Below are 56359 nucleotides of genomic sequence, written 5' to 3'. Positions count from 1 at the left end.
AATTCACGTACAACGCGTCGGGGATGTTCTGCAACACCACCATGGTCGACATGTTCAGCGTGCCGCTGAGCATCCGGCTGACCGGCGCGAAGGACCAGACCACGGGCACGCTGCGGGACGGAGGCCGGGCGGCCGCGTTCGCCGCCGTGCGGGAGGTGCCGGAGTTCGCGCGACTCGTCGTGGACGACACCCGGATCATCGCCCCCGGGCACGGCCTGGACGCCGGTCTGTTCGCCGAGGACTACTTCGCGCCCTACATCGACGAGGTGTGGAGCACGTACACCGGCAAGGACCTGAAGGTGGCCACCAACGCCGGTACGTTCACCGGCCGGGTGCGCGGTGAGCGGCTGTCCTTCACCGGGCCCGCCGAGGTCTCCTTCGGCAAGCCGTCCACCCGGGACGTGCTGTTCTGCGACGGTGCCCTCGCCGCTCCCAACGACGGGACGACGGGGCCGGTCGCCGCGGTCCTGGGCGCCGGTTTCAACCGCTCGACGCTGGTGAGCTCCGCCGCCCAGCCGACGACCGACGCCGCGTCCTTCTACCGGACCGGCCTCACCAACCACTACGCCAAGGCCATGCACGCGGCCGCGCGGGACGGCAAGGCGTACGGCTTCGCCTTCGACGACGTGGCCGACTTCGCCTCGTACGTCCAGGACACGGCGCCGACGGGGCTGCGGCTGACGCTCACGCCGTTCTAGCGGGCGCGCACGCCCCTGCGGGCTGACGCTCGCACCGTCCGCGTGCGTCGCCCGGTGGGGCGTAGCAGCGTGGTGGTGTGAGCAGTGCGCGCGCCCGGCTGCCGCGCCGGGCCGGGGGCCGTGACCGGAACCTGGACCGGCACCCGGACCGGCGGGGCTGGCTGCGCGGTGCACCGCCGCCGGTCTGGGCGCGGGTGCTGCCGTCCGTACTGCTGGCGGGTGTCTGCGCGGCTGAGCTGATCAGTCCGGAGCCGCTCGACATCGGCTTCCTGCTGGGCGCGATCCCGCCGCTGGCCGTGCTGGCGCACGGGCCGGTCGTGACGGCGGTGCTCGGTGCGCTGGCGATGGTCGTGCTGACGGTTCCGGTCTTCCGTCTGAACGACCCCGGCAGCACCGATCTCCTGACCGTGTGCTTCGTCGCGGTGCTGAGCGTGCTGCTGTCGTACGTGCGCAGCAGGCGTGACGCGCAGCTGGTCACCGAGCGGGCCGTCGCCGAGGCCGCGCAGCGGGCCGTGGTGCCGCCGCTGCCGGAGCGGGTCGGGCCGGTGCGGTGCGCGGGACTGTACCGGGCCGCGCAGAGCGGGACGCTGGTCGGGGGCGACTTCTTCGACGTACGCGCGGGCCCCCACGGCGTACGGGCGGTCATGGGCGATGTGCAGGGGCACGGGCTGTCGGCGGTGGCGACGGTCGCGTCGCTGCTGGGGGCGTTCCGGGAGGCGGTGCTGGACCAGCCGGATCCGGAGGCGGTGGCGGCCCGGCTCGACCGGAGGCTGGCGGTGGACTCCGCGGGCGAGCCGCACGGCGAGCTGTTCGCGACGGCGGTGCTGCTGGACTTCTCCGCCGACGCGGGTGTGGTGCGGATCGTGGCGTGCGGGCAGTCCGGGCCGTTGCTGTTGCGGGACGGGCGGGCCGTGGAGCTGGACGTCGAACCGGGCATGCCGCTGGGGCTGGGCCTCGCCGAGGCCAGTGCGCCGAGGGTCGTCTCGGTGCGGCTGCGGGCCGGCGACCGGCTGTTCCTCGCGTCCGACGGTGTCACCGAGGCCAGGGACGCGGGCGGGGTCTTCTATCCCCTGGCCGAGCGGCTGCCGGGCCTTGCCCACGAGGATCCCGCCGGGCTGGCGGAGCGGGTGTGGACCGACCTCGTCCGCCACTGCCCGGATGTGCGGGACGACGTCACGATGCTCGTGCTGGCGCCCCGCCCGCGGGGCGTGTCCTGACGGCGGCGGCTCACCGGCAGGCTTCCCACCTGCTTGCGTCGGGTTGTGGGAGGGGGTTCCGCTGCCGGGGGCGGAGCTCTCCGGATGCACGCCGGGCTCTCGCGGTGAATGGTGATATCGGACCGGTTTTTCAGCACCGGGGCCGCACCAGCGATCCGGACCCTAGGAGCAGAGAACATGTCGACTTCACAGCCCCACGCGTCCCGGCCGCCCGAGGACCGCGCCACCCCGGACCGCCTGCTCCACGCCCGCACCGGCACCGACGTGTCGCCGGAGGACCTCGTCCTCGCCTCGGGCAAGGACCTCACCCCGCGCAACCTGGAATGGGCCAAGCGCAAGCTGGCGGCGGAGGGCCCGGCCGCGCTGGAGAAGCTGCTGCCGTAGCCCCCCGGCCGCGGGTCACGCCCGGTCGTCGTCCTCCGGCAGGACGCTGTCGTCCTCCACCACGTGTACCGCGGCCTCCTCCGCACCGGCCGCACCCCCGTCGATACCGATGTCCGTGGCGACGGTCTCCTTCGTCGTGTCTGGGTGGGCGCCCTCGTCCGGGGCGACCAGGCGGCCCGCACGGACGGTGCCGGCCTCGGGGTCGACCGGCTCGCCGTCGCTGTCGGGGGTGTCGCCCACACCGTCCCCGGCCGGCTCGGCGGACACGTCGGGGACCTCCTGGGAGAGCCGGTCGTCGAGGGTCTCGCCCTCGTGCTGCTCGGCGGCGGTCGTGCCGCGCTTGGTGACGCCGAGCGGCTTCTCCGGCGGGGAGTAGCCCTCGTCGAGGGTGTCGTCGTAGGTCCGTTCGTCGACGGCGTCCTGGAGGTCCAGAGGCGCGGCGTCCTCCTGCTCCTCGTTGCTCCCGGTGGGCTGGTACGCGTCGTCCGCCATCGGCTCGGGGCGCATCGGTTCCGTGCCCATCACTTCTGCCTCCCTGTCGCGCTGCGTCGACTCGTTCGTCTCTCGTGCCCGTTCCGCGTTTCCCGTTACGCGGGCTCTAACCTCGTCGGACGCCGTCGGGTCGCCCGTCCGTCGCCGTCATGGACCGACGCCGCGCCCCGGCCCCGCCAGGCCACCCGTCCACCTCTCCTCGATGCGGCCGAGCCTCCACACCAGCAGCGCGACGACCCAGGTGGCGACGAACAGCGCTACGACGACGTACCCCAGGACGTTGAGGTCGAGGCCGGAGATCCAGTTCCAGAAGGGGCCGTGCAGGCCGAGCTGCTCCACGAGCAGACCGAGGAGTTCGACGGTCCCGATGAGCAGGGCCACGGCGACGGACAGGCCGGTGATCGTGAGGTTGTAGTAGACCTTGCGGACCGGCTTGGAGAAGGCCCAGCCGTAGGCGAAGTTCATGAAGGAGCCGTCGATGGTGTCGAGGAGGCACATCCCGGCGGCGAACAGCACGGGCAGGCACAGGATCGCGTACCAGGGCAGGCCGGACGCGGCGCCGGAGCCGGCCAGCACGAGCAGGGCGATCTCGGTGGCGGTGTCGAAGCCGAGGCCGAACAGCAGACCCAGCGGGTACATCTGCCCGGGCTTGGAGACCGACTTCATGACGCGGCCCAGGAGCCGGTTCATGAAGCCGCGGTTGTTCAGTTGCTCCTCCAGGGCGGCCTCGTCGTAGTGGCCCGAGCGCATGCTGCGGAACACCTTCCAGATGCCGGTGAGAATGACGAGGTTGACGGCCGCGATGAGGTAGAGGAACGTCCCGGAGACGGTCGTGCCGATCAGACCGGTGACGTCGTGCAGCGAGGAGCCGCCGTCGCGGACCGGCCCGGCCAGGGTCTTCACGCCGAGGGTGAGCAGGAAGGACAGGGCGAAGACGACGCTGGAGTGGCCGAGGGAGAACCAGAAGCCGACCGACAGCGGCCGCTGCCCCTCGCCCATCAGCTTGCGGGTGGTGTTGTCGATGGCGGCGATGTGGTCGGCGTCGAAGGCGTGCCGCATGCCGAGCGTGTACGCGGTGACGCCGATGCCGACGCCGAAGGTCTGTGTGCCGATGGTGCGGTGCTCGGGGGCGACGATCGCGACAAGGGTGAACCAGCCGATCACGTGCAGGGCCACGATGACCGCGGCCATCCCCCCGACCCTGGTCCACTCCTGCCGCGTCATGGAGGCACGGACGCGGTGCCGGGCCGCGCGCTGGGCGACAGCCGGGGCGGGGAGGGGCGGAGTGGACTCAGGGGCGGCCGTCATCGGGGGGAAGGTCTTTCTGTCGGACGGACGGCTGCGGGGAACAGCCTCGTGCCATCCTCCGGTACCTGCAACATGTGTGCAGTAAAGCCGGCGACAGGTCTTGCCCATGGAACCGAAAACTCCGCCGGAGCCGGGCGCCCCGAGGCGGGGTGTCACACCGCGGCGTTCGGTCCGTCCGGCCGGCTGCGGCGCTGCTCGACCATCTCGCGGCTGAGCTCCTCCGTCTCCGCCTCCGGCAACCGCTCGTAGCCGTTCTCGGTGATGACGGACACGATGGGGTAGATGCGGCGGGTGAGGTCCGGGCCGCCGGTCGCCGAGTCGTCGTCGGCCGCGTCGTACAGCGCCTGGAGCGCGGCCAAGGCGGCCTCGCGCCGGGACATGCCGGGACGGAACAGTTTCTTCAACGCGCCCCGGGCGTACGGCGAGCCGGAGCCTTCGGCGTGGAAGCCGAACTTCTCGTAGCGGCCGCCGGCGACGTCGAAGCCGAAGATGCGGCCGCGCCCGCCCTCGGGAGCCGCGGGGTCGTAGCCGGCGAGCAGCGGGACGACGGCGAGACCCTGCATGGCCTGGCCCAGGTTGCCCCGGATCATCGTGGCCAGCCGGGTCGCCTTCGCGGCGAGGGTCATGGGGATGCCCTCTACCTTCTCGAAGTGGGTCAGCTCGACCTGGTAGAGCTTCACCAGGTCGAGTGCCAGCCCGACGGAACCGGCGAAGGCCACCGCGGTGTGGTCGTCGGCGGGTTGCACCTTCTCCAGGTCCCGCTGGGCGATGAGATTGCCCATCGTCGCCCGCCGGTCGCCCGCGATCAGCACGCCGTCGCCGAAGGTGAGGGCCAGCACGGTCGTGCCGTGCGGGGCGCCCTCGGCACGGACGCCGTCCGGGAGGATCCGGCGGGTGCCCAGCAGTTCGGGGCGGTGGGCCGCCAGGAACTCGGTGAAGGACGAGGAGCCCGGTGTGAAGAACTCCTCCCCCAGCCGGCCCTCGTGGTCGATCCCCGCCATGGCGTTCCCCCCTCGTCCGTGACCGTCAACCCGTCCGCGACCGTCAACCGACTCCTACCTGAACGGGGCACGCGGGAAACGCGAGTTGGGGCAGGACTGCCGTACGGCGTCAGGGGCCGGTCCGCTGTGGGGGTGGTGCGACGCGGATGTCCAGGTCCGAGATCCGGTGGACGGGCCAGGTACGGGCGTAGCGGGGCGGGGTGCCGCCGGCCGGTGTGATGTGGGCGACCGGGAGACGGTCCGCGGTGCGCAGGATGTCGGCCACCGTGGTGTTCTCGTTGTGGCCGGAGGTCGCGCCCGAGGAGCAGCCGGTGTAGTAGCCGATCGGGATGGCCTCGTGGCCGGTGAGCAGGCAGGGCGGGCGGACGCCGAGGCGGTGCAGCGCTCCTGCGGTGCGGTCCCAGTCGCGGCGGCTCTCGGTGTTGCGGGAGACGGTGCTCTCCAGGACGGCGATCTGCGCCGCCAGATGCCCGGCCAGGCCGAGCGCGACCAGGGCGGCGGCCACCGGTCGCCACGTCCGGTCCGGGGTCCGGGCCAGGTGCCACAGGGCGTCGGCGACCGGGATCGCGAGCAGCGCGTAGGCCGGCTGGAGGAAGCGGGGCGCCGCGTAGCCGATCATGAACAGGTACGGCAGTGCGGCCGTGGCGGCGCAGGCCAGCGGGACCAGGGTCCGTTCCAGGCGCCGGGCCCGGGCCGCGACGAGCAGGCCGAGGCCGGCGAGGACGGGCAGGGTGAACCACCAGACGGTGACCAGGGGGTTGGGCATCGCCCCGGTGCACGGCCGGCACAGGGCCCGTCCGCCCAGGCTGCGCAGTTGGTCGTCGACGGCGATCTGCCAGCCCAGCCCGCCCTGGATGCGGGAAGCGTCAGACAGCCGCTGCCCGAGACCGCCGTGGCCGACGTAGGCCTCGATCACCCATTCGACGGCGCCGGCCGCGAGGCCTGCCACGAGCACGAGGAGGAGCCGCCAGTGGCGGCGCACCAGGGCGAGGACGAGCAGCGGCAGGGTCACCCAGACCGCGTCGGTGGGCCGCATCCACGCCATGAGGGCGGCGCCCGCGGCGACGCCCCACAGCTCCGCCCGGGCGGAAGGTTCCGCCCGGGCCCGCAGGAAGCAGCCCACGCTGATCAGGGCGCCGATCGCGACCCAGTAGTTGGGCATGGCCTGCGGACCGTAGAAGAGGGTCACCCACAGGGAGGCGAAGAGGGCGCCGCCGACGGCCAGGACCCGGGTCGGGAACAGGCCCCGCCAGGCGCGCAGGGCCAGGTAGAGGGCGAGGCCGGACAGCAGGGCGAGGTAGACGCGCAGCAGCGGCGTGGACGACGACCAGGACGCGATCGGCGCCACGAGCAGGGAGACGCCCCGGGAGCGCGGTGCGCTGAAGAAGGCCGCCGGAGTGTGGGAGGTGACCTGGCTGACGTAGACGATCTCGTCCCAGCCCAGGCCGAGGACGGGCCGCACGAGGACCAGTTGCGCGACGGTGAAGGCGGCGGCCACCGCGGCGAGCGGTCCGTCGACACCTCGCCTGCGGCTGGTGCCCGACGCAGCCGTCCGTTCGCGTCTTCGCCTACGAACGAGAATGGCGTTCGCGCCGTCGGACATCGTCCACCCCTTACCCCTGCGCGTCGCAGGGCCGCAACGACCTCCAGTGCCCGCAGGCCGAACATGGAAGTCCGATGATCGGAAAACACGGCCAAGCTAACCCGCGGGGTGGAGCGGCGCAGAGCGGTATTCGGCCAAGTGCCTGACGCGTTCCGGGGAGTCAGGGGGTGTTCGGGGCGCGGTGCGGTGGCTGGCTCGGGGCCGGACGCCGGGGCGGCGGGGGAACGGAGCGGGTGACGGGGGCGTCCTCACGCACCGTCACCTCGCTGCCGTGATGGCGGATCGTCAGGGGCGGGCCGGACCGCAGGGTGTACGTGACCTGACCGGCGGTCAGCTCCACCCGCAGGCACCGGCCGAGGAACCCCACCGAGAAGGCCAGCCGGCTGTACCTCTCGGGCAGGCGCGGCGCGAACCGCAGGGCGCCGTCGGCGCACCGCATACCGCCGAACCCGGCGACCAGCACCATCCAGGTGCCGGCCAGCGAGGCGATGTGCAGTCCGTCGCGGGTGTTGTGCTCCAGGTCCCCGAGGTCCATCAGCGCGGCCTCCGCCGTGTAGGCGCAGGCCAGGTCCAGGTGGCCGGCCTGGGCGGCCATGACGGCCTGGACGCAGGCCGACAGGGAGGAGTCCCGTACGGTCAGCGGCTCGTAGTAGGCGAAGTTGCGGGCGATCTGCTCCTCGTCGAAGTACTCCTCGAAGAAGCTGCCGCAGGTGTACATGGCGAGAACCAGGTCCGCCTGCTTGATCACCTGCTTGCGGTACAGGTCGAAGTACGGGAAGTGCAGCATCAGCGGGTACTGGTCCGGGCTGGTGCGGGCGAAGTCCCAGCGCTGGTAGCGGGTGAAGCCGGCGTGCTGTTCGTGCACGCCGAGCTCCTCGTTGTAGGGGACGTGCACGGCCTCGGCGGCGTCCCGCCAGGCGGCCCTTTCCTCCTCGTCGGCGCCGAGCCGGGCCGCCTCGTCGGGGTGGCGTTTGCAGGCGTCGGCGGCGGCCAGCAGGTTCGCCCGGGCCATGAGGTTGGTGTACGTGTTGTCGTCGGCGATGGCGCTGTACTCGTCCGGTCCGGTGACGCCGTCGATGTGGAAGACGCCCCGGTCGTCGTGGTGGCCGAGGGAGCGCCACAGGCGGGCGGTCTCCACCAGCAGCTCCACGCCCACCTCGCGTTCGAAGGTCTCGTCGCCGGTGACGGCCACGTACCGCACGACGGCGTCGGCGATGTCGGCTCCGACGTGGAAGGCGGCCGTGCCGGCCGGCCAGTACGCGGAGCCCTCCGAGCCCTCGATGGTGCGCCAGGGGAACGCGGCGCCGCGCAGGCCGAGCTGGGCCGCGCGCTCCCGTGCGGCGGGCAGGGTGTCGAGGCGCCAGCGCAGGGCCTCGGCGGCCGCGGCCGGCGCGGTGTAGGTCAGCAGGGGCAGGACGAACGCCTCGGTGTCCCAGAAGGCGTGGCCGTCGTAGCCGGAGCCGGTGAGCCCCTTGGCGGGGATGGCGCGCTGTTCGGCGCGGGCGCCGGCCTGGAGGACGTGGAAGAGGGCGAAGCGGACGGCCTGCTGGATCTCCTCGTCGCCGTCGATCTCGACGTCGGCGCGCCCCCAGAAGTCGTCGAGGTAGGCCCGCTGGTCCTTCAGGAGCCCCCACCAGCCGCTGTGCGCGGCCGCCGCCAGGGCCGCCTCGACCTGGTCGCTCATCGCGGGCCGGGACCGGGCGGCGGACCAGCCGTGCGCGACCAGCTTCTCCACCCGCAGCCGCTCCCCCGGCTCCAGGACGGAGGTGATGGTCAGCCGGGCCACGTCCACGTTGCTCTCGCTGCTGGTGGTGGTCCGTTCCGGGCCGGTGACGAGGTGGTCGGCGGCCACGGCGACCCGCAGGCCGCTGCGCCGGGTGCGGTGGACCAGGCGCAGCCGGCTGCCCGAGGCGAGGTCCTCCTCCGGTTCCAGCGGCGACTTCAGTGCCCGTGCGGCGCGCGGGTCGCCGTCCGGCTCGGGCAGGCTCTCGTTGGCGACCAGCTCCGACTGGACGACGACGCGGGTACGGCTGTCGACGGGCTCCACCTCGTACGCCACGGCGGCGATGGCCCGCTGGGTCAGGGACACCAGCCGCGTGGAGCGCACCCGGACCGTCGAACCGGCCGGGGAGGTCCACTCGCAGACCCGTTCCAGGACGCCGCGCCGCAGGTCAAGGGTCCGCTCGTGGCTGACGAGCCGCCCGTAGCGCAGGTCGAACGGCTCGTCGTCGACCAGGAGGCGCAGCACCTTGCCGTTGGTGACGTTGATGGACGTCTGGCCGGACTCGGGGTAGCCGTACCCGGCCTCGGCGTACGGCAGCGGGTGCAGTTCGTGGACGCCGTTGAGGTAGGAGCCGGGCAGGCCGTGCGGTTCGCCCTCGTCGAGGTTGCCGCGCCAGCCGACGTGGCCGTTGGACAGGGCGAACACGGACTCGCTCTGTGCCAGGACGTCGAGGTTGAGCTCCGTCTCGCGCACCGTCCAGGGTTCGACGTTGTACGCCCGCTGTGCGATCACTCCGTGCCCCCCAGCTCGGCGAGGTCCTGCACCACGACATCGGCGCCGTGCGCGTACAGCGCGTCGGTCTGTCCCACCCGGTCGACGCCGACGACGTACCCGAAACGGCCCGCGCGGCCGGCGTCCATGCCGGCCAGGGCGTCCTCGAAGACGGCTGCCTCGGCCGGTTCGACGCCGAGGTCCTCGGCGGCGGCCAGGAACGTGTCGGGGTGCGGTTTGCCGGGCAGCTTGCGCTCGGCGGCGACCACGCCGTCGATCCGTACGTCGAAGAAGTGCTCGGCGCCGATCGAGCGCAGCACGTCCCGGCAGTTGGCGCTGGAGGAGACGATGGCGGCGCTCAGTCCGTGGGCGCGGACCGCCTCCAGATAGCGCAGGGTGCCCTCGTACGCCTCGACGCCGTCGGTGCGGATCTTCTCCAGGACCAGCTCGTTCTTGCGGTTGCCCAGCCCGTGCACGGTCTGCGCGCCGGGTGGGTCGTCGGGATCGCCGTCGGGCAGGTCGATGCCGCGGGACGCGAGGAAGGTGCGCACACCGTCGGCGCGCGGCCGGCCGTCGACGTACTCGTCGTAGTCGGACGCCGCGTCGAACGGCCGGAAGTCCGCGCCGTCGCGCTCGCGCAGGAAGACGTCGAACATCTCCTTCCAGGCGGCCGCGTGCACGACGGCCGTCTTGGTGACGACGCCGTCGAGGTCGAAGAGGCAGGCGTGGATGTCTTCGGGGAGACCGAGCTGCGTCATACAGGTCCGGTTCCCCGGCCGGCGATGTCCAGTGAGTGGCGCACGCCACACTCCGGGAGGGTGAAAGACTCTGCGTGTGCCGCTCACCTTCGACGACCTCGTCCACCGCGCCCGGGCCCTGCCCCAGGGCGGCCGGCGCGCGCTCCTCGGTATCGCCGGCAGCCCCGGCGCGGGCAAGTCGACGCTCGCCGAGCGGCTGGTGCGGGAACTGAACGGATCCGGTGACCCGTGGGTGGCGCACGTCCCCATGGACGGCTTCCATCTCGCCGACGCCGAACTGGAGCGGCTCGGCCGCCGGGACCGCAAGGGCGCGCCCGACACGTTCGACGCGGCCGGGTACGCGGCGCTGCTGCGGCGGCTGCGGGAGGAGACGGACGACGTCGTGTACGCGCCCGGCTTCGAGCGTGTCCTGGAGCAGCCGATCGCGGGGGCGATCCCGGTGCCGCCGGCGGCCCGGCTCGTCGTGACCGAGGGCAACTACCTCCTGCTGGACACCGGCGCCTGGGCCCGGGTCCGCCCCCGGCTCGACGAGGTGTGGTTCTGCGAACTCCCCGAACCGGAGCGGCTCCGGCGACTGGTCGCCCGGCACGAGGAGTTCGGCAAGGGGCACGAGGAGGCCGTGGCGTGGGTGATGCGGTCCGACCAGCGCAACGCCGAACTGGTAGCCGCGACGCGGGACCGGGCCGACCTCGTCGTGCCGGAGTCCGCGCTGCCCCGTGTGGACGCGCAGGCGTGAACGGCCGGCGGCTCAGCGCCCGAGCGTGAGCTCCGGCTCCGCGTCGGCGCCGCCCGCCGCGTCGCCGATCACGGCCGTGAACCCCTCGGTGCGGACCTTCAGGCCCGTTCCCTCGCGCTCGAACACGGGCGTGAACGCGCTGTCGTCCGGGCCGTAGCGCACGGCGAAGACGTGCAGGTCCTCGGGTGCGCCTGGGGCGGGTCCGGCCTCCAGGGCGGTCGAGGCGACCAGGTGGCGCCAGCCCTCGTCGGGGTTGCCGTAGCCGCGTGGGTCGGCGGCCAGGGCGAAGGCGGCCTGCTCCTGGGTGGTGTCCGTGCGGGCGTCGAAGTGGTGCGGGTCGTCCGGGCCCGGGTGGGTCAGCCGCAGGGCGCCCGCCGACGACACCCGGGGCTCCGAGACACGGCGTACCCGGTCGCCGTCGTCGGCGGCGTACGGCAGGCCGGCGAGCAGGTACGGCGTGCCCGGGAGCCGTTCCACGGCGACCGTCGTCCACAGGCTCGTGCCGTCGGTGACGTACAGGGACCGGACGTGGCGCAGGACGTGGTCGCGGCCGACGACCGGCTTGGTGACCAGCTTCGCCGTCAGTCCGTCGGCGGTCACGTCCCGGACGCGGACCTCGCCCATCGGGCGGGTCAGCAGGAAGCCGTCCGTCACCGGGCCGAAGCCGTGCTGGCGGTTGACGGCGGCCGGCAGGTAGTAGGTGCCGGCGGCCTCGACCAGCGCGGGCGTCATCCGGTCGTCGAAGGCCACCGACACCGAGCCGGAGCGCAGTTGGTGCCGGGCCGGAGCCGTGGACGGGGCGCGGTGCCAGCGCGTGGTGTCCTGGATCTGCCAGACCAGCATCCACGCGAAGTGGCCGTCGACGCCGCCGTCCGCCTTGCTCGCGTGCCGGGCCCAGCGGCTGTCGCCCCGGTAGCGGCCCAGGTCGGAGCCGATGCGGGCGCTGAAGTAGCGCAGGCCCAGCACCGACTCGAAGGCGGAGTGCTGCTCGCTGTAGCGCGGGCCGCCGTTGTCGAAGCCGCCGTTCGTCAGGCGGGTGTCGATGTAGCGGGCGAGCGCGTCGCCGTCCTCGGCGAAGACCTCCTCGCCGCTGACCCGGTGGGCCTGGGCGAGGAAGGACAGGGAGATCGGGCCGTAGTTGTTGTCGTAGGCGCCGCCGTGCTCGGGCGGCAGGAGGGCGCCGCGGTCGCGGACGCGGTGGGCGCGGATCTCGTCCTCGTACAGCCGCATGGCGCGCCGCCGCACCGACTCGCCGTCCGGCGAGGGCAGGTGCCGGGCCAGCATCAGGCCGCCGACGACGCAGCCGATCGCCTGGTTGCCGGCCTCCTGCGGGTTGAAGAACGTCGCCTCCGTCAGCCAGCGCCAGTAGCCGTGCGCCACCTCGACGAGCCGGGCGCGCTGTCCGTCGTCGACGAGGCCGTCCGCCGCGTCCAGCACGTTCACCGCCTGGAGCAGGGCCCACACCGTGCTCGGCCAGTCTCCGATGGGGTGCGCGCCGGCCTCCAGGGTGTAACGGGCGTACGGCAGGCCGGAGTCGCGCGTCTTCAGGTTGGGGTAGCCGGGGTTGTCCTCGGTGTAGACGCGCTCGCTCAGGTGGAAGGCGAGGCTGCGGCGCACCGCGTCCGGCAGGCGGGGGTCCTTGGTGCGCTGCCAGGCCAGCGCCAGCAGAGACGTGATACCGAGGGAGGTGTCGCCGATGTCGTCGACGCAGTCGGGGTGTTCGAGGTTGCCCTCGGGCGTGAGGCGCGCGAGAGCCTGCTCGGTGACGTCGGCGAGGACGGCGTCGTACGCCTCCGGAGTGTCCGGGAGGTTGTGCAGCGAGCCGAGCTGGTGCGGGAGATGCACGGGATCAACCCTTCATGCCTGGAGTGGCCATGGCGTGGTTCGTCGGGGTCACACGGTAGGTGCGGGCCGGCGGGCGCGCAGGGCGGCGGTCAGGGTCTGCGGCCCCAGTCCACCGAGGTAGACACGGTTCCCGGTCGTCGCGTCGGTGCCGCCCACCACGGTGTAGTCCTGCCCCGGGTCGTACCGCAGTACGTCGCTCCGGTCGGGCCCTGCGAGCGGTTCGCCCGCCTCGACGCCGACCTCGACCCGGATCTCGTCGTCGCCGACCCGGTAGGTCATCGGCCCGGTCGTCAGGCACCAGCGTCCGTCGCCGATCGGTACCGCGCCCTCGGTCACGCCGCCCGGCCGGAAGGTCAGTTCGAGGGCCCAGGGCACCGGTGGGCCGCTGATGTCGATCCGCAGGTCGGCCCCGTCCTCCCTCAGGTCGACCTCGACTCGGGTCGTGTGGGAGACCTCGTCCTGAGGGCGGTCGGGGAAAGCCATCGCCGCGGAGAAGCGGCCCTCGTCCACCAGACGGTAGGCGCCGTCGTCGCGCCTGCGGTCCTTCGGGAGCGGCTGGTAGTAGGCGGTTGTGAGGGCTTCGGTGAGCCGGTACCGGTTGTCGGCGAGCTGTTCCATGTCGGCGGCGCGGAACGGGCCCAGGTCGAAGAACCCTCGCGAGAGGCGGACCGCGTCGAGGACGGCGGCACCGGCGAACAGGCGCAGGAAGGTGGGGTTGCAGGCGAGGCCCGAGCGGATGCGCCGGTGCTCGGGCACGTCGGAGCCGCCGTAGACCACGGTGTGCGCGGTGGCCGAGGCGTGTGCGGCGAGGCGTGCGGTGGGGAGGTACCGGTCGCGCGGGAGCTTCTCCGCGTCCGGGGCCGGCAGGGCGCGGCACAGATCCGGGGTGAGGAGGGTCTGGGCGAGCAGGTCGGGGTCGTCGATGCCGTCGGCGGCCGCCAGGCGGGCCGCGCGGGCGAAGTCGCCCCGGCCGGTGCGGATCGCGAGCAGCCGGTAGTGCGGCAGGTAGGGCCACAGCGGGAACGAAAGCCTCTGGTCCTGGCGGCGCGAGTGGACGGTCTCCACCGTGCCGTCCGGCCTGATCAGGTCCAGGGTCGTGGCGAGGTTGCGCTCGACGGCGTCCAGCAGGTCGGTACGCCCGAGCACCTCGGCCAGCAACAGCAGCGACGGGTTGGTCACGAGGGACGCGTAGACGGCACTGCGTTCCGAGTACAGGCCCTCCGCGTCGATGTCGACGCCCTCGGCGAGCCACTCCTCGACGCGGTCGAGCAGCCGGTCGTCGGGGAACGACCGGTGCAGACGGGCGAGCGCCGCGCTCAGCTCCCAGCGGTGGTTCGGGGTGTGCACACCACCGGTCAGGAGACTCGCGGTGGCGGCGCCGGCGATCTCGGCGAGCGCGGCCGTCACCTCGCCCAGTTCCGGTCCCGCGTCGGCGGCGAGGACGTACGCGTCGCACACGTCGTTGACGGTGAACGCGGAGTCGGGCGGTGACTGGACGTTGTCGCCGCCCGCGAAGAGACCGGAGGGCGTCTGCACGGCCCGCAGGGCCCGCAGGTGCGTCATCGCGGCGGCGACGGCCTGCCGGCTGCCGTGCAGTGCCGAGTCCGGGAAACGGTATGCCGCGACCAGGGTCTTCACCCGCCGCGCCAGACCACGATGCGCCACACCGGCTGGTTCCTCGTCGGGGCCGGCCGCCAGCGCGGCGGCCGACCGGTCGGCGGCGCGGGCCACCGACCGGACGAACTCGTGATCGAGCGTGGTGGGCAAGCTCAGTCCTTCAGTCCGGCATTGATGTCGGCGCCCATGACGTAGCGCTGGAAGACCAGGAAGATCGCGATCAGAGGGATCATGGAGATGACCGATGCGCCGAGCAGTACCGACCAGTTGATGTTCTGCGCACCGACGATGCTCTGGATGCCGATCTGCACGGTGAACTTGTTGGGGTCGTTGAGCATCAGAAGCGGCCAGATGTAGTCGTTCCACCGCCACTGGAAGGACAGGATGGCGAGGGTCAGCATGATGGGCCGGGACAGCGGCACCATGATCCGCACGAAGATCGACAGTTCGCGGGCGCCGTCGATGCGGGCGGCTTCCACGAGTTCGTCGGGAACCGTCAGGAAGAACTGGCGGAACATGAAGCATCCGGTCGCGGTGAGCACGGCCGGAAGGATGATGCCGGCGAACGAGTTGTAGAGGCCGAGGTCGCGGACCACCAGGAACTCCGGGGCGAGCATGACCTCGCCCGGCAGCATCGTGGTGGCCAGGATGCAGAGGAAGAAGGCCTTGAGCCACCTGTTGTCGTACTTGGCCAGTGCGTACCCGGTGCAGCAGCTGACGCCCACCGTGAGGATCGTCGTGATCACGCACACGATGGTCGTGTTGATGAAGTACTGGGAGAAGTTGGCGCTGTCCCACGCTGCCCTGAAACCCGACAGGGTGGGGTTGTGCGGAACCAGCGTCAGGGGATAGGAGAACAGGTCGCTGGCCGGCTTGAGGGAGCTGAGGATGAACCACAGCACCGGCAGCCCGTAGAGGCAGGCCAGGAGCCACAGCAGTGTCGTCGCGGGCACCGCCCGCCGGAGCCCGCCGGTGGCCGCGCCGCGGGGCCGCTTCTTGGAGACGGCCCGTCCGCGATCGGCGTCGACCGGCCGTGGCATGTCTGTGGTTGTCATCGGTTCTCCACCCGCCGGTTGACGATCAGCTGGATGATCGCGACGGCCATCAGGATGAGCATGAGCACGAACGACGCGGCGCTCGCGTAGCCGATCTGGCCCCGTTTGAAGCCGGTCTCATAGATGTACTGGACCATCAGGTTGTTCGACGTTCCGGGTCCGCCGTTGTTGAGGGCGACGAACACCGGGTATTCCTTCATCGCGTTGATCGTGTTGAGCAGGATGACGATGAACGAGGTGGGCGCGATGCTCGGCAACGTGATGTTGAAGAACTGGCGCCAGGGGCCGGCGCCGTCGAGCGAGGCGGCCTCGTAGTAAGACACCGGTACGTTCTTGATCGCCGCGATGAACAGCAGCATCGAGAAGCCCGTCCAGGCCCAGGACGCCGCCATCACCACCACCAGCAGCGACAGGTCCGCGTTCGACTGCCACGGAACGGCGTGCCCGCCGAGTTCGTGGATGATGTAGTTGACCAGTCCGAAGTTCTCACCGAACAGCCACCGCCACAGAACACCCACGACGATGGGCGACAGCAGCCACGGGATGAAGAAGATGACGCGGGCGACCGACGCTCCCTTGGCGTGCCTGCTCACCACCACGTTGGCGATGAGCAGCGAGAACACGAAGTTCAGCGGAACGAAGAGCACGGTGTACAGCAGCGTCCGGCTCAGCGCGTCGTAGAAGGTGGAGTCCCCGAACAGGTTCTGGTAGTTGTCCAGTCCGACGAACTGGAACACCCCTACGCCCGTGTAGTTCGTGAAGGAGTAGACGAGCCCGATCACCGCAGGCCAGACGAAGAACAGCGCGAAGAGCACGACATTGGCCGCGATGAGGACGAGCGGCGCAAGGGTGTACTTACTGCGTCTCCTGGGCGGGCTCGCGGACACGTCCGGGGCGCGTTTGGTCATCTTCCTGACTCCGTGCTGGTGGAAATGGGGTCCTGTGGGCTCAGGCCAGAGCCCGGCATCACGCGGGGGTCCGCGGCCGGGCGGCGGTGTCTCGACCCCGCCGCCCGGGCCTGCCGGCCTGCGCTCAGCCGCCGACCTGCTGGTTGTAGACGTCCACGATGTTGTCCAGCGCCTTGTCGACCGACTGCTGGCCGTTGATCGCCTTGCCGAGCTCCGTCTTGGTCGGGTCCTCGGGAAGGCTCTTGCCCTTCAGCACCCACTGCGTCTGCGCGGTGTTGAAGTAGCCGGAGATGGGGGCGTAGAGCGGGATCGACTCGTTGTACAGCTTGAACGCCGCCTGCGCCGCCTCGGACTTGAAGGGGTACTTCGGGTTCAGACCGCTCTCGACCGGCAGGAACCCGGACGCCTCACACAGCGCCTGGTAGTGGGCCGGCTCGTACAGCCAGGACATGAACTTCTTAGCGGCGGTGGCCGCGGCGTCGTTGTTGTTGAACCCGACCATCATGCCGCCGCTGTTGACGTCGCTGGCCTGCACCGGCTCGGCGGGAGTCGGGACGCTCGCCCAGTCGAACTTCTTGATGCTCTCCGCGAAGGCGGGAACCTGCCACACGCCGGACCAGTAGGCGACCACGTCACCGCTCTGGAACATGGCCGACGGGTCGGCGCCACTGGTCCACACCGACTTCGGCATGGTCTTGTCGTCGTTCATCCCGACGAAGCGCTTCACGGCCTTCCTGGTCGCGGCGTCCACCGAGAACTTGCCGGAGGAGTCCGCGTGGACGTACTTCCCGCCGAGCTCGTACACCATGGCGCGGAGCCGGGACGGCGACTGGTCGAACGTCAGGGAGTACTTGGCGCCGGTCTTCTCCCGGACCTTGTCCGCCGCCTTGATGAAGTCGGTCCAGGTCCAGGTCTTCCGGGGCGAGGTCGGGAAGGAGACGCCGGCCTTCTTGAACAGCGACTTGTTGATGAACAGGCCGGACGCGGTGATGTCCGAGGGGATGGACAGCACCTTCCCGGACGAGTCCTTGGCGACGAAGTTGGCGTTGATCTTGTTGCTCTTGTTGTTGGCGATGGAGCTGAGGTCGATCAGCTTGTTCGCCCAGATCGGGTCCAGCGCCGGCACGGCCGCCAGATCGGGCAGGGAGTTCGCCTGCGCGGCGTTGTGCAGCTTCGTCGGGTACCCGTCGTAGGGGATGTTGACGATGTTGACGGTGACGCCGGCTTCCTTCTTGTACTGCGCCACCATCTTCTTCCAGCCCGCGTCCTGCCCCGGAACCGTGGAGATCCAGAACGTCAGCGACTTGGCGTTCCCGCCCGAGTCGGACCCCGACCCGCAGGCGGAGAGCAGAAGGGCACCTGCCGTGGCCACGGCAGCGAGGGGAACAACGCGGCGTATGCCGCCGCGGCCGAGTCGGCGGGAGCGCCGCACACCCACACTGGTCATCTTCAGTCCCTTTTCGTCGTAGCGGAAGAAGCACGGCGCCAGCCGAGGCGGCACGGGTGCATTTTGCAGAGGATTTCGCTTTCCGGGGGCACGGCCTCGCCCGGCCGCGTCGCCTTGACGGGTGGGGTCCCCGGCCATGACGGCCGACGTCGCACGAGCACGCCCTCGTGCGGCTGCCGTACTTCGCGTACGGGCGGGAGGCTCACCCGGAGCCAGTGTCCCGACCGGCTCAGAAAGCGCTTGTCCGGACATTGGCAGACCGATGGCGCAGCCGTCAATGCTTCGCCCGTACAGCTCCGGTCACGGTTTGAATTCCATGGGCCACGGCCAGCCTGCTGGCGCCCGCAACGGTGCCGGTGTCACCCACCACGCTGCTGACCACCTCGGTCGGCCAGGCCAGCCGGGCGAGCTCGGCCCGCACACCGGGCAGGAGCTGCGGGTCCGCGCCGGTGCCGCCGCCCAGCACGATCAGTCCGGGGTCCAGTACGGCGGCGACGGCGGCGGCGAGCCGGCCCACGTCGGCGGCGTGCGAGGCGACCACGGCACCGGCCGTGGCATGCCCCTGCCCGGCTAGGGCGAGGAGCCGCTCGGCGGTGCGCGGGCGGGGTCCGTCGGTGTCCTGCCAGGCCTCGGCCGCCCGGCGCAGCAGGGTGCGCGAGCCCATGCGCTGCTCCAGGCCCTCGTGGCGCGGGGCGCGGTCGTCGTCCCAGGGATAGGGCAGCCGGGCCACCTCACCGGCGGCGCCGTTCGCGCCGCGCAGCACCCGGCCGCCGATGACGACGGCGAGACCGATGCCGACGCCGATGCGCAGGTAGCCGAAGGTGTCGCGGCCGACGGCGGCGCCCTCGTGCAGTTCGGCGAGGGCGGCGCAGTTGACGTTGTTCTCCAGGTGGACGGGGACGCCCTCGGGCAGCGCGACGGCCATGGCGTCGAAGACGGGCCCGGCCTTGGCGGTCGCGGGGCGCTCCCCGGCGCCCTCCCGGTCCCGTGTGGTGACATCACCGACGGCGACGACGACGGCCCGCAGCGGGGCCCCGGCGGGCAGCGCGTCGAGGACCTTGCGGACGGTGTCGGCCGCGTCCGGGCGGGAGCCGGTGCCCTCGGCGAGCAGGGTGCCGTCCAGGGCGCAGCCGCGCACCCGGGTCACGGCCGGTCCCAGGTCGACCGCGAGCACGGCGCCGGCGGCCGGGCCGAGACGGTAGATCGCGGCGCTGCGGCCGGTGCCGCCGGAGGCCCTGCCGGAGTGGGCGGCGAGCCCGACGGCTTCGAGCTCGGCCACGGCGGAGGAGACGGTCGGCTTGGAAAGGCCCGCACCGGCTGCCAGCTGGGGGCGGGTGGCCGTGCCCGTCCCGGCCAGTACGTCGAACACCACACGGGCACTCTCACTCAGGTGCATGGTCTCCCCAGGTCGTGCTGCGGCCGGGCAGGGCGGCGGCAAGGATCGCGCGGCATCGGGAATTCCGTGCCTCTTGACGCACCCTACTTCGTTAGTTAACTTCCTAACGAACTTCACGGTACTCGCCTGCCGTGACCCGCAGAAGCCCGTCCCGGGGCTTCCTCACCTCTTCAACTGGCGTGGTCACGCACGGTTCGCCTGCCGTTCGCCGTGACCGCGCACCGACGAAAGAGGACCCGTGCAGGACTCCACGCCTTACGTGGTCGGTATCGACGTGGGCGGAACGAAGACGCATCTGCGCGCCCTCGGGGGCGGCGGACGCGTCGTCGACCGTGTCCGCAGCAGTGCGGGCTGGCGGCCGCACGAGCCCGGGGCCGCGGCCGACCGGCTGGCCGCGCTGGTCCGCGACGCCCTGCCGGCGGACGGGCGCCCGTCCGCCGTCGCCGTGGGCGGCCACGCGTGCGAGACACCACGCCAGTGCGAAGCCATCCGGACCGCGCTTCAGGAGCGGCTCGCGGTGCCCGCGCTGGTCGTGGGCGATGCCGAGCTGCTGGTCCCCGCAGCGGGACTGGACAAGGGCGTCGGACTGGTCGCCGGTACCGGTTCGGTCGCGGTGGGCCGGCTGCCCGACGGCGGTCCGGTCCAGGTCGGCGGCTGGGGCGCGGTGCTCGGCGACGAGGGCGGCGCGGCCGGGCTCGTCCGCGAGGCCGCGCGGGCCGTCTGGGCGGCGCACGACCGCGGCGAGGAGCCCGACGCGCTGGCCGAGGGGCTGGTCGCCGCATTCGGCGTGACCGAGGTGCCCGCGCTCGGCGCCGCGCTGGAGGCCGCCACGGACGTCTCCGCCGAGTGGGGCCGGCATTCCCCCGCGGTGTTCGCCGCCGCCGACGCGGGCTCACCGCTCGCCCGGGCCGTGATCGCCGAGGGCGGCAGGGCACTCGCCGCACTCGTCGTGCGGCTCGCCGGGCGCGGGGTCGTGGTGGACGACGTGGTGGTGGCGGGCGGCACGGTCCTCGCCCAGCCCGCCCTGTACGAGGCGTTCACCTCCGCGCTCGCCGGGTCCCTGCCCGCGGCCCGGCCGCAGCCGCTGCGCGTGCCGCCGGTCGAGGGCGCGGTGGCGCTGGCCCGTTCGCTGCTGTGAGCCGGGCGGTCGCCGTTCACGCTCCGGACACCGGCTCGTGGCCGACCCCTCTCCGAAGGGTCACAACACGGCCGTAGATCTTCGCTCGTCCCCCGGCCGCACGGCCGAAGACCGCGCCGCAGAACTTCTGTCGCAGACCCCCGTCGCAGAACTCAAGAGAGGCACAGCATGCCGTCACCAGCCGGGCAGTCCACCACCGCATCCGTCGACCGGCGCGGTTTCCTCAAGACCTCCCTCGGCGCCTCGGCCGGCGTGCTGGCCGCGCCGGCCTTCGCCACGTGGCTCGCCGCCGCCGACGCGAAGGCCGCCACGGGCCCCGCCGCGTTCGTCGACGACTACAAGTCGAACGTCCTGACGAACCAGACCCCCGAGACCAACGCGGTCGTCCGGATCCTGGGCGGCATGTCCCAGGTGTGGAAGACCGGCGACGCCTGGGACACCGGCCGGGTCCTGGACCGCGAGGTGCTGCGCGCCAACATGCGCTACTGCGCCCGGATCACCACGTCGCGCACCGAGGCGCAGGCGAAGGAGGCCTTCCTCTACGACCGCCAGCACCAGAGCTACGCCATGATCGGCGGCCTGGGCCCGCTCGCCGGCCTGTACAGGTCGGGCGCCAAGGCGGTCACGTCGATCACCAGCGCCCCGGACGGCACGCCCGCAGGCAAGATCAACGACGCCGTGCCCGCCGACGCCCCGGCCGGATCCGCGCTCGGCGCGGGCTCCTACGACTCGGACCTCGGCACGGTGGCCAAGCTGGTCGACACCGTGCGCGGGCCGTTCGCCTCGGGCAACCCGGCCAAGTTCACCTTCCAGTACCCGCGTCCGTGGCGGATGAACGAGGACAGCGAGGTCGTCGACACCGGGACGAAGGACGCCCTCGGCTACCCGGTGTACGACTCGGACGTAATCGTGGCCCCGCAACTGCTGCGCCAGCGCTCCGAGACCCCTCAGGAGGACGGCGGGTTCCCGAGCGGCCACACCAACGCCTTCCATCTGGCCGGTCTGGCCTACGCGTACGCGGTGCCCGAGCGTTTCCAGGAACTGGTGACGCGGGCGTTCGAGCTGAGCCACACCCGGATCATGTCGGGCATGCACTCCACCGTCGACGTCATCGGCGGCCGGATCATGGCGACCGCCCTGACCGCGGCGACGCTGGCCGACCCGGCCAACGCGGAACTCAAGGCGGCGGCACGCGCCCAGGCCCTCGCCTACTTCACCGAGAAGACCGGCACGACACCGGACACGCTGTACGCCTACGCCCACTCGGACGCCGACGACGCCTACGCCGACCGCGAGGCCAACGCCCGGGCGGTCCGGGCCCGATCGACGTACGTCCTGCCCCGCCGTGGACGCAAGGAGCCGCTCACCGTGCCGAAGGGCGCGGAGGTCCTGCTGGAGACACGGCTGCCGTACCTGAGCGCGGCCCAGCGCCGCGAGGTGCTGCGCACGACCGCGCTGCCCTCCGGGTACGTCCTGCTGGACGGCTTCGAGCAGTGGGGCCGGCTCAACCTGTTCGCGGCGGCGGACGGATACGGCGCGTTCGACACCGACGTCACGGTGACGCTGGACGCGGCAGCCGGTGGCTTCCACGCGGCGGACAGCTGGCGCAACGACATCGAGGGCGACGGCGGTCTGACCAAGCGCGGCACGGGCACGCTCAGGCTGACCGGCCACAACCGGTACCACGGCGGGACCGTCGTCGAGGACGGCACGCTGGTCGCCGCGTCACCGGGCGCCCTGGGGCAGGGCGACGTCCGGGTCACGGGCGGCACGCTGCGGGCGGACGAGGTCCTGCGGGTGCGCGGCTCGTACGTCCAGGAGGGCGAGTCGACGCTGGAGTTGCTGCTGCGCAGGAACCACGGCCCGGCGCTCACGGTGAGCCGGCGCGTGCTGCTGGGCCGGGGCAGCGTGCTGTCGCTGCGGCTCGACGCCGAGCGGCCGCCGGTCGCGGGGACCACCGTCCCGGTCCTGTCGGCCCCGTCCTTGCGCGGCCGGTTCGACCGTGTCGAGCTGGACTCGACGACGCTGCGGGCCGTGCCCGTTCACACGGCTGAGGGTCTGTCGGTCCGACTCGTGAAGCGGTGACGCCCCGGGCGGCGGGAGCGGATGCACAGTGGGTCCATGAGGGACCTCCGGACCACTCCCGCCGTCCCGCCGCCGCTGTCGCAGGATCTCCAGCCGCCCCGTCGACGACGCCGGGCACCCGATCACGATCCATCGCCGTCGAAGCGCCGGCCCAGTGTGTCTGTGCGGGTCAATGGGTCGCGTGGAAGAACCCGTCCGTGCTCACGTGCTGCATGACGCGGCTGGCCACGCGGTAACGGCCATTGGGTACCTCCGGGCACCTCGCGACGTGGACCGCGAGCGGGCCCGCGAACTCGTAGCCCCTGCGTTCCGCGTGGCGGGACAGGCTGTCGGTGAGGGCCTGGCCCACGCTGGTGCCGTGGCGCGTCAGCTGGTCGTGCACCTCGTCGGCGAGTTCCACGTCGTAGGCGTTGGGGACCATGACACGGCCCGCCCGGCACACCACGGCGTTGTCGTCGCACTCGTGCCGAAGCGCGTCGAGGACCTCGACCGGCTCCTTGTCGAGGACCCGTGCCCACAGGGCCTCCCATCGGTTTTCCAGTGTCTCCTCCAGCGCACTCAGTGCGCCCATGCGGTCTCACCTGCCGGAAGCGTCGTCGGGTCGGTTGCGGTGGCTGGAGCGTGTCAATGCTCGTCGTAGTCGTCGGGCCGCACCTCGGCCTCCTCCAGGGCCTCGCGCATCGTGCGGCCGGTGGCGCCCGGCGGCCGAGGCCGGTTCTCGTCCTGGTGTTCCAGGACCTCGTCCGTGGTCTGCGTCTTCGGCCGGTTCTCCTCGGGGACGGTCATGACGATGGCTCCTCGTCCGTCGTGTCGGGATCTTCTGCCGCGGCGGGTTCCCGCCCGGCGTCCGGGTATCCACCTGCCGGGCACCTCATGTGCTGTGCGAAGAAGCCCTGGTCACCACGGTGCGTGAGCTATGTTGAACGTCCCTGGGAGACGAAGGAGGCGAACCGGTGCCATCGCCGCAGCAGGCACGCGCACAGGCATCCGCGATCACCTCGGGGAAGGCCGACCCCGAAGCGGAGGTCTCCCCGTCCGCCCAGCTCAGAGCGCTCTTCGACCGGCCCCGGCTGTCCCCCGGCCAGCGGCGCATCGCCCAGTACCTGATCGAGAACATCACCGAGGCGGCGTTCCTGTCCATCACGGATCTCGCCGACCGTGTCGGCGTGAGCCAGCCCTCGGTGACGCGGTTCGCCTCGGCGGTCGGCTTCAGCGGTTACCCGGCGCTGCGGGAGAAGCTCCAGTCGATCGCGCTCGGCACCCTCGCGGGCGGCGGCCCGGCCGAGGAGAACCAGGGCAACGAGCTACAGGCGGCGGTCGACGCCGAGATCGAGAACCTGGAGAACCTGCGGCGGGACTTCGCCGACCCGAGCCTGGTGATCGACATCGGCCGCAAGCTGTCGTCCTCTACCCCGCTGACGGTCCTCGGCCTGCGCATCTCCGTCTCGCTGGCCGAGTACTTCGCCTACGCCGCCCGCCGGATCCACCCGGACGTCCGGCTCGTGACACGGGGTGGCAGCGTCGCCTACGACGCGCTGCTCCAGTCGCGCGAAGCCGGCGGCACCTGGGTGCTGGCGTTCTCCATGCCCCGGCACGCCCAGGAGACCCTGACGGCCGTCCGGGTGGCGCGGGGCGCCGGGCTCAAGGTCGCCCTGATCACCGACCTGGCGCTCGGGCCGCTCGCGGACGAGGCCGACGTCGCCTTCGCCATCGGGACCGGATCTCGCCTGGTCTTCGACTCCTACGCCGCCCCGGGCGTGATGTGCTCGGCGCTGCTCCAGGCCATGACGGACGCGGACCCGGAACGGACGCAGGCCCGGCTGGAGGAGTACGAACAGGTCGCCGACCAGCACCATTTCTTCCTCCGCGACTGACTTCGCGACTGACTCCGCGTCTGGCTCCCCGACTGAACGGCACGCGTCAGACGGCGTCAGGCACACAGGACCGCACGAGGGGACCATCCACAACAAAGCGCGCATGAATGTTTTCATGCGGCTTGAAAACCGGATGGCATATATAAATACTGCTCACGGATCGCGACCCGGCCGTTCCGGATCCGTTCCGCACCCGAGGGGCCGGCTCCTACCCGCTTCGGCGTCCCGGGTGTCCGTGGCGGCCCCGGTCATCCCCTAGGCCGGGGCCGCCCCGACCCGTCGTCCACCCTCACGACGCCGCACACCCGGAAGCGATGATCATGCCCCTGACGTCCACGCGCATCAGCCCGGACTGGCCCTGCCAGGTCAAGACCCCCGGGAGCTACGACTGGGAGCGCTCGGCGGCCAAGTGGCTGCGCGAGCTGGTGCCCGCGCGCTACGCCGGCTACCCCGTGTTCATCCGCCATCCCGTCCTGCTCGCCCGGCATGCCCAGATCCAGGTCCAGCAGGAGCTCAGGGTGGCCCGCACCGCCCTCCAGACCGCCCGCGCCGACCTGCCGGGACTCGGTCTGCACGAGGGCGTCATCGAGCACACGATCAAGCTGTACGCGGCCGAGGTCATGCAGTTGCAGCACATCGCGCGCAGCGTCCGGGCGGTCACCCGGGCGCTGGTGGAGGCCAACCGCCAGCCGTGACCGTGATGGGCATGCCCCGCCCCGTGCGTGGCACCCGTGAGGGAATGAGCACCACCGAAGTCCGGCGCGGCGAGCCGGTGACCACGGTTCTGACCTGGCAGGTGCGTCCCGGCCGGGAGCGGCAGTTCGAGGAGTGGACGCGCGGCATCACGCGCTGCGCCAGACAGTTCCCGGGCAACGAGGGCGTCTCCTGGCTCACTCCCGAGGACGGCCACCGCTACCACGCGGTGCTGCGCTGGTCCGACCAGCACCGGCTCGCCGCCTGGCTGGAGTCAGAGGAGCGCGCGCACTGGCACCGGCGGATCGAGGACATCGCGACCGAGGTCAGCAGCGAACGGCAGTCGACGACCGGGATGGAGACCTGGTTCAGCCTGCCCGGCACCACCGTGCAGGCCCCGCCCCGGTGGAAGATGGTCCTCACGACGTTCCTCGGCGCCTATCCCTTCACCCTGCTCATCCAGTGGCTGGTGACACCCCACACCACCGGCTGGCCGCTGCCGCTGCGGGCCGCCGTGTTCCCGCTGGTACTGCTGCCGGTGCTGACGTATCTGGTGATGCCGGGGCTCAGCCGGCTGCTGCGTCTGTGGCTGTACCAGCGCGACGGCCATTGACGGCCCTGGGGGCTGAAGGGACGGGTGTGGCCGGCGGGAAGCGGGAGCGGCCCGTGCGTACAAGCCCGTCTTCCGAACGGCCCGGGTGTGCGATGCTCAACCCGTGACGAGCGAGCCCGTGACACCGGCGGAGCCCGGTGGCGCACCGGACCTGGTCGAACTGGCCAAGATCGTCGCCCGGCAGCGCGCCGAGCTGGACCGGCTGCGCGACCAGGCGGCGACGTCGGCTGTCGTGGAGCGGGCCAAGGGCGCCGTGATGGCGCTGACCGGGTGCTCCGCGGACGCCGCGGACGAGCGGCTGCTCCAGCGGGCCAAGGCGGCGCGCCACACCCTGCTGGAGGAGTGCTGGATCACGCTCGGCTCTCTGGCGCCCACGGCTCCCGGCCCGGGCGAGGCGACCGGGCGCGACGGCGACGGCATCCTCGGCCCCGGCACCCCCGGCTCCGGCTTCGACACCCTGGTGGAGACGGCCGCGCCGGACGACGTCTCCGCCGCCCTGGCCCGCCTCGGGCAGACGCTCGTCAGGGTGGTGACGCCGCACGACCTCGCCGGATGCCTGCTGGAGCATCTCGCGCCCGACATGGCGGCCGACGCGGTCATGATCTACGCCCACAGGCCGGACGGCGGACTCGAACTGATCGGGCACGCCGGCATCGACGATCGGCTGGCCGCCCAGTGGAGCCAGGTGCCGCCGCTGAGCGGGATCGCGGCGCTGGACGCGCTGCGGACGGGCGAACCGTGCTGGCTGGAGGACCTCGCCTCGGACGAGCGGCGGGACCTGCTGATCGGGGACCCGCCCGAGCGGTGGCGGTCGCGCGCCTGGCTGCCCGTGCTCGCCTCGGGCCCGAGCGGGGTCTGCATCGGCGTGCTGCGCGGCCGCGCCGGGTCGTTCACGCCCCGCGACCGCGCACATCTGCGGGGCGTCGCAGGGCTGTGCGCGGGCCGGCTCCGGGCCTTCGACGCACCGCCCGAGCGGACCGAGGACGCCGCCACGGACGCGGTGCAGGCGCTGTTCGACGCACTGCCGATCGCGGCGATGCTGCTCAGCCCGCTGCGGGCCGCGTCGGGCGAGACCGAGGACTTCCGGGTGGAGGCGGCGACCGCGCGGGCGGGTGACCTGCTGGGCCGCCCCGGTGAGGAGCTGGCCGGGCGGCGGCTGCTGGAGTTCCGGCCCGCCCTGGCTCAGGAGCCGCTGTGGCAGGGCTGTCTGCACACCCTGACCACCGGGGAGCCGTACGAGAGTGAACCGTTCGCGCACGAGGAGGTCGTGGCGGACATCGCGGCGCTGTCCACGTACTCGGCGCGGGTGGCGCGGCTGGAGGAAGCGCTGGTCGTCAGCTGGATCCGGCACGGCTCCTCCGACCGGCAGGAACAGCGGCTGGCGGATCTCCAGCGGCTGGGCAACCTCGGCTGGGCCAACTGGAACCTGGCCACCCAGGAGGCCTCCTGGTCGACCCAGGTGTTCGCCATCTTCAGCCGGGACCCAGGGCTCGGCCCGGTGCGGCTCACCGGGATGCCGGAGCTCGCGCTGCCCGAGGACGCGCCCGCGCTGACCCGCGCGGTCCGTGAACTGGTACGGCGGGGGCGGGCGTTCGACCTGCCGTTCCGGGTGAGGACGAGCGGCGGCATCCGGCATCTGCGGCTCGTGGCCGAGGCCGTGGCCGACATGCACGGCACGCCCGTCGAGGTGCACGGTGTCATCCAGGACATGACCGCCCGGCGGCGGGCGGAGCTGGCCCTGGTCGAGAGCGAGCAGGCGATCCTCACGCAGCACGACGTGCTCCAGGCCGAGCGGACCCTGGCCTCCCGGCTCCAGCACGCCCTGCTGCCGCTGGCCAACCGGCCCGTGCATCTGGCGGGACTGCGCGTCGAGGTCGCCTATCTGCCCGCCCAGTCGGGTGTGCACGTCGGCGGCGACTGGTTCAGCGCCGTGGAACTGCCCGACGGGGACGCGCTGCTGGTGGTCGGCGACGTCGCCGGGCACGGTGTCGACGCCGTCGCCACGATGGCCCAGCTCCGCTTCACGGCGAAGGGCATGGTCATCACCGGTTCGTCACTGACCGGCGCCCTGGCCCGGCTGAACACGCTGCTGCTGCACTCCCGCGATTCCCACGCGACGACCACGATGGTGCTGGCCCGGTACGACCCCCGGGAGCGCCGTCTGGTCTGGGCCCAGGCCGGGCACCCTCCGCCCCTGCTGGTGCGGGACGGCGAGGCGCGGTATCTCAGCCGCCCGAGAGGCATGCTGCTCGGCGCGACCACGACGCCGGTCTTCGAGGAGGCGGAGTGCCGTCTTGAACCGGGCGACCGGCTCATCCTGTTCACCGACGGTCTGGTCGAGCACCCGCCGGAGAGCATCGACCGGGGCCTGGAGCGTCTCGCCGAGGCCGTGGCGGCCCCGCACGCCGACGGGCCCGGGACGCTCGGGCCGTTGCTCGCGCGGCTGCTGCCGGACGAGCGGCGGGACGACGTGTGCGTCGTGGACGTCCGGGTTCCGACGGTTCGAGAGGTGTAGACGGCTCGGAGGCATCGAGGGTTCGGGAGGCGTGGAGGTTCGGGAGGCGGGGCCCGGCTCAGTCGACCGGGTGCCCGGGCTCGATGGAGTGGGCGCCGGACAGGCGCAGCAGCGGTCCGTCGTACGCCTCGTCCGAGCCCCACTCGACCGGGTCGAGGACGAAGCCGATGTGGTCGCCACCGCCCGCGCGCGTCACGATCCGGCCGACGAACCAGGCCGGCGCGTCCTCCAGCACGACGGCGCCGCCGTACGCCTCGCGCAGGGCGAGGCCCTCGAACTTGTCCGTCCGGTCGCCGGTCCGCCCGCCGAACAGCTCGGCGAGGAGCCGCTGTTCACGTGCGAGCAGGTGCACCGCGAGCACCTCGGCGTTCCGGGCCACCCGGAAGGTGTGGTTCACCTCGGACAGCCATACGACGAACCGCACGGGCCGTATCGAGCACTGCGAGGCGAATCCGACCAGGCACCCCGCCCGTTCACCGCCCGCGACGGCGGTGACGACGCACATGTCGGGGTCCAGCCGCCCGATGAACGCGTCCATGCCCGCCATGCCCACACACTCCCTCAACCCTCGCGGCCACTTCTCCTCGACATCAATCACCTCACCATGCCGGGGGTGCGGGTGCCATCCCGGGGCGGGGTCAGTCGGTGCCCGGTGCCGTGCGGGACTCCAGGGCGAGGCGGGTGTCGTTGCCGTAGACGCCGGTCTCGTCGCCGCGAATGCCGTACCAGAGCTGGAAGCGGGCGACCGCCGCGGTCAGTGTGGGGTCGTAGCGGCCGCTGGTGGAGCCGTCCCGGTAGACGTCCGGGATGCGCAGGAGGCGTTCCTGGAGCTCGGTCACCTCGGGGCCGGTGGCTCCCTCGCGGAGGGTGCCGGGACCGTCGGGATCGGCGGCGGGCGGGCGAGGTGTGGAGGTGGCGGCGGGGGCTGAAGCGGACGGGGTGGGGCGGGGCGCGGGGGCCGCGTCGTCGTCGGTGTTCTGTCCGGGGAGCACCAGGGCGGCGCCGCCGAAGCCGATCACCGCCGCCGCGACGACGGCCACCGCGACCGCGGCACGGCGCGGTCCTGATCCGGGCCCGGCACGGCCATCGCCGTTCCCGCGGGTGAGGGGCGGGAGTTCCTGCGTCAGGTCCTCGGAGCCCGTCGGCCGCCGGGGCAGTACGCCGGACCCGTAGCCGCCGGGCTCGTGGCGGTCGGGCTCGTGGCGGTCGGGCTCGTGGCGGCCGGGCTCGTGGCGGCCGGGCTCGTCGCCACCTCGGGCGGAGCCCAGCTCCTCGCGGTACTCCCGCATCAGTTCCGCCAGTGCGTCGGTGCGGCGGGGCCGCAGGACGCGGATGGGTTCGAGGGCCGGGCCGTCGTGCGACCGCCGGGGCTCGGACGGTGTCGACACGCTGTTCTCCTTCCGTCCGGGCTCGGGGGCGCCCGTCTTCGGGGATCGTCCTGCCGCTAGATACGCGGCTGCCGCGCCACGGGTTCAGAGGGAACTCGGTTCCTCCCCAGTAGTGCACTGAGTGCCATGCGTGCCCTTCCGGGTGCTACGTTCCCGCTCATGAGCTCCGAGAAAGCCGACGCCGGGACCGCAAAGCCGCCCATGCGGGACGCCCTGGTGGCGGCAGCCTTCCAGCTGTTCCTCGAGCGGGGTTACGAGCAGACCACCATCGACGACATCGTGGCGCTGGCCGGGGTCGGACGGCGCTCGTTCTTCCGCTACTTCCCGTCCAAGGAGGACGTGGTCTTCCCGGACCACGAGCGGTGCCTGGCCGACATGACGGCCTTCCTGGCGGCGGGAACGGACGACGAGGAACCCGTGCGGCGGGTCTGCGACGCGGCCCGGCTCGTGCTGCGGATGTACGCCGAGAACCCGACGTTCTCCGTGCAGCGCTACCGCCTTACCAAGAAGGTCCCGGGGCTGCGCGCCTACGAACTGTCGGTGGTGTGGCGCTACGAGCGCGCCCTCGCCGAGTATCTGCGGCGGCGTTTCGCGGCCCGCCGGGACGGGACCCTCCAGGCCGATGTGATCGCGGCGGCGGTGGTCGCGGCGCACAACAACGCGCTGCGCTCCTGGCTGCGTTCGGACGGGCAGGGCGAGGCTAGCGCCACGGTGGACCACGCGCTGGCCTACGTGCAGTCCGCGTTCGGCGGTACGCCGGTGCCCCCGGCCGGGGAGCAGCCCGAGGACGTGGTGGTCGTCGTCTCGCGACGCGGTGCGCCGTTGTGGCGGGTCGTGCAGGAGATCGAGTCGACGCTGGGGAGCCGCTGAGGGTCCGCACATTGAGGGAACGGAGTGCCTTTACGAGTGGCACTGAGTGCCATACCCTGTCGTCCGTGCACGGTGGCACGGCGAACCGCGCACGCGTGTGTGCGGGTGACCGCGCACGCGGATTCCGGCCGAGTGCAGGGAGTTGACCAGCGTGTACCACCACTCAGGAAGCGTCACTCGACAGGCAGCCGGCTCTGCGACGGGTCTGCTGGACTCCAGGGGCCAGGACACGGATGCCATCCTCTTCCAGCGCTGCACCTGGTGCGGCACCGCCATGTTCCACCGGCTGCTGTGTCCGGTCTGCCGGGGCAGCGAGCTGCGGACCGAGCGCAGCGAGGGCGTGGGCACCGTGCGCCACTCCACGGTGGTGCACCGCAACACGCCCGCCGCGCGCAACGTGTCCCTGGTCGAGATGGCCGAGGGCTTCGTCGTGCGCGGCCGGGTGATGGGCCCGCCGATCGGCATCCACAGCGGGGACCGGGTACGCCTGTCCACGGCCAAGGACCCGGTACGGGGCGAGCCGGTCTTCCAGTTGCTGGACGAGCCGTACCGGGCCTGGAGCTGACAGACCCTCAGCCCGCGACCAGCTCGCCGGTGCGCACGGGCCGCCCCGTCTCGAAGCTCCGGTTGGCCGCGAGACCGACCGCCAGGGCGAGTGCTCCGTCGCGTTCGGTGGCCGTCGGGTGGGTCGCCGCCGCGGTGTCCGCCGGACGGGTGGGGTCGGCGGGGCCGAACAGTGCGTCGAGCATGCGCGGGTCGCCACCGCCATGGGCCTCGTGGGCGACCGCGAGCGGCACGTCCACCGGGGGCTGCCACAGCGGGCGCAGGGTGAGGCGGGCGCCGCCCGCGTGCTCGGCCGCCGTGTCGCCGTGCAGGGCACCCGCGGTCGAGGTGACCCGGGTCAGCGGCGGTTGCCAGCGGCTCTCCTCGACCTCCAGTTCCAGCCGGCCCGCGCTGCCGTTGAACATCACCCGGTAGCCCTCCCACGGGGAGTAGGCGGTCAGGTGGTAGGTCATCGTCGCGCCGCGCGCGTAGCGCACGAGGACGGACATGTCGTCCTCGATGGTGATCGGTCCGTCGAAGACGTTCCGGTCGCGCAGGTAACCGTCGTCGTGTTCGGCGTCCAGGTAGAGGGCGCGCAGGGTGTCGTTGGCCGTGAGGTCCAGGGCGAAGGGGTCGTCGGCGGCCCGGTCGGCGCCGTGGGCGCGGTCGTACTCCCGGCGCAGTCCGTGCCGCTCCCCCGCCTCGCGGCCGTAGAAGCCGAGCCGCCCGTAGCCGAAGGCCTCCCGGGGCTCGTCGGCGAGCCACCAGTTCACCAGGTCGAAGTGGTGCGAGGCCTTGTGCACCATCAGGCCTCCGCTGTTGCGCTTCTCGCGGTGCCAGCGGCGGAAGTAGTCGGCGCCGTGCCGTACGTCGAGCAGCCACTCGAAGTGGACGGAGAGCACCTCGCCGATCGCGCCGTCGGCGAGCAGGGCGCGGACCTTCTCGTGCACGGGGTTGAAGCGGTAGTTGAAGGCGACGGTCAGGGAGTTGCCGGTCTCGCGGACGGTGTCGAGGATGCGGGCGCAGCGCTCGGCGTCGACGGTCATCGGCTTCTCGGTGACGACGCGGCAGCCCGCCTTCAGGGCCGGGACGATGTAGCGGTCGTGCTCGGCGTCGACGGTGGTGACGACGACCTCGTCGATGCCCTCCTCGGCGAGCAGATCGGTGAAGCGGTCGGGCTCCCACGGGGTGGCCGCCGGTGCGCCGGCCTCGGTCAGCAGCCGGTTGTGGAAGGCCATCCGGGTCGGGCTGGGATCGCACAGCGCGGCCACGAGGTGGCCGGGGCGTTCGGCGAGGCCCCGGGTGAACAGCTGGGCCCGGTGGCCCGTGCCGACGACGGCTGCGCGCAGGACGGGATTTCGGCTCATGACAGGTGGTCTGTCCCGGGGACGGGCCGTCCACTCCCCGACGTCGAAAGCGCTTGCCGAGGTCGGGTCAGCGCGTGAGGGTGATGCGAATGCCCACGGTGCCGTCCAGGCCCCGGCGCAGCCGGCTGCCGAGCAGCGTGAGCCGGCCGACGAGGCCGTACTTGCGGGCGATCAGCTTCCGGTAGCGGGCGGTGGTGGCCGCGTCGCAGATCTCCGCCGTCGCGGGCACCTGCTCGCCGGTGGGGTTGCCGCGCAGGTCGCAGGGGCCGACCAGGACGTCGGCGCGGTTGCGGATCCGCTTCACCTTCCAGGAGTCGGCCGGCGTCCAGGCGCCGAGCGCGTTCCCGTCGCGCACCACCCAGACCGGGGTGGCGACCGGTGTACCGTTCCCGCGGTAGCTGGTGATCAGCAGGTACTTGCCCGCGCCCGGTTCGGCCGGCGCACTGTCGTCCATGGCAGGCAGTGTACGAGCGCGTCCTCGGCTTCACTCCAGCGCCGTCGCCATGCGCCGCACCGCCTCCGTGACGACCTGGGGCGAGGTCGCCAGGTTGAAGCGGACGTGTCCGGCGCCGCCGGTGCCGAAGGGGAGGCCGGAGTTGAGGGCCACCCGGCCGTGGTGCAGGAAGGCGTCCGCCGGGTCGTCGCCGAGGCCGAGGGCACGGCAGTCGAGCCAGGCGAGGTAGGTGGCGTCGCCCGGGCGGTAGCGGATCGCGGGCAGGTGCTCGGCCAGCAGGTCCGCGAGCAGCCGCCGGCCCGCGTCGAGGCCGGACAGCAGGGCGTCCAGCCAGGCGCCGCCGTCGCGCAGGGCGGCGGTGTGGGCGATGACGCCGATGTGGCTCGGGCCGTGCCCGACCTCCTCGGGCATCCGGGCCAGGTCGGCGCCGGCCCCGGGCCCGGCGATCGCGAGGGCGGCCTTGAGCCCGGCCAGGTTCCACGCCTTCGAGGCGGACATCAGCGACAGTCCGCGCTCGGCGCCCGGCACGCTGAGGTACGGCACGAAGTCGGTGCCGCCGATCACCAGCGGCGCGTGGATCTCGTCCGCGACGACGCGGACGCCGTGCCGCTCGGCGAGTGCGGCGACGGCGGACAGTTCCTCGGCCGTGTGCACGGTGCCGGTCGGGTTGTGGGGGCTGCACAGCAGGTAGGCGGCCTGTCCTCCACCCGCCATCGCCTGCCGGAAGGTCTCCTCCAGGACGCCCAGATCGATGCGCCCGTCCGCCCCGAGCGGGGCCTCCACCACGCGCCGGTCCATGTGCTCGACGAAGTGGTAGAACGGCGGGTACACCGGCGGGTTCACGACCACCGCGTCCCCGTACCCGGTGACCAGCTTGAGCATCTCGACGACGCCCAGCATGACGTCGGGCACGATCGCGGTGCGCTCCACGGCGAGCCCGTCCCAGTTCCACCGCTTCTCGGCGAAGGCGGCCAGCGCCTCCGCGTAGGCCGTGCCGGCGGGGTAGCCGGTGTCGCCGAGGTGGAGCGCGTCGGTGACGGCGCGCGCGACGGGCTCGGCGAGCGGCACGTCCATCTCGGCCACCCAGACCGGCAGCACGTCCTCGGGATAGGTGCGCCACTTCATGCTCGTGCGGCGGCGGAGCTGGTCGAGCGTGAGGGCCTGCAGGGGATTCGGTTCACCGGACGTCTCGTGCGGGATCCTGGTCATGGGCACACGATAGGGGGCTGTGCAGTGAGCGGGAATCGTGAGTACGGGGAGCGGGGACGGGCCGAAGGCCCGTTCCTGGAGATCGCCTGCGACGAGTCCGGGTCGGACGGCGAGAACCTCACCGGCGGGAACACGGACGTGTTCGCGCACGCCAGCATGTCGCTGTCCGTGGCGACGGCAGCGGCGGCCGTGCGGGAGATCCGGGACCGGATCCGCTCACCGGCCGAGGAGTACAAGGCGAACCACCTGCTGCGGGAGAAGCACCGCGCGGTGCTGGAGTGGCTGCTCACGCCGGACGGGCCGATCCACGGGCGGGCGCGGGTGCATCTCATGGAGAAGTCCTTCTTCGTGGTGGACCGGGCCGTCGGTCTGCTTCTGGGCGACCCGGGCGCGGCCCTGGCCCTGTTCCGCGGGGGCCGCCGGACCTTCGGGGAGGAGGGCTGGCGGGCGTTCCTGGAGGCGGCCAACCAGCTGCTGCGGGTACGCAACAACGGGGAGCCGGGCGCCCCGGTCGAGGTCTTCTACGACACGGTCGACGCCCTGCGGCGGGGCCGTCCGGACACGGACGTGACGGGGGTCCTGGAGCGGCTGGCCGCGACCCGGGCCCGCGCGGTGTCGTACCGGGCGGCGTTCCTGGACGGGCCGCCCCTGATCCCGGTGCTCAACCCGCTGCTGCCGGCGATCGTCCGGACGGCCGCGCTGTGGAGCGGCGACGGGCGGCCGGTCCGTCTGGTGCACGACCGGCAGAACATGCTGACTCCGGACCGCATCGCCTGGATCGAGGAGACGGCCCGGCAGGCGGGGGTCGGCCTTGCCGGGTTGCGGCTGGTCGTCGCGCGCGAGGACGCGCGGGTGCAGGTGGCGGACTTCCTCGCCGGGATCGCCCGCAAGATCGCCTCCGATGAGCTGAACGGACGCGGGGACCCCGCGCTCACCGCGCTGCTGCGGCCATACGTCGATCCGGCCTCGGTGTGGGGCGACCCGCGCAGCCGGGCCCTGCTCGCCGCCCCGGCGGACCTGGATCCGACCGTTCCCGCCGCCGGCCGGCGGTGAAGAGATCACGCGTGCGCTGAACACGGCACGGCTGCGCCCCGTATGGGAAGAGGGCACTCAACTCAAGGAGTGCCCCGCGGTGTTCACACCGTGATGTTCGGGTTCGGGAGCCATGCATGAGGCACGCACGACGACGGGTCGTCCGGCGAGTGACACGGCTGGCGGCCGTCGGCGGACTCCTTCTCGGAGGAGCGATGGTCACACGCGCCGTGGCGAGCGAGCCCCCCGACCCATCGATCGGCGTACCGTACGCCGCGAGGCCGGCCACGAGCATGGGCACCGACCTCGTGTCCCGGCTCGGCACCTCCCGTACGGCGGGCAGCTGGGTCGACTCCGCCGGCCGGCCGGTCGTCGCGGTCACGGACGAGAAGGCGGCCGACGAGGTCGAACGCGCCGGCGCGCGGGCGAAGATGGTGCGCCACAGCATGAGCGACCTCAAGTCCGCCACGGCGACGCTGCGTTCGGCGCCCCGGGTACCCGGCACCGCCTGGGCCCTGGACTACAAGAGCAACGAGGTGGTGGTCCGGGGCGACAGCACCGTCTCCGCCTCCGACTGGTCCCGGCTGACCGACGTCGCGGAGGGCATCGGCGGCTTCGTGCGCATGGAGCGCACCGAGGGCACCTTCACGACGCGGGTCAACGGCGCGCAGCCGATCCTGTCGACCGCCGGGCGCTGTTCGGCGGGCTTCAACGTGACCGACGGGGCGACCGACTACATCCTCACGGCAGGGCACTGCGGACCCGACGGCTCCGTCTGGTTCGCCGACGACCGGGGCCGGGAACAGGTCGGCACATCGCTCAAGGGCAGCTTCCCCGGCGACGACTACTCGCTGGTGAAGTACGACAGCGGCCGCGCGGGCGAGGGTGCGGACGTCGTGGCGGTCGGTGACGGCAAGGGTGTGCGGATCACGGGCGTGGCCGATGCGGAGGTCGGGCAGAAGATCTTCCGCAGCGGCAGCACCAGCGGGCTGCGCGAGGGGGAGGTGACCGCGCTCAACGCGACGGTCAACTACCCCGAGGGCACGGTCACCGGCCTCATCGAGACGAACGTGTGCGCCGAACCCGGCGACAGCGGCGGCCCGATGTTCGCCGACGGCATCGCCCTCGGTGTGACGTCGGGCGGCAGCGGGGACTGCACGGCGGGTGGCACGACGTTCTTCCAGCCCGTGACGAAGGCGCTGACCGAGCTGGGCGTCAAGCTGATCGTGGCCAAACAGGCCGGTGCCGGCACGGGCTCCTCCCCCGCACCGTCGGCCTCCCAGGGCGCCGCCTCGCCCGGCTCTTCGGCGCCGGTCACGGGGGAGGACGTGTCGGGCCTGCTGAGCCGCCTCACCGACCCGCGCAACGTGGGCCCCGGCCTGCTGGTCATCGCGGGCAGCCTCGTGGCCCTGGTGGCGACCCGGTGGATCCGCGCGGAGCAGGACCGCAAGGCGTATCGGCAGTACTACTCGGCCACCTGGGGATGACGCCGTCACTCGGGGTACACCGGGCCGATCTCACTCTCGGGTGAGATCGGCCCGACGCATTTGAGCATTCCCGTCAGTCACCTGTTTGAGCCAAGACCATGTGAGTATGCCTTCCCGGCAGGCGGCCCAAATTACGACAAAGGTGCCACCTCAAACTATCTTGCTGGCTACATCCAGCCACGGGAGCCTCCAATTCCACTTCCCGCTATTGATTCAATGCGCAGCTCTGCATAAGTTTCCCTGCGGGCCGGAACCCCGGTCTTCTTTCCGCAGAGAATGAGGTGGTCCGTATGTCCATCACCATCAAGCCGGTCGAGAAGCCCGCGATGAGCAAGGTCGCTGGTGCCGTCCTCTGTGGCTGACGCTCATCAGTAATGGAGGGGAGGCGCATTGGCGCCTCCCCTCCGTTTCGCGACGAAAGGATCACCGCATGCTGAAGCATGACCCCGAATACCGTCCGCGCCTCAGGCACTGCACCTTCTTCGTCCCCAACAACGGGGATGACGTGCTCATGATCGTCGGGGACCAGCACTTCCAGCTGGAGCAGCACGGTGCCCAGCTCAAGGACTTCCTCAACCTCAAGCGCTACCTGGACGGCCGGCACACGATCCAGCAGATCGCGGAAATCACGGACGTCAGCCCGCAGGACGTGGCCGGGATAGTCGACGCCTTCGCGGAGCAGGGTCTGCTGCGTGAGGAAAACCCGGAACTCGAGAACATTCCCGTCGATGTGTTCCTGAAGCAGATCGACAAGTCCACGGCGATGTGGACCGAGCAGATCGGCTACCACCGCCTGTGGTCCGGGCTGGAGAACCAGGAATACCGGAAGGAGGTTTTCCTGGGTCTCATCCTGGAAACGTACCACTACATAAATTCAGCGAGCCGCCATATCTCCACGGCCATCGCCCACTGCACGGACCCGCAGTGGAAAAGGCTGCTCTCGGAGTATCTCGCCGAGGAATACGACCACGCCTGGATGGCCCGGGACAGCCTCATCCGTATGGGCCTGTCGAAGGAAGAGGTGGAGAACGCCCACCCCATCATCGGCACCTGGTCGTGGACCAACAACCTCTGCGAGATCGCGCGCGAGGACACCCTCGGGTACCTGGCGTGCACGAAGCTCTTCGAGGCCCGTGGCACCGAGACCCTCGAAGGCGCCGAGACCCTGCAACGGCTGGCCGAGGCCTACGGCTACCCGAAGGACTGCCTGGAGCCCCTGGTCTCCCACGTCAGGACGGACGTCGAGGCGAATCACACCGGCCTCCTCGAGGAGGCCCTGGAGGGACGCAAGTACATCCCCGCGGAGCAGGCGCACCGCGCGGTCAACAACCTCCACGACCTCAAGCACTCGTTCGACCAGTACAACGACGGGATCATCCTGTACTACTCGGACGTGTCCAACTACATCCCTCGTCTGAAGGTCGACTACTTCAGCCTGTGACGACCCAGCCGATCCCGAAGTCGCGTCCGCCGGCCGCCGCTCCGGCAGGCCGGTTCGCCCGCCTCTGGACCGCGTACACGGTCAATGTCGCCGGGGACGAGTTCTACGTTCTCGCCGTGCCGCTGATCGTCTACCAGGTGGGCGGGACAGCCGCGGCCATGAGCCTCGTCTACGCCTGTGCCCTGCTCCCGCAGGTCTTCATGGGCGTCTGGGGCGGCGTGCTGGCGGACCGCCAGGACCGTGTCAAGCTGCTTCGGCTGTGTTACCTGTGCTCGGCGCTGGCGCTGTTGCTGGCGTACGCGGTGTTCGCCGCCACGGACGTCAGTGTCGCGGGGCTGGCCACCATCGCCGTCCTGCTGGGCCTCACGGCCCCGGTGGCCGCGGCGAGCTTCGACAGTGCACTGCCCCACTTCGTTCCGCACGACATGCTGCCCCGCGCGAACGCCGCCACAGAGGCGTCCCGGACGGCCTGCGTGGTCCTGGGGCCGGCGGTGGCGGGATTCGCCGTCAGTCATCTGGCCCCCGAACAAGCCGTGTTGTTCAACAGCGTCTCCTTCGCCGTGGCCTATCTGCTGCTCCACCGCATCACCTCACCGACGATCCCCCGGGAGCGCACCCGCGGGGGCCCGGCGAGCCAGTGGCACGATCTGACCACCGGGTTGCGGTACCTCGTCACCGGCAACACCGCCGTGCGCATCGGCGTCCTCATGAGCACCGTGGTCAACTTCGTGTTCGGCGCGTACGAACCCATGGTGGTCTACCGCATGCGGCACGGCCTCGATCTGGGAGCCGGCACCGTGGGGCTCGTGTTCGCGGCGTCGGGAGTGACGTCCGTCGCCGTCGCGCTCCTGCTCTCCTGGAAGGCGCCCAGCCGTGGCCACCTCGTGGTCATGGGGCTGTCCGTGGCGCTCCAGGGTGTGGCCGTGGCCGGCCTGGGAGTCCTCACCTCGCTGGCGGCCGTCGTCGCCGCGCAGATCGCCTGGGCCACCGGAACGGTGCTGTACACCGTGTACTGGCGTGCCATGCGCCAGACCCTCGTGCCCGGAGAGTTGCTGGGACGCGTGGCCGGGACATGCCGTTCCATCGCCTACGGAGGAGCGTTCCTCGGCAGCGCCGTCTCGGCGGTGGTGCTCAACCGGTTCCTCGGTGTCGACACGGCGCTGCTGCTCGCCGGTCTCGTCTCCACCGTTCTGGGCGCCCTGGTCGCCGGATACGCCGTGACGCGAAGCGTCTCGGGAAAGGGCGCCTCATGACCGTACTGCTCGGCGCCACCGAGCTTCAGCGGGTGGTGACACCGCAGGACATGCTGCGAGCGCTGCGCCAGGGCTTTGTCGCGGCCCTCGGCACGCGGACGACCCCGCAGCGCGTGCGCCAGAGCCTGCCGGCCTCCGCCGGAAGCATCGCCGTTCTGCTGCCGGGGCTCCTGCCGGGCGTCCCCGCGTACACGGTCAAGGTGAACGCCAAGTTCCCCGGCGCCGTCCCGGCGATCTCCGGCATCGTCTGTCTCCACGACCTGGAGACCGGGGAGTTGCTCGCGCTGCTGGACTCCGCCTTCGTGACCGCGTGGCGGACCGGGCTGTCGGCGGCACTGGCCACCGACCTGCTCAGCCCGGCCGATGCACGCGCCGTGGGGATCGTCGGCGCCGGAGCCCAGGCGGACATGACGCTGCGCGGGCTGACCCGGTTGCGCACGGTCGAGCGGGTCGTCGTCCACGATGCCGACGCCGGACGGGCTCACCGGATGGCCGGATCCTGGCGACGCGCCGGACTCGCATGCCAGGTCGTCGGCAGTGCGCGAGAGGTCGCCCGCACATGCGACAGCGTCGTCACCGCGACCTGGTCCCGCCGCCCGCTGCTGCACCTGCCGGATGTCCGGCCGGGCTCGCACATCACCTCGCTGGGAGCGGACGAACCGGGCAAGGCGGAACTAGACGCCCGGCTGCTGCGGCACGCGCGCGTGATCGTGGACGACCTCGACCTGGCCATGACGTCCGGCGCACTGGGCACTGCGGGCCTCGGCCGGGAGGACGCCGCAGCCGTCCTGGGCCGGATCATCGACGGGACCGTCCCGGTGCGCACCGAGGCCGGGCAGGTGACCGTCTACACCCCGGTCGGTCTGCCCTGGCAGGATCTCGCGCTCTCCTGGGCCGCCTATCAGGCAGCGCTGCGGGACGGGGTCGGCGCCGGCTTCCGCTTCCCCGCGCGGCCGGAGGACGAGGGCGGCACATGAGCACGACTCCGACCGCCCCTCGAACGGGCCCTCTCGCCGGACTGGCACCGGCCGACGTCACGCCTTCGGAGGTTCCCCCGCTCGCCCTGTACCAGAGCCCGTGGACGATCGCGCTGGCGATCGCCTTCGCGTTCCGCGGTGCCGGGACGTATGTCATCGACGACATCGACAACGCCGGGGTCGCCCGCGGCAAGGAGCAGCGGCCGGATTTCCACGCCGTACGCAAAGAAGTGCTGAGCAAGAAGGGCTGGACCAACTGCCGTCCCCTGGGCGCCTTCTGTCCCGACGGACTGCTCTTCGCGAACCTCGCGCGCGCGGACTACACGGCGCTGGACCGCAGGGTGCCGCTCGCCGTGCTGGCCCGGCACCGTTCCACGACCGTCGAACGGCTCGTCCGTGAGACCTCCCGCAGGCACGGAATGTGGAGCCTGGCGGGACCGGACCGGGCGATCACCGCCGTGCCCATGCGGGACGCGGCGGCCGGTTTGCGCGACATCATCGCCAAGCACGAACAAGCCGTCCTGCGGACCCTGGCCCGGCCCCGGGACCACGAGCCGGCCCTGCGCAGACTGCGCCACCTCATGCCGGAACCCCGGCCGGAGGGCAGCCTGCTGGACTACTTCCGGCAGTGCCTGCGCCGCGGCCTGGAGCTCGTGGACAGCGACGCCCCCGTCCTGTCCGCGGCCCGCGATCTGATCCCGCCCGACGGGGGCCGGCTGCTGCCCCGCTTCCTCGACGGCGACCCCGAGGCCGTCGACGTCTACAACACGGCAGCGGCGATCCAGGGCAGCAGGCCGATCGACACCGACCACCCGCTCCCCTACTACACGGTCGGGCTCTCCGACGGTGTGCGCGCCGACCTGACCCGGGCGACGCGACCGGCCCGGGACCAGGTCATCGCCCCCAAGATCCTCGTCCTGGAGCGGGCCGCCGGGATGGCCCTGCCACGGACGACGGCGGCCCGGAGCACGATCCTGGCCCGCGAGCACGCCTACCGCGGGCTCGCCTGCGGCTCCAGCCAGGTGTTCTTCGACACCGACTGGCTGGAGTCCCTCGGCTCCTGCCGGACGGAGGTCCACGTGGACGAGCTCTTCCAGCCTCTGGTCGGACGCCGACGGACCATGCCTCTCGGTGGACTGGCGGCCGAACTGGTGCACCAGGACGCGGCCCAAGAAGAGGACCACCAGCAGGACCCGGCCCGGCAGTGGACACGCTGGGCGCTCCACGAGACCCTGACGGACCTGCGCACCTGGCACTACCCGGTGCTCACCTACGCCGTCGCCGGAGACGGGTGGCTGGAGCGGCTCAGGCTGCGCTCCTACACCGAGTACCGCACCAGCCCCCCGAATGTCCGTCCCCTTCCGGAAACGAAGAGGAGTGTCAATGGACGTCATGACGGCCGTACTGACCCGCCGCAGTGAACACGTCCTTGCCGAACCCGCCCCGAACGACGAGGAGTTCGCCTACCTGCTGCGGGCGGCCGCCACGGCGCCCGACCACGGCAAGCTCCGCCCCTGGCGGTGGATCCTGGTACGCGGCGAGGGACGCGCGGCGCTGGGCCGCTGCTTCGCCGACGACTGCGCCGCGCCCGGGTCCCGGCCGGACCGTACCGAGGCCAAGGCGCGCCGGGCACCGCTCCTCGCCACACTGGTGTTCGCCCCGGCCACCGGTCACCGCATCCCCGAGTGGGAACAACTGGCCGCCACCAGCGCCATGACCAGTTCCCTGATGCTCCTGCTGCACGCCCGGGGCTTCGGGAGCATCTGGCGCACCGGCAAGTTCACCGAGTCCGCGCAGGTCCGCCGGCTCCTCGGCCTGCGGCAGGACGAGCGTCTGCTGGGATGGCTGTACATCGGTACGCCCGGGGAGTCACCGCAGCACAGGCGCCGGGTGCTCGACGACGTCACCGACCGGATCTCCGTGTTCGCCCCGGAACTGGTGACCTCGTGAGCCGCTGACCGGCTGCCTGCCTCACCCCAGGGTGAGCAGCACCGTCGCCACCCCCGCCCCCAGCAGCCCCAGCGCCTGACGCCGGCTGATCCGCTCGTGCAGCAGGGCGAGGCCGAGGATGACGGGCAGGGCCGGGTAGAGGGACGCGAGGACGACGGCGACAGCGAGCAACTGGCGCTGCGCGGCGAGGAGGTAGAGCACGAGGCCGAGGGCCGCGCCGGCCCCGATGAGGAGGGCCTGGAGGCAGCGGCCCGGCGGCAGCCTCAGCCGGCGGGCGTGGCGGGCGGCGTCCGGCAGGAGGACGAGGACCGCGGCGACCCGGCCCGCGGCGACGGGCCACAGACCGCTCGCGGGATCCGCCTGCCCGAGGGCGAGGTACTGCACGGCCACGCCCGCACTGGCGAGCAGTCCGTCCGTCGTCCCCCTGCCCGCGCCGCCCCTGCCTCCGGAGACGAACCACAGCGCGGGGACGGTCACGGCGATGCCCAGCCAGGCCACGGCCCCCGGACGGTCGCCGAGGACGAGTACCCCGCACAGCACCGACAGCGCGACACCGGTGACGGCGCTCACGGGCACGACGACGCTCATCGCACCGCGGCTCAGCCCGCGGTTGAGGAACCGCATGGCGACGCCGCTGCCGACGCCGGACAGCGCGCCCCACAGCAGGTCGGCGGTGTGGACGGCGCCGGCGGGCACGAGGAGCGCGGCGGCACAGGCGAGCAGCAGCCCGCCGAGCTGGCCGAGGAAGGTGACGGCGGCGTGGTGGATGTGCCGGGACAACAGGCCGCCGGCGAAGTCGACGACGCCGTAGCAGACGGCCGAGGCAAGTGCGAGAAGGGCACCCATTCGATCAGGGGTGCCCCGGGACGAGGGTCCGATGCGTCAGCGGACCTGGCTGACGCTCAGGCAGCCGAGGCGGACCGCGGGACCGCGGCGGCCCACTCCAGGACGAGCCGCTGGTACTCCTCGCGCTGCTCGACGCTCAGTGTCCCGCCCGACCGGCGCCACAGGGCCCGGATCTCCTCGTTGACCTCGTCAGCCGTTCGCTGGGAAGAGGATTCAACAGTGGTGGACATGCTGTGAAGCATACGTCGCCGGAGGTGAAGACGATGTGAGTAATCGTGAGCTAAACGGTCATTCCGGACAGTGTTGCTGATCACGTCCATCTCCCAGTAAACGTGAGCCTGTTCACGCTTCGGCCGATCCCAGCACCAGCACCTTGATGGCCAGGACGGCCGCGCCGCGCGCCCAGTCGTGAAAATCGGACACCCTCGTCTCCAGTTCGACCGGGGCGGCCAGGGGGTGCCGGTTGTCGCGGACGGTGTCCTCGACCGCCTTGCCGGCCACGTCCATGAGCCCGACCCCCTCCCCCGCGAGCAGGATCTTCTGCGGCATCACGAAGTTGGAGATCTGCGCGACGAGCGTGCCCAGCGCCCGGGCCGCCTCGTCGACGACCCGGGCGGGCATCGGGTCCCCGGCGGCGGCGGCCGCGAGGATCTCCTCGTACGTCCGGTCGCGGCCGGTGGCGGCCTGGACCTGGTAGCGGATGTTGGGGATGGTCAGCAGCGAGACGGCACTGCCGCGCCGGCCGTCCGGGGTGAGCGGACCGCTCGGGTCCACGATCCAGTGGCGGCCGAAGCCGCGGTCCTCCTCGGCGCAGGGCACCCGCTTGCCGCCCAGGACCAGTCCGTAGCCGATGCCGGCGCCGATGGTGAGGACGACGAAGCGGTCCAGGCCGCGTCCGGCACCGAACCAGGTCTCGGCCTCGACCAGGGCGGCGACGTCGTTCTCCACGACCACGGGCAGCCCGGTGCGCTCCTCGACGAGTTCGGCCAGGGGGACGTCCCGCCACAGCAGGAAGGGGGACTCGCCGACGACGGCGCGGTCCTGGACGAAACCGCCGACCCCGATGCCGATCCCGGCGAGCCGGGGGTGGTCGCGGATCAGCTCGGCGGTCATCTCCCCGAGCACATCGGCGACTTCGGCCGGGTCGTGGGTGGTGAGCGAACGGTCGTGGCGGGCGACGATGTCGCTTCTGAGCGTGGTGACGACGCCGTAGACGGTGTCCTCGGTGATCTTGAAGCCGAGAAAGGACCAGGAGTCGGCGACGACGTCCAGCGGTGTCGAGGGGCGACCCTGACGCGCCTCCGCCGGCACCCCCGCCTCGGCCACCTCGATCAGCAGGCCGGACTCGATCAGCGGCTTCGTCAGCCGGGTGAGGCTGCCGGCCGACAGCCCCAGCCTGCGGGCGAGTTCGGTGCGCGACAGCGGGCCGTGCACGAGCACCTCGATCGCCACCGAGCGCTCACCCGGGCTCAGCGGCGGCCAGCTGGCGATGCCTGCGGTCATGTCGGTGCGACTCCCCTCGCCCTTTTCTTTCGCGCTGAAACCAACATGACCACTCTAAGACGATGGTGGTTCCTGCGAAAAGATGTTTGCACCCCTCTTGACGCAGCAATTGTTTCGCGCCAAAAGTAAGTCCCGCCAGAGGACGAGCCGCCGCAGCGAGGGAGTCTCCCGATGACCATCGCCTCCAGCAGCCCTCCGTCGCGTCTGCCCGTGGGCGGCGCGGCGGAGGCCCGCAGCAAGACCAGGACACGACGGAACGAGGTGGGCGAGAACCGGGGTGACGGACGACTGGCCGCGGTCTTCATCGCGCCGGCGCTGCTCGGCTTCGTGGTCTTCCTGCTCTGGCCGACGCTCCGGGGCATCTACCTGAGCTTCACCCGCTTCAACCTGCTGACGCCGGCGGAGTGGGTGGGCCTGGACAACTACGTCCGCATGGTCAACGACCCCATCTTCTGGGACTCCCTGTGGGTCACCGTCGAGTACGTCGTCATCAACATCGGTGTGCAGACGGTCGCGGCGCTCGCCATCGCCGTCCTCCTCCAGCGGCTGACGCAGTCGGCGATGCTGCGCGGCATCGTGCTCACGCCGTACCTGATGTCGAACGTCGTCGCCGGCCTCGTCTGGCTCTGGATCCTCGACACCCAGCTCGGCATCGGCAACGAGATCATCAGCGCCGTCGGCGTCGACCGCATCCCGTTCCTCGCCGACGAGACGTGGGCGATCCCGACGATCGCGCTCATCAACGTGTGGCGGCACGTCGGGTACACCGCGCTGCTGCTGTTCGCCGGTCTCCAGGCGATCCCGGGCGACATGTACGAGGCGGCCCGGGTGGACGGCGCGAGCGAGTGGCGGATGTTCTGGCGGATCACCATGCCGCTGCTGCGGCCGGTGCTCGCGGTCGTGCTGATCATGACCGTGATCGGGTCGTTCCAGGTGTTCGACACCGTGGCCGTGACCACCGCGGGCGGCCCTGCGAACGCGACCAACGTGCTCCAGTACTACATCTACGGCTCCGCCTTCGGGCGCTTCCAGTTCGGTTACGCCTCGGCCATGTCCGTCGCCCTGCTGGTCGTGCTGAGCGCGATCACCGTCCTCCAGTACCGGCTCACCCGGGCCGGCCGGACCGACCTCGGCTGAGGAGAGGGAGACACCGCAATGGCTGCCGTGACGACAACGACACCGACCCTGCGACCGGTCCGGCGCAGGTTCCCCTTCGGGCGGGCCGCCGCCTGGACCGTGATGGGGCTGATCGTCCTCATCACCCTGCTGCCGTTCTACTGGATCCTGCGCACCGCGCTGTCCACCAACGCGGGACTCAACGCGGATCCGACCAACCCCCTGCCCGTGGACCTCACCACGAGCGGCTTCGAACGGGCCCTGGGCATGCAGTCGGCCGAGGAGGCCGTCGCGCAGGGCGGCGCGGGCGGCGGGCTCGACTTCTGGCGCTATCTGCTCAACTCGGTGCTCGTCTCCACCCTGATCACCGGCTGTCAGATCTTCTTCTCCGCGATGGCGGCGTACGCCTTCTCCCGGCTGCGCTGGCGCGGGAGGGACAAGGTGTTCGGCCTCTTCCTGGCCGGGATGATGGTGCCCGCCATCTTCACGCTGCTGCCGAACTTCGTGCTCATCAAGCAACTGCACCTGGTGGACACGCTCCTCGGCATCGCACTGCCCACCATGTTCATGACGCCGTTCGCGGTGTTCTTCCTGCGGCAGTTCTTCATGAACATCCCCCAGGAGGTGGAGGAAGCCGCGCTGCTGGACGGCGCCGGGAAGATCAAGATCTTCTTCCGGGTGGTGCTGCCGATGGCGTCCACGCCGATCGTCACGCTGGGCGTGCTGACGTACATCACCTCCTGGAACGACTACTTCTGGCCGCTGATGGTCTCCTACAGCGACAGCTCGCGCGTGCTGACCGTGGCGCTGGCGATCTTCCGGGCGCAGACCCCGGCGACCGGCGTCGACTGGTCCGGGCTCATGGCCGCGACGCTGATCGCCGCGCTGCCGATGCTGGTGCTGTTCGCCTGCTTCGCGCGCCGCATCGTCAGCTCCATCGGCTTCACCGGGATCAAGTAGAGGGACTGTGATGCGAATTCGTATGCGTACGCTCGTCGCGGCGACCGGAGCGCTGGCGCTGTCCCTGGTCAGCGGATGCGCGCAGCAAGGCGCCGCCGGGTCCTCCCCGAACACGGTCACGTACTGGCTGTGGGACGCCAACCAGCTGCCCGCCTACCAGGCCTGTGCCAAGGGGTTCGAGAAGGAGAACCCCGGACTGAACGTCAGGATCACCCAGTTGGGCTGGAGCGACTACTGGACCAAGCTCACCGCCGGGTTCATCGCGGGCACCCAGCCGGACGTCTTCACCGACCACATCCAGAACTTCGGCCAGTACGCCGACCTGAAGGTCCTCGAACCGCTCGACGACCTCGGCATCAAGGACTCCGACTACCAGCCCGGCCTCGCCGCCAACTGGATCGGCAAGGACGGCCACCGGTACGGCGCCCCCAAGGACTGGGACACCGTGGCGCTGTTCTACAACTCGAAGATGACGAAGGAGGCAGGCCTCACCGCCGAGCAGCTGAACAGCCTCTCGTGGAACCCGCAGGACGGCGGCACCTTCGAGAAGGCCATCGCCCACCTCACGATCGACAGGAACGGCAAGCGGGGCGACGAGCCGGGCTTCGACAAGAACAACGTCAAGGTGTACGGCCTGGCCACCAACGGCGGCGGCTTCGGCGACGGCCAGACCCAGTGGAGCAACTTCGCCGCCTCCGCCGGGTGGAGCTACCTGGACAAGCCGCGCTGGGGCACGAAGTACCAGTACGACAGCAAGACCTTCCAGTCGGTCATCAAGTGGTACTTCGGCCTGGCGAAGAAGGGCTACATGCCGCCGCTGTCGGACTACAACGTGCAGTCCAACCAGGCGAACACCCAGGTCGCGGCGGGCAAGGCCGCCACCGCATTCGACGGGGCCTGGATGATCTCCACGTACGCCGGCTTCAAGGGCCGGGACATCAAGACCGCCCTGACGCCGGTCGGCCCGACCGGCAGGCGCGCCACCATGATGAACGGTCTCGCCGACTCCGTCACCAAGGCCTCCAAGAACAAGGCGGGCGCCAAGAAGTGGGTGAAGTATCTGGCCTCGGACGAGTGCCAGAAGGTCGTCGGCCGTTACGGCGTCGTCTTCCCCGCGACGAAGGCCGGGACCGAGGCCGCCGTCGCCGCGTACCGGAAGAAGGGCATCGACGTCTCGTCGTTCACCGAACCGGTGGCCGACAAGAAGAACTTCCGGACCTTCTCGTACCCGATCGCCAGCTACTCGGCGGACATGACGGCGCTCATGTCGCCGGCGATGGAGGACATCTACGGCAACGGAAAGCCGGTCAGCAGCCTCGACGAGACCAACGAACAGATCAACCGGATCCTCTCTCAGTGATCCCCCGACCAGTGAAGGGCACGCCTTACATGACGTTCTCCATCGGCATCGTCGGCGCCGGACAGTTCTCGGGACAGTTCGCCACGCTGTTCCAGGCCCACCCCGGCGTCAACGACGTCTACGTCACCGACCTGCTGCCCGAGAGGGCCGAGCAACTCGCCTCCGCCCAGGGACTGGCGGGCACCTTCCCGTCGTACCAGGCCATGCTGGAATCGGAGGACGTCGACGCCGTCGCGATCTTCACCCAGCGCTGGACGCACGGGCCGCTGGTGCTCCAGGGCCTGGGCGCCGGCAAGCACGTGTACTCCGCGGTCCCCATGGCGATCAGCACGGAGGAGATCGCGGCGATCATCGACGCCGTCAAGGCCACCGGGCTGACGTACATGATGGGCGAGACCAGCGAGTACAACCCGGCGACGGTCCACGCCCGCAACCAGATCGCCGAGGGCGCCTTCGGGCGGCTGTTCTACGCCGAGGGCGACTACGTCCACGACATGGACCTGGGGTTCTACGAGGCCTACCAGTACAGCGGCGGCGAGAACTGGAAGGCCACCGCCAGCTATCCCCCGCTGCTCTACCCGACGCACGCGGTCGGCGGGGTGCTGGGCGCCTGGAGGACGCACGCGGTCAGCGTGTCGGCGATCGGTGTCGTCGACGACCGGGGCGACGGTGTCTTCGACAAGGAGGTCAGCCAGTTCGGCAACGACTTCTCCAACGCCACCGCGCTGTTCGAGGTGGCGGGCGGCGGCTCGTTCCGGACGAACGAGTTCCGGCGGGTGGGCTACCCCTCGCACATACGGGAGTCCCGCTTCCGCTTCTTCGGCACCGAGGCGAGCATGGAGCAGCTCGCCACGGTCGCCCTGTGGCAGGACAAGCAGGGGGTGAAGGACATCAGCGAGCTGCTGGAGCCCAAGCCCACCATGTCTCCCGACGACCCGTCGCTCCAGCACATCGCGCCTGAGCTGCGGGCGGCCTTCACGTCCGGGTCGGCTCCCGTGCACGACCGTGCGCGGCTGCCGAGGGAGTTCGACAACCTCCACAACGGCCACGAGGGCAGCCACCACTTCCTGGTGGACGACTTCGTGACCGCCGTCAACACGCGCACCCTGCCGTCGGTGAACGCGTGGGTGGCCGCCCGCTACACCCTGCCGGGCATCATCGCGCACGAGTCCGCGCGGCAGGGTGGGGTGCGGCTGGAGATCCCGGACTTCGGGGACGCGCCCCTGTAGGGGCGTCGTGCGAGCCGGGTGCCTGGGATCAGGTGCCCGGCTTGCGGCCGTACACGAAGACGTCGTCGCCCTTCTTCAGCAGCGACCAGTACTTCTTCGCGTCGGTCTTGGTCATGTTGACGCAGCCGTGCGAGCCCGGCGGGTTCCACATGCTGACGCCGACCGAGTGGAAGGCCTGGCCGCCGTCGAAGAACTGGCTGTAGGGCATCGGCACGTCGTAGATCGACGAGACGTGATCGATGTCCCGCCAGTAGATCTTCTTCAGGCCGGTGCGGGTCTCGTAGCCGTCGCGGCCCGTGCGGACGGGGACGGGGCCGTAGACGAGCTTCTTGCCGTCCTGGATCCAGCTCAGCTGGAGGCTCAGGTTCACGCAGGCGATCCGGCCCTTGTTGACCGGGCACTTGCCGTCCTTGTTGGGGTTGTTCCCGACGGCCTTCTGCTTCTGCATCAGGTCCATCACGCCCCAGGTGACGGACCCGGCGTAGCCGGCGTTCGGGGAGATGCCGTGCTTGGTCTGGAAGGCCTGGATCGCCTTGCAGTCGGCGGCGGACTGCTTGCCGTCGACCGGACGGCCCAGGAACTTCTCCACCTGCTTCTGGTACGGCCCGGTCTTCGTGGTGCAGCTCGCCGCCGCGGCCGGACTGGCACCGAGTGCGAGTGTGAGCGGGGCCACCAGTGCGGTGATCCCGAGTGCGACGGCGCCCCGTCTGCGTACGTCCCCCATGGTTGGTCATGCCCTTTCGGAAGTGGTCGGTGGTCTGCGATCCCTGCCAGCTAGACGGGCGAGCGCCGAGTCCGGTTGTGCGGTCGGCGCGGCTGCGACGGAACAGTGACATTTCCCACCGGCGCGTGACAGGCCATATAGATGCACAACGGGCATTCCGGACAAGAGGCGTTCCGGGGTCGGGTGCCTCACCGGTAGCCGGTCGTGTCGGCCGGCCCGCCCGCGTCCTGCACCTCGACGAGGTAGCGCCAGGCGTCCGGACGGCTGCCGTCGAGGTCGGTGAAGCCGTACACCTGGGCGAGGCCCCCACTGGAGAGGGACCGGCCGTTCCAGCGCGCCACGTCCGGGTCGGCGGCGAGCGCGGCCACCGCCCGGCCCACGTAGCGCGGGGTCTCCGAGATGGCGAAGTGGGGGACGCGCTCCAGGGCGTCGCGCCAGTTGTCCTCCCGTACCCCGAAGTGGTCGAGCATCATCTCCGAGCGCAGCCAGCCGGGGGTGAGGGCGACGGCGGTGGCACCGCGCGGGCCGAGCTCGTGGCCGAGGGCGAAGGCCATGCGCAGGACGGAGGCCTTGGCGAGGTCGTAGAAGAAGTTCACGCGGTAGTTGTCGGCGTTGTAGTCGGCGGTTCCGTCCGTGACCTCGACGACCAGGCCGCCGGGGTGGCGCAGCAGCAGGGGCAGGGCGTGGTGGCTGGTGATCGCGTGCGTCTCGACCGCGAGCCTGAGCAGGCGCAGGCCGTTGTCGAGGTCGTGCTCCCAGAGCGGCGTCTCCCACTCGAAGAGGTTCTCACCGCCCCAGATGTCGTTGACCAGGACGTCGAGGCGGCCCTGCTCGTCGGCGATCCGGTCCACCAGAGCGCGCACCTGCACCGGGTCGAGGTGGTCGGTGGGTACGGCGATGCCCTGCCCGCCGGCCTCGGTGACCAGGTCGGCGGTGTCCTCGATGGTCTCGGACCGGTCGTACTCCGAGCGGCGGGCGCGGGTGGTGCGTCCGGTGACGTAGACGGTCGCGCCCGCCGCGCCGAGCTCCACCGCCATCCCCCGTCCGGCGCCCCGGGTCGCTCCGGCGACCAGTGCGACCTTGCCCTTCAGCGGAGCTGACATGTCCGTCCTCCCGAGACCGTGGCTGCTTGTCGCCTCCAGGGTTACGGGTAAGCCGGACATCTCCTGTCGCCTTTTACCGGCGACACGCGGTCAGTGCCCCCGGGCGATCCACTCCTGGAGGTGCGGGGCTTCCGCGCCGATGGTCGTGGAGTCTCCGTGGCCGGTGCGGACCGTCGTCCCGGGCGGCAGCGTGAGGAGGCGGTCGCGGATCGAGTCGATGATCGTCGGGAAGTGCGAGAAGGACCGGCCGGTGGCGCCGGGGCCGCCCTGGAAGAGCGTGTCCCCGGTGAAGACGGTGGCGAGCCCGGGGTCGTACAGGCACACCGCGCCGGGCGCGTGCCCCGGGGTGTGCAGGACCCTCAGGTCGGCACCGCCGGCCTCGATCACCTGGCCGTCGACCAGCCAGGCGTCGGGCTCGCGGTCCGGGTGGGTCTGCTTCCACAGCGGCAGGTCGTCATGGTGCAGCCAGATGGTGGCCCCGGTGCGCTCGGCGAGGGCGGGGGCGGCGTCGATGTGGTCGTTGTGGGCATGGGTGCACACGATGGCCGTGAGCCGGCGGTCCCCGACGGCCCGGGCGATGGCGTCGGCGTCGTGGGCGGCGTCGATGACGATCGCCTCGTGGTCGTCGCCGACGATCCAGACGTTGTTGTCGACGTCCCAGGTTCCGCCGTCGAGGCTGAACTGGCCGGAGGTGACGAGGTGTTCGACGCGCGGGGTCATCACAGCACCACCACCGAGCGCAGCACGTCGCCGTGGTGCATCCGCTCGAACGCCTTCTCCACCTCGTCGAGCTGGATGGTCTCGGTGACGAACGCCCCGAGGTCCAGGCGCCCTTGCAGGTGCAGGTCGATCAGCATGGGGAAGTCGCGGGAGGGCAGGCAGTCGCCGTACCACGACGACTTCAGCGCCCCGCCGCGCCCGAACACGTCCAGCAGCGGCAGTTCGAGTTTCATCTCGGGGGTGGGCACGCCGACCAGGACGACCGTGCCGGCGAGGTCACGGGCGTAGAAGGCCTGCTTGTACGTCTCCGGGCGGCCGACGGCCTCGATGACGACGTCGGCGCCGAAGCCGCCGGTGAGTTCGCGGATCGCCTCGACCGGGTCGGTCTCGCGCGAGTTGACGGTGTGGGTGGCGCCCATGGTCCGGGCCGTCTGAAGCTTGCGGTCGTCGATGTCGACGGCGATGATTTTCGCCGCTCCGGCGAGGTGCGAGCCCGCGACGGCCGCGTCGCCGACGCCGCCGCAGCCGATGACGGCGACCGTGTCGCCCCGCCCGACGTTTCCGGTGTTGATCGCGGCGCCGATGCCGGCCATGACGCCGCAGCCGAGCAGCCCGGCCACCTGCGGGGCGACGGCCGGGTCGACCTTGGTGCACTGCCCGGCGGCGACGAGGGTCTTCTCGGCGAAGGCACCGATGCCTAGGGCCGGGGACAGCTCCTGACCGGTCGCGGCGAGGGTCATCTTCTGCCGCGCGTTGTGGGTGTCGAAGCAGTACCAGGGCCGGCCGCGCAGACAGGCCCGGCATGTCCCGCACACCGCACGCCAGTTGAGGATCACGAAGTCCCCGGGTGCGACGTCGGTGACGCCGTCGCCGACCGCCTCGACCACGCCCGCGGCCTCGTGGCCGAGCAGGAAGGGGAAGTCGTCGCTGATGCCGCCCTGCTTGTAGTGCAGATCGGTGTGGCACACCCCGCAGGCCTGGACGCGCACGACCGCCTCCCCCGGGCCGGGATCGGGCACGACGATCGTCTCGATCCGTACCGGCTCGTCCTTGCCGGGTGCGATCACACCGCGTACTTCCTGCGCCATGCTGACTCCTTCGTCGGCCGGGATGCCTTCCTTTCCGACCCTACGCGCGACTGATCGGCAAGGGATGCGGATCGGCCACCCGCGGCGCCGTATCACCAGCTCACACGCTGCCCGAAAACGCCGGGCACCGCACCCGGCGGCCCCCGTAACCTGACAGCTCCGCCCCACGCCGAAGGAGCGACGTGAGCATCGCAGAGACCGACCCCGGCACGCCCGCCTGGCGGCTGCTCCTCGCCTACGTACGGCCGCACCGCCGGTCCCTGTTCGCCGGTGCGGTGCTCTCGCTGGTCACCGGGGCGACCGGGCTGATGCTGCCGCTGGTGGCGCAGGACCTGATCGACGATCTGGCGCACGACCGGGCCATCACCGGCGCGCTGCTGGCCATGTCGGCCCTGGTCGTGGCCAACGCGGCGCTGGGCGCGCTGGGTTCGTACGTGTTGCAGCGCACCGCCGAGTCGGTGGTGCTCGGCGCGCGGCGCGCCCTGTCGTCGTATCTGCTGCGGCTGCGGATCACGGCCGTGGACCGCAGCGAACCCGGCGACCTGATGGCCCGCATCACCTCGGACACCACCCTGCTGCGCGAGGTGACCACCGACTCGCTGGTCGGGCTGGGCACGGGCGGTCTCACGCTCGTCGCGACGGTGGTGATGATGGGCTTGGTGGACGCCGTGCTGCTGGGCGTCACCCTCGCCGTGATCCTGGGCGCGGGCGTGATCCTCGGCGTGATCGTGCCGCGCATCAACAAGGCGAGCCGGCAGGCGCAGGACGCGGTGGGTGTCATGGGTGCCTCGCTGGAGCGGATCCTGGGCGCCCTGCGCACGGTCAAGGCGTCCGGTGCCGAGCACCGGGAGGAGCGCACACTGCACGAGGCGGCGCAGGAGTCGTGGCGGCAGAGCGTGCGGGCCGCCAAGTGGTCGGCGGCCGCGGGCAACACGGCGGGACTGGCCATGCAGATCGCCTTCATCACGGTGCTCGCCGTGGGTGGCGCGCGCGTGGCGACCGGCGCCGTCGACGTGGGCACGCTCGTCGCGTTCCTGCTGTTCGTCTTCTACCTGATGTCGCCGATACAGCAGGTCGTCGGCGCCGTCACGCAGTACCAGACGGGCACCGCGGCCCTCACCCGCATCCAGGAGGCGCTGCGTCTGCCCGCCGAGCCGGCGGCCGCTGCCGCCCCGCTCCCCTCCCCCGGCGCGCGGCCCGCCGCCCTCGCCTTCGACGATGTCCGCTTCCGGTACGCCGACGATTCGCCGTACGTCCACCACGGTGTGACGTTCGCCGTGCCCGCGCAGGGCATGACGGCGTTCGTGGGCCCGTCCGGCGCCGGCAAGACCACCGTCTTCTCGCTGATCGAGCGGTTCTACGATCCGGACTCCGGGGTGATCACGCTCGACGGACGCGACCTCGCCGACTGGGAGCTGCCCCAACTGCGCGCCGCGATCGGCTACGTGGAGCAGGACGCGCCGGTCCTGTCGGGCTCCCTGCGGGACAACCTGCTGCTGGGCAATCCGGAGGCGGACGACGACGCCCTCGCGCGGGTGCTCAAGACGACCCGTCTCGACGGCCTGGTCGCCCGGCTGCCCGGCGGCCTCGACACACTCGTGGGGCATCGGGGCACCAAGCTGTCGGGCGGTGAGCGCCAGCGTGTCGCCATCGCCCGGGCGCTGCTGCGCCGCCCCCGGCTGCTGCTGCTCGACGAGGCGACCTCGCAGTTGGACGCGGTCAACGAGGCGGCGCTGCGCGACACCGTCGCGGACGTGGCCCGTACGACCACGGTCCTCGTGGTGGCGCACCGGCTGTCCACGGTGACGATGGCCGACCGGATCGTGGTGATGGACGCGGGCCGTGTCCGGGCGGTCGGCACCCACCGCGAGCTCGTGACCGCCGACCCGCTCTACGCGGAGCTGGCGGCGACCCAGTTCCTGGCCGCGGCGGACTGAGCCGGCGGGCGGGCATGCGAGGGCCGCGTGTGTGCGGCTGCGCTTGCCTAGCCCGGCGGACGGGAGGAGGCTCGACAGGAGAGGCCCCTCGCGGCCCGCTCCGACCGGGTCGCGGCCCTTCGAAGGAGATCATCATGGGAACCGCGGCAGACCCCGCCTTCGACAGAGAGACACTGCGCCAGGCTCTGGAGGGACAGAACCCGGAGATTCTGCTCTCGCTCTACGCGGACGACGCGGAGTTCCGCATCGTCGACCACACGACCCAGCCCAGCCACCCCAAGGTCCTGCACGGCCGGGACGAGATCAGCCGGATGCTGGAAGACGTCTACAGCCGCGACATGACGCACAAGCTGGAGCGGTGCGTCATCCAGGGCGACGAGGCCGCCTACAGCGAGAGCTGCGAGTACGCGGACGGTGTGCGCGTCCTGTCCGAGTCGATGATCTCGCTGCGGGACGGCAAGATCGCCGAACAGACCCTGGTCCAGGCCTGGGACGAATAGGCTGCCCGGGGCGTGATCAGCGCATCCACGCGCTGTACGACATGACGTCGCCCTTCTTGACGCCGTACTCGGGTTCGGCGGTGGAGAAGGTGCTCTCCAGGCCGAGGACGGCGCCGGTGACCGGGTCCATGACCAGCATGTGGTGGGCGCCGGGGCCGTCGTACACGTACGCCTGACCGGGTCGCCCGAGGCGGTCGGTCACCTGGCCGACGGGCCGCAGTCCCTCGGCGCCGGCCAGGAGGCGGGCGAGCGCCGCGGTCTCCCGGGCGCCGAGGGTCCAGTGGTCGAGCAGCACCTCGACGGCGTCCAGCAGTTGGGGCGTGGTCAGCGGAGTGTCAGAGTACTGAGCCTCCGTCAGGTAAGCGCGCAGCCGGGCGGGCTCGTGCGGTGGCGGGGACTGGGGCGGGGCGTCGCTCCAGCTCGGCGGATAGGTCTGGTCGCTGATGACGTGCCCGTCGTCGACGAGGTGCGGCTCACCGCCGGCGTCGGAGAGGACCGGGCGGCCCGGATGCCTCGGGTCGGTCGCCACGACGAGTTCCGTGTGACTGCCGTCGGCCCGCCAGCGCACGATGCGCTCTTCGGGCAGGGTGATCGGGGGCTTGTCCTCCGACATGCCCATGCTCCAGGACTGCACGTGCGTGCCCTTGCGCAGGCGGGGAGATCCGTCGACGGCAGCCTGTGCCGCGCGCTCGGCCAGCCGGTCCAGGGGCAGGGGTGTGGAGCCGGTCTGTACCACCAGCGGGCGGGGTGCGGCGGCTGCCGGTGTGGTGTTGGGGCCGCTCAGTACGAGGGTCAGCGCCAGGGCGGCGACCACGGCCGTGGCGATGAGTCCCCAGGCCAGCCGGGGCCGGCCCGTGCCGGGCACCAGCCGGTCCCGCAGCCGTCCGGAGGGCCGCTCACGCAGCAGCCGCTCCAGTCGGCGCTCGGCGCCGTGGTCCAGGGGGCCGTCGCCGAAGTGGGGCGCGTCGGACGGCACCGGGTTGGCACCGCGCAGCAGTTCGAGTTCGTCAGCCATGGCCGTGTTCCTTAGGGGCGGTGACGTGGGCGGCGGGGAGGGGACGCGGGGCCCGGGCATGGCGTCCGGTCGAAGGCGTGATCAGGGCGCGTGCGGCGCGTCGGGTCGTGGCCCGGGGCAGGACGCGTGCGGGGCGGCCGGTCATGGTCCAGGGCAGGACGCGTGCGGGGCGGCCGGTCATGATCCGCGGCAGAGCGCGTGCGGCCCGACCGGCCGCGGTCCTGGACACGGCGTGCGCGTCGAGGCCAGCGGCGGTCCCGGACCGGGCACGTGCGTCGCAACCGACCCCGATCCCGGTGCCGGTCCTGGTCCCGCACAGACGGTGTACGCCGCGACCGATACCGGTCCCGTACCCGGACCCGGCCAGGGACAGAAGGCGTGCCGGGCAACCGATCCCGACCCCGAACACC

The 56359-nt window shown here is 71.6% G+C and carries 52 protein-coding genes (1 of these 52 only partly in view); 25 read left to right on the top strand and 27 right to left on the bottom strand.

Features of this window, described 5'->3' with window-relative positions; translation table 11 throughout:
• The 3 genes from GTY47_RS02470 to GTY47_RS02460 form a co-directional block, all read left to right on the top strand.
• Nucleotides 1–698, top strand: partial view of a beta-1,3-glucanase family protein gene (locus tag GTY47_RS02470; protein ID WP_010038072.1) — the 3' portion only. The gene continues 478 nt to the left of window position 1, outside the view; the window shows 698 of its 1176 coding nt (coding positions 479–1176); the start codon falls outside the window, past its left edge; the stop codon is at nucleotides 696–698.
• 194 nt (nucleotides 699–892) lie between these two features.
• Nucleotides 893–1915, top strand: a complete 1023-nt coding sequence (locus tag GTY47_RS02465) for a PP2C family protein-serine/threonine phosphatase (RefSeq protein ID WP_102515057.1) — start codon at nucleotides 893–895, stop codon at nucleotides 1913–1915.
• A 177-nt stretch (nucleotides 1916–2092) separates the two neighbouring features.
• Nucleotides 2093–2299: a hypothetical protein gene (locus GTY47_RS02460; protein WP_010038066.1), complete on the top strand. Its 207-nt coding sequence runs from the start codon at nucleotides 2093–2095 to the stop codon at nucleotides 2297–2299.
• Between the two features lie 15 nt (nucleotides 2300–2314).
• On the opposite strand, the gene GTY47_RS02455 is transcribed toward GTY47_RS02460, so the two are convergent.
• The 6 genes from GTY47_RS02455 to GTY47_RS02430 form a co-directional block, all read right to left on the bottom strand.
• Nucleotides 2315–2806, bottom strand: coding sequence for a DUF5709 domain-containing protein (locus GTY47_RS02455; protein ID WP_029181049.1), 492 nt, complete (start codon nucleotides 2804–2806; stop codon nucleotides 2315–2317).
• Between the two features lie 132 nt (nucleotides 2807–2938).
• A complete protein-coding gene (locus tag GTY47_RS02450; protein WP_029181048.1) occupies nucleotides 2939–4099 on the bottom strand; it encodes a HoxN/HupN/NixA family nickel/cobalt transporter in 1161 nt (386 codons plus the stop codon).
• Between the two features lie 152 nt (nucleotides 4100–4251).
• A complete protein-coding gene (prcB, locus tag GTY47_RS02445) occupies nucleotides 4252–5100 on the bottom strand; it encodes a proteasome subunit beta (protein ID WP_010038062.1) in 849 nt (282 codons plus the stop codon).
• Between the two features lie 109 nt (nucleotides 5101–5209).
• On the bottom strand, nucleotides 5210–6703 hold the full coding sequence (locus GTY47_RS02440) for a hypothetical protein (protein ID WP_029181047.1): 1494 nt from the start codon (nucleotides 6701–6703) through the stop codon (nucleotides 5210–5212).
• 160 nt (nucleotides 6704–6863) lie between these two features.
• On the bottom strand, nucleotides 6864–9218 hold the full coding sequence (locus GTY47_RS02435; RefSeq protein WP_010038057.1) for a glycosyl hydrolase family 65 protein: 2355 nt from the start codon (nucleotides 9216–9218) through the stop codon (nucleotides 6864–6866).
• Entirely contained in the window at nucleotides 9215–9955 is a 741-nt protein-coding gene (locus GTY47_RS02430; protein WP_010038055.1) for a beta-phosphoglucomutase family hydrolase, read from the bottom strand. Before GTY47_RS02430 ends, GTY47_RS02435 begins: the two co-directional genes overlap by 4 nt.
• A gap of 76 nt (nucleotides 9956–10031) precedes the next feature.
• Here GTY47_RS02430 and GTY47_RS02425 point away from each other — a divergent pair, with 76 nt between their 5' ends.
• On the top strand, nucleotides 10032–10691 hold the full coding sequence (locus GTY47_RS02425) for a nucleoside/nucleotide kinase family protein (RefSeq protein WP_010038052.1): 660 nt from the start codon (nucleotides 10032–10034) through the stop codon (nucleotides 10689–10691).
• A gap of 12 nt (nucleotides 10692–10703) precedes the next feature.
• Here the strand turns inward: GTY47_RS02425 and GTY47_RS02420 are convergent, their stop codons facing one another.
• From GTY47_RS02420 to GTY47_RS02395, 6 genes are all read right to left on the bottom strand, one after another.
• Nucleotides 10704–12536 carry a hypothetical protein gene (locus GTY47_RS02420; RefSeq protein WP_010038049.1) on the bottom strand — a complete coding sequence of 611 codons (1833 nt, stop codon included), beginning with the start codon at nucleotides 12534–12536 and terminating at the stop codon, nucleotides 10704–10706.
• 48 nt (nucleotides 12537–12584) lie between these two features.
• Nucleotides 12585–14303: a hypothetical protein gene (locus GTY47_RS02415; protein WP_010038043.1), complete on the bottom strand. Its 1719-nt coding sequence runs from the start codon at nucleotides 14301–14303 to the stop codon at nucleotides 12585–12587.
• A 2-nt stretch (nucleotides 14304–14305) separates the two neighbouring features.
• Complete coding sequence (locus GTY47_RS02410) at nucleotides 14306–15208, bottom strand: carbohydrate ABC transporter permease (RefSeq protein WP_029181046.1); 903 nt, start codon at nucleotides 15206–15208, stop codon at nucleotides 14306–14308.
• A complete protein-coding gene (locus GTY47_RS02405; RefSeq protein WP_010038040.1) occupies nucleotides 15205–16116 on the bottom strand; it encodes a sugar ABC transporter permease in 912 nt (303 codons plus the stop codon). The genes GTY47_RS02410 and GTY47_RS02405 overlap by 4 nt, the downstream gene beginning before the upstream one ends.
• A 124-nt stretch (nucleotides 16117–16240) precedes the next feature.
• Entirely contained in the window at nucleotides 16241–17563 is a 1323-nt protein-coding gene (locus GTY47_RS02400) for an extracellular solute-binding protein (RefSeq protein WP_029181045.1), read from the bottom strand.
• A gap of 274 nt (nucleotides 17564–17837) precedes the next feature.
• Entirely contained in the window at nucleotides 17838–18959 is a 1122-nt protein-coding gene (locus GTY47_RS02395; protein ID WP_029181044.1) for an ROK family protein, read from the bottom strand.
• A 238-nt stretch (nucleotides 18960–19197) separates the two neighbouring features.
• Between GTY47_RS02395 and GTY47_RS02390 the strand changes: the two genes are divergently transcribed.
• Both GTY47_RS02390 and GTY47_RS02385 read left to right on the top strand, forming a co-directional pair.
• Nucleotides 19198–20097, top strand: a complete 900-nt coding sequence (locus GTY47_RS02390) for a BadF/BadG/BcrA/BcrD ATPase family protein (RefSeq protein ID WP_010038033.1) — start codon at nucleotides 19198–19200, stop codon at nucleotides 20095–20097.
• A gap of 168 nt (nucleotides 20098–20265) precedes the next feature.
• On the top strand, nucleotides 20266–22182 hold the full coding sequence (locus GTY47_RS02385) for a phosphatase PAP2 family protein (protein ID WP_010038031.1): 1917 nt from the start codon (nucleotides 20266–20268) through the stop codon (nucleotides 22180–22182).
• 169 nt (nucleotides 22183–22351) lie between these two features.
• Here the strand turns inward: GTY47_RS02385 and GTY47_RS02380 are convergent, their stop codons facing one another.
• Both GTY47_RS02380 and GTY47_RS40070 read right to left on the bottom strand, forming a co-directional pair.
• The gene (locus GTY47_RS02380; RefSeq protein ID WP_010038028.1) at nucleotides 22352–22753 is read right to left on the bottom strand and encodes a DUF3662 domain-containing protein; all 402 of its coding nucleotides are present in this window, start codon (nucleotides 22751–22753) and stop codon (nucleotides 22352–22354) included.
• Between the two features lie 53 nt (nucleotides 22754–22806).
• A complete protein-coding gene (locus GTY47_RS40070; protein ID WP_173937338.1) occupies nucleotides 22807–22968 on the bottom strand; it encodes a hypothetical protein in 162 nt (53 codons plus the stop codon).
• Nucleotides 22969–23135: 167 nt separating this feature from the next.
• Between GTY47_RS40070 and GTY47_RS02375 the strand changes: the two genes are divergently transcribed.
• The 4 genes from GTY47_RS02375 to GTY47_RS02360 all read left to right on the top strand — a co-directional run bounded on the left by GTY47_RS02375 (nucleotide 23136) and on the right by GTY47_RS02360 (nucleotide 27877).
• Nucleotides 23136–24056, top strand: coding sequence for a MurR/RpiR family transcriptional regulator (locus GTY47_RS02375; RefSeq protein ID WP_010038027.1), 921 nt, complete (start codon nucleotides 23136–23138; stop codon nucleotides 24054–24056).
• A 314-nt stretch (nucleotides 24057–24370) separates the two neighbouring features.
• A complete protein-coding gene (locus GTY47_RS02370; protein ID WP_010038025.1) occupies nucleotides 24371–24751 on the top strand; it encodes a hypothetical protein in 381 nt (126 codons plus the stop codon).
• A 44-nt stretch (nucleotides 24752–24795) separates the two neighbouring features.
• A complete protein-coding gene (locus tag GTY47_RS02365; RefSeq protein ID WP_040902955.1) occupies nucleotides 24796–25362 on the top strand; it encodes an antibiotic biosynthesis monooxygenase in 567 nt (188 codons plus the stop codon).
• A gap of 103 nt (nucleotides 25363–25465) precedes the next feature.
• Nucleotides 25466–27877 (top strand): SpoIIE family protein phosphatase, encoded by a 2412-nt coding sequence (locus tag GTY47_RS02360; protein ID WP_010038021.1) that lies wholly within the window; start codon nucleotides 25466–25468, stop codon nucleotides 27875–27877.
• A 58-nt stretch (nucleotides 27878–27935) separates the two neighbouring features.
• Here GTY47_RS02360 and GTY47_RS02355 read toward each other — a convergent pair whose 3' ends face one another.
• Both GTY47_RS02355 and GTY47_RS02350 read right to left on the bottom strand, forming a co-directional pair.
• Nucleotides 27936–28424 carry a flavin reductase family protein gene (locus tag GTY47_RS02355; RefSeq protein WP_010038019.1) on the bottom strand — a complete coding sequence of 163 codons (489 nt, stop codon included), beginning with the start codon at nucleotides 28422–28424 and terminating at the stop codon, nucleotides 27936–27938.
• Between the two features lie 91 nt (nucleotides 28425–28515).
• Nucleotides 28516–29265 (bottom strand): peptidoglycan-binding domain-containing protein, encoded by a 750-nt coding sequence (locus GTY47_RS02350; protein ID WP_010038015.1) that lies wholly within the window; start codon nucleotides 29263–29265, stop codon nucleotides 28516–28518.
• A gap of 159 nt (nucleotides 29266–29424) precedes the next feature.
• Between GTY47_RS02350 and GTY47_RS02345 the strand changes: the two genes are divergently transcribed.
• Both GTY47_RS02345 and GTY47_RS02340 read left to right on the top strand, forming a co-directional pair.
• Complete coding sequence (locus tag GTY47_RS02345) at nucleotides 29425–30135, top strand: TetR family transcriptional regulator (protein WP_078602790.1); 711 nt, start codon at nucleotides 29425–29427, stop codon at nucleotides 30133–30135.
• 151 nt (nucleotides 30136–30286) lie between these two features.
• A complete protein-coding gene (locus GTY47_RS02340) occupies nucleotides 30287–30700 on the top strand; it encodes a zinc ribbon domain-containing protein (protein WP_010038011.1) in 414 nt (137 codons plus the stop codon).
• Nucleotides 30701–30707: 7 nt separating this feature from the next.
• Here the strand turns inward: GTY47_RS02340 and GTY47_RS02335 are convergent, their stop codons facing one another.
• The 3 genes from GTY47_RS02335 to GTY47_RS02325 all read right to left on the bottom strand — a co-directional run bounded on the left by GTY47_RS02335 (nucleotide 30708) and on the right by GTY47_RS02325 (nucleotide 33708).
• Nucleotides 30708–32045 (bottom strand): Gfo/Idh/MocA family oxidoreductase, encoded by a 1338-nt coding sequence (locus tag GTY47_RS02335; protein ID WP_010038009.1) that lies wholly within the window; start codon nucleotides 32043–32045, stop codon nucleotides 30708–30710.
• A 67-nt stretch (nucleotides 32046–32112) separates the two neighbouring features.
• Entirely contained in the window at nucleotides 32113–32499 is a 387-nt protein-coding gene (locus tag GTY47_RS02330; protein WP_010038007.1) for a PPOX class F420-dependent oxidoreductase, read from the bottom strand.
• A 30-nt stretch (nucleotides 32500–32529) separates the two neighbouring features.
• The gene (locus tag GTY47_RS02325; protein ID WP_010038005.1) at nucleotides 32530–33708 is read right to left on the bottom strand and encodes an aminotransferase class I/II-fold pyridoxal phosphate-dependent enzyme; all 1179 of its coding nucleotides are present in this window, start codon (nucleotides 33706–33708) and stop codon (nucleotides 32530–32532) included.
• Between the two features lie 24 nt (nucleotides 33709–33732).
• On the opposite strand from GTY47_RS02325, the gene GTY47_RS02320 reads away from it, so the two are divergent.
• The 7 genes from GTY47_RS02320 (at nucleotide 33733) to GTY47_RS02290 (ending at nucleotide 41848) form a co-directional block, all read left to right on the top strand.
• Nucleotides 33733–34761, top strand: coding sequence for a hypothetical protein (locus GTY47_RS02320; RefSeq protein ID WP_010037998.1), 1029 nt, complete (start codon nucleotides 33733–33735; stop codon nucleotides 34759–34761).
• A 116-nt stretch (nucleotides 34762–34877) separates the two neighbouring features.
• On the top strand, nucleotides 34878–36227 hold the full coding sequence (locus GTY47_RS02315; RefSeq protein WP_040902940.1) for a S1 family peptidase: 1350 nt from the start codon (nucleotides 34878–34880) through the stop codon (nucleotides 36225–36227).
• 430 nt (nucleotides 36228–36657) lie between these two features.
• Nucleotides 36658–37668 (top strand): iron-containing redox enzyme family protein, encoded by a 1011-nt coding sequence (locus GTY47_RS02310; RefSeq protein WP_010037992.1) that lies wholly within the window; start codon nucleotides 36658–36660, stop codon nucleotides 37666–37668.
• The gene (locus GTY47_RS02305; protein WP_010037991.1) at nucleotides 37665–38921 is read left to right on the top strand and encodes an MFS transporter; all 1257 of its coding nucleotides are present in this window, start codon (nucleotides 37665–37667) and stop codon (nucleotides 38919–38921) included. The genes GTY47_RS02310 and GTY47_RS02305 overlap by 4 nt, the downstream gene beginning before the upstream one ends.
• Entirely contained in the window at nucleotides 38918–39898 is a 981-nt protein-coding gene (locus GTY47_RS02300) for an ornithine cyclodeaminase family protein (protein ID WP_010037990.1), read from the top strand. The genes GTY47_RS02305 and GTY47_RS02300 overlap by 4 nt, the downstream gene beginning before the upstream one ends.
• On the top strand, nucleotides 39895–41319 hold the full coding sequence (locus GTY47_RS02295) for a hypothetical protein (RefSeq protein ID WP_010037989.1): 1425 nt from the start codon (nucleotides 39895–39897) through the stop codon (nucleotides 41317–41319). The genes GTY47_RS02300 and GTY47_RS02295 overlap by 4 nt, the downstream gene beginning before the upstream one ends.
• Nucleotides 41282–41848, top strand: a complete 567-nt coding sequence (locus GTY47_RS02290) for a nitroreductase (protein WP_010037988.1) — start codon at nucleotides 41282–41284, stop codon at nucleotides 41846–41848. Before GTY47_RS02295 ends, GTY47_RS02290 begins: the two co-directional genes overlap by 38 nt.
• Before the next feature lie 21 nt (nucleotides 41849–41869).
• On the opposite strand, the gene GTY47_RS02285 is transcribed toward GTY47_RS02290, so the two are convergent.
• The 3 genes from GTY47_RS02285 to GTY47_RS02275 form a co-directional block, all read right to left on the bottom strand.
• Complete coding sequence (locus GTY47_RS02285) at nucleotides 41870–42694, bottom strand: EamA family transporter (RefSeq protein WP_010037987.1); 825 nt, start codon at nucleotides 42692–42694, stop codon at nucleotides 41870–41872.
• A 56-nt stretch (nucleotides 42695–42750) separates the two neighbouring features.
• A complete protein-coding gene (locus tag GTY47_RS02280; protein ID WP_010037986.1) occupies nucleotides 42751–42936 on the bottom strand; it encodes a hypothetical protein in 186 nt (61 codons plus the stop codon).
• 100 nt (nucleotides 42937–43036) lie between these two features.
• On the bottom strand, nucleotides 43037–44197 hold the full coding sequence (locus tag GTY47_RS02275; RefSeq protein ID WP_010037985.1) for an ROK family transcriptional regulator: 1161 nt from the start codon (nucleotides 44195–44197) through the stop codon (nucleotides 43037–43039).
• A gap of 171 nt (nucleotides 44198–44368) precedes the next feature.
• On the opposite strand from GTY47_RS02275, the gene GTY47_RS02270 reads away from it, so the two are divergent.
• The 4 genes from GTY47_RS02270 to GTY47_RS02255 are packed head-to-tail and all read left to right on the top strand — an operon-like array spanning nucleotide 44369 to nucleotide 48862.
• Complete coding sequence (locus GTY47_RS02270) at nucleotides 44369–45334, top strand: sugar ABC transporter permease (RefSeq protein WP_010037982.1); 966 nt, start codon at nucleotides 44369–44371, stop codon at nucleotides 45332–45334.
• 18 nt (nucleotides 45335–45352) lie between these two features.
• A complete protein-coding gene (locus GTY47_RS02265; RefSeq protein ID WP_010037979.1) occupies nucleotides 45353–46273 on the top strand; it encodes a carbohydrate ABC transporter permease in 921 nt (306 codons plus the stop codon).
• A gap of 16 nt (nucleotides 46274–46289) precedes the next feature.
• Nucleotides 46290–47633 (top strand): sugar ABC transporter substrate-binding protein, encoded by a 1344-nt coding sequence (locus tag GTY47_RS02260; RefSeq protein WP_029181041.1) that lies wholly within the window; start codon nucleotides 46290–46292, stop codon nucleotides 47631–47633.
• 29 nt (nucleotides 47634–47662) lie between these two features.
• Complete coding sequence (locus GTY47_RS02255; RefSeq protein ID WP_010037975.1) at nucleotides 47663–48862, top strand: Gfo/Idh/MocA family oxidoreductase; 1200 nt, start codon at nucleotides 47663–47665, stop codon at nucleotides 48860–48862.
• 28 nt (nucleotides 48863–48890) lie between these two features.
• Here GTY47_RS02255 and GTY47_RS02250 read toward each other — a convergent pair whose 3' ends face one another.
• The 4 genes from GTY47_RS02250 to GTY47_RS02235 form a co-directional block, all read right to left on the bottom strand.
• Nucleotides 48891–49586, bottom strand: coding sequence for a L,D-transpeptidase (locus tag GTY47_RS02250; RefSeq protein ID WP_010037972.1), 696 nt, complete (start codon nucleotides 49584–49586; stop codon nucleotides 48891–48893).
• A gap of 188 nt (nucleotides 49587–49774) precedes the next feature.
• Entirely contained in the window at nucleotides 49775–50689 is a 915-nt protein-coding gene (locus GTY47_RS02245; RefSeq protein ID WP_010037970.1) for an SDR family oxidoreductase, read from the bottom strand.
• Between the two features lie 90 nt (nucleotides 50690–50779).
• Nucleotides 50780–51409: an MBL fold metallo-hydrolase gene (locus GTY47_RS02240; RefSeq protein WP_010037968.1), complete on the bottom strand. Its 630-nt coding sequence runs from the start codon at nucleotides 51407–51409 to the stop codon at nucleotides 50780–50782.
• Entirely contained in the window at nucleotides 51409–52497 is a 1089-nt protein-coding gene (locus GTY47_RS02235) for an S-(hydroxymethyl)mycothiol dehydrogenase (protein ID WP_010037966.1), read from the bottom strand. Before GTY47_RS02235 ends, GTY47_RS02240 begins: the two co-directional genes overlap by 1 nt.
• A 182-nt stretch (nucleotides 52498–52679) precedes the next feature.
• Between GTY47_RS02235 and GTY47_RS02230 the strand changes: the two genes are divergently transcribed.
• Both GTY47_RS02230 and GTY47_RS02225 read left to right on the top strand, forming a co-directional pair.
• Nucleotides 52680–54434: an ABC transporter ATP-binding protein gene (locus tag GTY47_RS02230; protein WP_010037964.1), complete on the top strand. Its 1755-nt coding sequence runs from the start codon at nucleotides 52680–52682 to the stop codon at nucleotides 54432–54434.
• 134 nt (nucleotides 54435–54568) lie between these two features.
• Nucleotides 54569–54934, top strand: a complete 366-nt coding sequence (locus GTY47_RS02225) for a nuclear transport factor 2 family protein (RefSeq protein WP_010037963.1) — start codon at nucleotides 54569–54571, stop codon at nucleotides 54932–54934.
• 16 nt (nucleotides 54935–54950) lie between these two features.
• Here the strand turns inward: GTY47_RS02225 and GTY47_RS02220 are convergent, their stop codons facing one another.
• The gene (locus tag GTY47_RS02220; protein WP_010037961.1) at nucleotides 54951–55949 is read right to left on the bottom strand and encodes a CU044_5270 family protein; all 999 of its coding nucleotides are present in this window, start codon (nucleotides 55947–55949) and stop codon (nucleotides 54951–54953) included.
• Nucleotides 55950–56359 lie beyond the last annotated feature (410 nt).

Source organism: Streptomyces sp. SID5464, from assembly GCF_009862985.1.
Taxonomy (GTDB): domain Bacteria; phylum Actinomycetota; class Actinomycetes; order Streptomycetales; family Streptomycetaceae; genus Streptomyces; species Streptomyces chartreusis_D.
Note: the sequence above shows the minus strand (reverse complement) of the source record. Positions and strands in the feature narration are given on the sequence as shown.

Coding starts and splice junctions, on each gene's coding strand:
- GTY47_RS02460 (WP_010038066.1), top strand. CDS start 2,093: ATGTCGACTTCACAGCCCCACGCGTCCCGGCCGCCCGAGGACCGCGCC.
- GTY47_RS02455 (WP_029181049.1), bottom strand. CDS start 2,806: ATGCGCCCCGAGCCGATGGCGGACGACGCGTACCAGCCCACCGGGAGC.
- GTY47_RS02450 (WP_029181048.1), bottom strand. CDS start 4,099: ATGACGGCCGCCCCTGAGTCCACTCCGCCCCTCCCCGCCCCGGCTGTC.
- prcB (WP_010038062.1), bottom strand. CDS start 5,100: ATGGCGGGGATCGACCACGAGGGCCGGCTGGGGGAGGAGTTCTTCACA.
- GTY47_RS02440 (WP_029181047.1), bottom strand. CDS start 6,703: ATGTCCGACGGCGCGAACGCCATTCTCGTTCGTAGGCGAAGACGCGAA.
- GTY47_RS02430 (WP_010038055.1), bottom strand. CDS start 9,955: ATGACGCAGCTCGGTCTCCCCGAAGACATCCACGCCTGCCTCTTCGAC.
- GTY47_RS02410 (WP_029181046.1), bottom strand. CDS start 15,208: ATGACAACCACAGACATGCCACGGCCGGTCGACGCCGATCGCGGACGG.
- GTY47_RS02405 (WP_010038040.1), bottom strand. CDS start 16,116: ATGACCAAACGCGCCCCGGACGTGTCCGCGAGCCCGCCCAGGAGACGC.
- GTY47_RS02400 (WP_029181045.1), bottom strand. CDS start 17,563: ATGACCAGTGTGGGTGTGCGGCGCTCCCGCCGACTCGGCCGCGGCGGC.
- GTY47_RS02395 (WP_029181044.1), bottom strand. CDS start 18,959: ATGCACCTGAGTGAGAGTGCCCGTGTGGTGTTCGACGTACTGGCCGGG.
- GTY47_RS02385 (WP_010038031.1), top strand. CDS start 20,266: ATGCCGTCACCAGCCGGGCAGTCCACCACCGCATCCGTCGACCGGCGC.
- GTY47_RS02380 (WP_010038028.1), bottom strand. CDS start 22,753: ATGGGCGCACTGAGTGCGCTGGAGGAGACACTGGAAAACCGATGGGAG.
- GTY47_RS40070 (WP_173937338.1), bottom strand. CDS start 22,968: ATGACCGTCCCCGAGGAGAACCGGCCGAAGACGCAGACCACGGACGAG.
- GTY47_RS02370 (WP_010038025.1), top strand. CDS start 24,371: ATGATCATGCCCCTGACGTCCACGCGCATCAGCCCGGACTGGCCCTGC.
- GTY47_RS02365 (WP_040902955.1), top strand. CDS start 24,796: ATGAGCACCACCGAAGTCCGGCGCGGCGAGCCGGTGACCACGGTTCTG.
- GTY47_RS02355 (WP_010038019.1), bottom strand. CDS start 28,424: ATGGCGGGCATGGACGCGTTCATCGGGCGGCTGGACCCCGACATGTGC.
- GTY47_RS02345 (WP_078602790.1), top strand. CDS start 29,425: ATGAGCTCCGAGAAAGCCGACGCCGGGACCGCAAAGCCGCCCATGCGG.
- GTY47_RS02335 (WP_010038009.1), bottom strand. CDS start 32,045: ATGAGCCGAAATCCCGTCCTGCGCGCAGCCGTCGTCGGCACGGGCCAC.
- GTY47_RS02330 (WP_010038007.1), bottom strand. CDS start 32,499: ATGGACGACAGTGCGCCGGCCGAACCGGGCGCGGGCAAGTACCTGCTG.
- GTY47_RS02325 (WP_010038005.1), bottom strand. CDS start 33,708: ATGACCAGGATCCCGCACGAGACGTCCGGTGAACCGAATCCCCTGCAG.
- GTY47_RS02315 (WP_040902940.1), top strand. CDS start 34,878: ATGAGGCACGCACGACGACGGGTCGTCCGGCGAGTGACACGGCTGGCG.
- GTY47_RS02310 (WP_010037992.1), top strand. CDS start 36,658: ATGCTGAAGCATGACCCCGAATACCGTCCGCGCCTCAGGCACTGCACC.
- GTY47_RS02300 (WP_010037990.1), top strand. CDS start 38,918: ATGACCGTACTGCTCGGCGCCACCGAGCTTCAGCGGGTGGTGACACCG.
- GTY47_RS02295 (WP_010037989.1), top strand. CDS start 39,895: ATGAGCACGACTCCGACCGCCCCTCGAACGGGCCCTCTCGCCGGACTG.
- GTY47_RS02290 (WP_010037988.1), top strand. CDS start 41,282: ATGGACGTCATGACGGCCGTACTGACCCGCCGCAGTGAACACGTCCTT.
- GTY47_RS02285 (WP_010037987.1), bottom strand. CDS start 42,694: ATGGGTGCCCTTCTCGCACTTGCCTCGGCCGTCTGCTACGGCGTCGTC.
- GTY47_RS02280 (WP_010037986.1), bottom strand. CDS start 42,936: ATGCTTCACAGCATGTCCACCACTGTTGAATCCTCTTCCCAGCGAACG.
- GTY47_RS02275 (WP_010037985.1), bottom strand. CDS start 44,197: ATGACCGCAGGCATCGCCAGCTGGCCGCCGCTGAGCCCGGGTGAGCGC.
- GTY47_RS02270 (WP_010037982.1), top strand. CDS start 44,369: ATGACCATCGCCTCCAGCAGCCCTCCGTCGCGTCTGCCCGTGGGCGGC.
- GTY47_RS02265 (WP_010037979.1), top strand. CDS start 45,353: ATGGCTGCCGTGACGACAACGACACCGACCCTGCGACCGGTCCGGCGC.
- GTY47_RS02255 (WP_010037975.1), top strand. CDS start 47,663: ATGACGTTCTCCATCGGCATCGTCGGCGCCGGACAGTTCTCGGGACAG.
- GTY47_RS02250 (WP_010037972.1), bottom strand. CDS start 49,586: ATGGGGGACGTACGCAGACGGGGCGCCGTCGCACTCGGGATCACCGCA.
- GTY47_RS02245 (WP_010037970.1), bottom strand. CDS start 50,689: ATGTCAGCTCCGCTGAAGGGCAAGGTCGCACTGGTCGCCGGAGCGACC.
- GTY47_RS02240 (WP_010037968.1), bottom strand. CDS start 51,409: ATGACCCCGCGCGTCGAACACCTCGTCACCTCCGGCCAGTTCAGCCTC.
- GTY47_RS02235 (WP_010037966.1), bottom strand. CDS start 52,497: ATGGCGCAGGAAGTACGCGGTGTGATCGCACCCGGCAAGGACGAGCCG.
- GTY47_RS02225 (WP_010037963.1), top strand. CDS start 54,569: ATGGGAACCGCGGCAGACCCCGCCTTCGACAGAGAGACACTGCGCCAG.
- GTY47_RS02220 (WP_010037961.1), bottom strand. CDS start 55,949: ATGGCTGACGAACTCGAACTGCTGCGCGGTGCCAACCCGGTGCCGTCC.